The sequence below is a fragment of the Mycoplasmopsis mustelae genome (assembly GCF_004365095.1).
Classification (GTDB): domain Bacteria; phylum Bacillota_I; class Bacilli_A; order Mycoplasmatales; family Metamycoplasmataceae; genus Mycoplasmopsis; species Mycoplasmopsis mustelae.
In genome coordinates, this window is sequence record NZ_SOCN01000002.1 from 57672 (window position 1) to 98786 (window position 41115).

Annotated in this window: 36 protein-coding genes, 2 tRNA genes, 1 rRNA gene and 1 pseudogene (1 of these 40 cut by a window edge); 14 read left to right on the top strand and 26 right to left on the bottom strand. The window is 28.4% G+C overall.

From position 1 onward, the window contains the following. Positions 1–285 carry the final stretch of a dihydrolipoyl dehydrogenase gene (locus BCF59_RS02635; RefSeq protein WP_134110979.1) on the top strand. 1086 nt of this gene lie to the left of the window's left edge, so only the last 285 of its 1371 coding nucleotides appear in the window; its start codon lies off the left edge, out of view; its stop codon occupies positions 283–285. 90 nt (positions 286–375) lie between these two features. After that, positions 376–885, top strand: a complete 510-nt coding sequence (locus tag BCF59_RS02640; RefSeq protein ID WP_134110981.1) for an adenine phosphoribosyltransferase — start codon at positions 376–378, stop codon at positions 883–885. Between the two features lie 294 nt (positions 886–1179). On the opposite strand, the gene fusA is transcribed toward BCF59_RS02640, so the two are convergent. The 7 genes from fusA to BCF59_RS02675 form a co-directional block, all read right to left on the bottom strand. Further along, positions 1180–3270 (bottom strand): elongation factor G, encoded by a 2091-nt coding sequence (gene fusA / locus BCF59_RS02645; protein ID WP_134110983.1) that lies wholly within the window; start codon positions 3268–3270, stop codon positions 1180–1182. Positions 3271–3291: 21 nt separating this feature from the next. Further along, complete coding sequence (gene rpsG, locus BCF59_RS02650) at positions 3292–3762, bottom strand: 30S ribosomal protein S7 (RefSeq protein WP_134110985.1); 471 nt, start codon at positions 3760–3762, stop codon at positions 3292–3294. Positions 3763–3808: 46 nt separating this feature from the next. Then, positions 3809–4222, bottom strand: coding sequence for a 30S ribosomal protein S12 (gene rpsL / locus BCF59_RS02655; RefSeq protein WP_134110987.1), 414 nt, complete (start codon positions 4220–4222; stop codon positions 3809–3811). A 226-nt stretch (positions 4223–4448) separates the two neighbouring features. Further along, complete coding sequence (locus BCF59_RS02660) at positions 4449–4907, bottom strand: hypothetical protein (RefSeq protein WP_134110989.1); 459 nt, start codon at positions 4905–4907, stop codon at positions 4449–4451. Further along, entirely contained in the window at positions 4907–5623 is a 717-nt protein-coding gene (locus BCF59_RS02665; protein WP_134110992.1) for a hypothetical protein, read from the bottom strand. Before BCF59_RS02665 ends, BCF59_RS02660 begins: the two co-directional genes overlap by 1 nt. A 54-nt stretch (positions 5624–5677) precedes the next feature. Further along, on the bottom strand, positions 5678–6295 hold the full coding sequence (locus BCF59_RS02670) for a hypothetical protein (protein ID WP_134110994.1): 618 nt from the start codon (positions 6293–6295) through the stop codon (positions 5678–5680). 1680 nt (positions 6296–7975) lie between these two features. Next, on the bottom strand, positions 7976–10540 hold the full coding sequence (locus tag BCF59_RS02675) for a DNA topoisomerase (ATP-hydrolyzing) (protein WP_134110996.1): 2565 nt from the start codon (positions 10538–10540) through the stop codon (positions 7976–7978). Positions 10541–11195: 655 nt separating this feature from the next. Here BCF59_RS02675 and dnaX point away from each other — a divergent pair. From dnaX to rsmI, 6 genes are read left to right on the top strand one after another with little or no spacing between them, the layout of a single operon-like run. After that, positions 11196–13112, top strand: a complete 1917-nt coding sequence (gene dnaX, locus BCF59_RS02680; RefSeq protein ID WP_134110998.1) for a DNA polymerase III subunit gamma/tau — start codon at positions 11196–11198, stop codon at positions 13110–13112. A gap of 15 nt (positions 13113–13127) precedes the next feature. After that, entirely contained in the window at positions 13128–13418 is a 291-nt protein-coding gene (locus tag BCF59_RS02685) for a YbaB/EbfC family nucleoid-associated protein (RefSeq protein ID WP_134111000.1), read from the top strand. A gap of 6 nt (positions 13419–13424) precedes the next feature. After that, positions 13425–14015 (top strand): recombination protein RecR, encoded by a 591-nt coding sequence (locus BCF59_RS02690; RefSeq protein WP_134111002.1) that lies wholly within the window; start codon positions 13425–13427, stop codon positions 14013–14015. Between the two features lie 9 nt (positions 14016–14024). Next, positions 14025–14675, top strand: a complete 651-nt coding sequence (gene tmk, locus BCF59_RS02695; protein ID WP_134111004.1) for a dTMP kinase — start codon at positions 14025–14027, stop codon at positions 14673–14675. Then, on the top strand, positions 14675–15529 hold the full coding sequence (locus tag BCF59_RS02700; RefSeq protein WP_134111006.1) for an AAA family ATPase: 855 nt from the start codon (positions 14675–14677) through the stop codon (positions 15527–15529). Before tmk ends, BCF59_RS02700 begins: the two co-directional genes overlap by 1 nt. Continuing rightward, positions 15522–16232, top strand: a complete 711-nt coding sequence (rsmI, locus tag BCF59_RS02705; RefSeq protein ID WP_134111008.1) for a 16S rRNA (cytidine(1402)-2'-O)-methyltransferase — start codon at positions 15522–15524, stop codon at positions 16230–16232. The genes BCF59_RS02700 and rsmI overlap by 8 nt, the downstream gene beginning before the upstream one ends. A 41-nt stretch (positions 16233–16273) precedes the next feature. Here rsmI and BCF59_RS02710 read toward each other — a convergent pair whose 3' ends face one another. The 6 genes from BCF59_RS02710 to BCF59_RS02735 are packed head-to-tail and all read right to left on the bottom strand — an operon-like array spanning position 16274 to position 21381. Next, positions 16274–17947, bottom strand: a complete 1674-nt coding sequence (locus BCF59_RS02710) for an MIP family Ig-specific serine endopeptidase (protein ID WP_166666798.1) — start codon at positions 17945–17947, stop codon at positions 16274–16276. Continuing rightward, positions 17865–18467, bottom strand: coding sequence for a hypothetical protein (locus BCF59_RS02715; RefSeq protein WP_134111012.1), 603 nt, complete (start codon positions 18465–18467; stop codon positions 17865–17867). The genes BCF59_RS02710 and BCF59_RS02715 overlap by 83 nt, the downstream gene beginning before the upstream one ends. 30 nt (positions 18468–18497) lie before the next feature. Beyond that, on the bottom strand, positions 18498–19229 hold the full coding sequence (locus tag BCF59_RS02720; protein ID WP_134111014.1) for a type III pantothenate kinase: 732 nt from the start codon (positions 19227–19229) through the stop codon (positions 18498–18500). 6 nt (positions 19230–19235) lie between these two features. Then, entirely contained in the window at positions 19236–20075 is an 840-nt protein-coding gene (locus BCF59_RS02725) for an alpha/beta fold hydrolase (RefSeq protein ID WP_134111017.1), read from the bottom strand. Continuing rightward, positions 20075–21058: a lipoate--protein ligase gene (locus BCF59_RS02730; protein WP_134111019.1), complete on the bottom strand. Its 984-nt coding sequence runs from the start codon at positions 21056–21058 to the stop codon at positions 20075–20077. Before BCF59_RS02730 ends, BCF59_RS02725 begins: the two co-directional genes overlap by 1 nt. A gap of 2 nt (positions 21059–21060) precedes the next feature. After that, positions 21061–21381 (bottom strand): hypothetical protein, encoded by a 321-nt coding sequence (locus tag BCF59_RS02735; protein ID WP_134111021.1) that lies wholly within the window; start codon positions 21379–21381, stop codon positions 21061–21063. A gap of 228 nt (positions 21382–21609) precedes the next feature. Here BCF59_RS02735 and BCF59_RS02740 point away from each other — a divergent pair, with 228 nt between their 5' ends. The 6 genes and pseudogenes from BCF59_RS02740 to lpdA all read left to right on the top strand — a co-directional run bounded on the left by BCF59_RS02740 (position 21610) and on the right by lpdA (position 28974). Beyond that, complete coding sequence (locus tag BCF59_RS02740) at positions 21610–22569, top strand: phosphate acetyltransferase (protein WP_134111023.1); 960 nt, start codon at positions 21610–21612, stop codon at positions 22567–22569. 82 nt (positions 22570–22651) lie between these two features. After that, positions 22652–24028, top strand: a pseudogene (locus tag BCF59_RS02745) (FAD-dependent oxidoreductase). 61 nt (positions 24029–24089) lie between these two features. Continuing rightward, the gene (gene pdhA, locus BCF59_RS02750) at positions 24090–25199 is read left to right on the top strand and encodes a pyruvate dehydrogenase (acetyl-transferring) E1 component subunit alpha (RefSeq protein WP_134111024.1); all 1110 of its coding nucleotides are present in this window, start codon (positions 24090–24092) and stop codon (positions 25197–25199) included. Then, positions 25199–26200: an alpha-ketoacid dehydrogenase subunit beta gene (locus tag BCF59_RS02755; RefSeq protein ID WP_134111026.1), complete on the top strand. Its 1002-nt coding sequence runs from the start codon at positions 25199–25201 to the stop codon at positions 26198–26200. Before pdhA ends, BCF59_RS02755 begins: the two co-directional genes overlap by 1 nt. 23 nt (positions 26201–26223) lie before the next feature. Next, positions 26224–27126, top strand: coding sequence for a 2-oxo acid dehydrogenase subunit E2 (locus BCF59_RS02760; protein WP_134111028.1), 903 nt, complete (start codon positions 26224–26226; stop codon positions 27124–27126). A 3-nt stretch (positions 27127–27129) separates the two neighbouring features. Next, on the top strand, positions 27130–28974 hold the full coding sequence (lpdA, locus tag BCF59_RS02765) for a dihydrolipoyl dehydrogenase (protein ID WP_134111030.1): 1845 nt from the start codon (positions 27130–27132) through the stop codon (positions 28972–28974). Between the two features lie 48 nt (positions 28975–29022). Here the strand turns inward: lpdA and BCF59_RS02770 are convergent, their stop codons facing one another. From BCF59_RS02770 to BCF59_RS02830, 13 genes are all read right to left on the bottom strand, one after another. Next, positions 29023–30081 carry a zinc-dependent alcohol dehydrogenase family protein gene (locus BCF59_RS02770; RefSeq protein ID WP_234851423.1) on the bottom strand — a complete coding sequence of 353 codons (1059 nt, stop codon included), beginning with the start codon at positions 30079–30081 and terminating at the stop codon, positions 29023–29025. A gap of 121 nt (positions 30082–30202) precedes the next feature. Beyond that, positions 30203–30745, bottom strand: a complete 543-nt coding sequence (hpt, locus tag BCF59_RS02775; RefSeq protein WP_134111032.1) for a hypoxanthine phosphoribosyltransferase — start codon at positions 30743–30745, stop codon at positions 30203–30205. A 49-nt stretch (positions 30746–30794) separates the two neighbouring features. After that, positions 30795–31277 (bottom strand): transcription elongation factor GreA, encoded by a 483-nt coding sequence (gene greA, locus BCF59_RS02780; protein ID WP_134111034.1) that lies wholly within the window; start codon positions 31275–31277, stop codon positions 30795–30797. A 1-nt stretch (position 31278) separates the two neighbouring features. Then, entirely contained in the window at positions 31279–31962 is a 684-nt protein-coding gene (locus BCF59_RS02785; protein ID WP_134111036.1) for a BC85_0335 family putative methyltransferase, read from the bottom strand. After that, positions 31952–32389 (bottom strand): Holliday junction resolvase RuvX, encoded by a 438-nt coding sequence (gene ruvX / locus BCF59_RS02790; RefSeq protein WP_134111038.1) that lies wholly within the window; start codon positions 32387–32389, stop codon positions 31952–31954. The genes BCF59_RS02785 and ruvX overlap by 11 nt, the downstream gene beginning before the upstream one ends. Continuing rightward, the gene (alaS, locus tag BCF59_RS02795) at positions 32377–34998 is read right to left on the bottom strand and encodes an alanine--tRNA ligase (RefSeq protein WP_134111040.1); all 2622 of its coding nucleotides are present in this window, start codon (positions 34996–34998) and stop codon (positions 32377–32379) included. Before alaS ends, ruvX begins: the two co-directional genes overlap by 13 nt. 8 nt (positions 34999–35006) lie before the next feature. Further along, the gene (mnmA, locus tag BCF59_RS02800) at positions 35007–36125 is read right to left on the bottom strand and encodes a tRNA 2-thiouridine(34) synthase MnmA (protein ID WP_134111042.1); all 1119 of its coding nucleotides are present in this window, start codon (positions 36123–36125) and stop codon (positions 35007–35009) included. Between the two features lie 66 nt (positions 36126–36191). Next, the gene (gene proS, locus BCF59_RS02805; protein ID WP_134111044.1) at positions 36192–37634 is read right to left on the bottom strand and encodes a proline--tRNA ligase; all 1443 of its coding nucleotides are present in this window, start codon (positions 37632–37634) and stop codon (positions 36192–36194) included. Between the two features lie 76 nt (positions 37635–37710). Then, positions 37711–37785 (bottom strand) — tRNA-Gln (locus BCF59_RS02810). 5 nt (positions 37786–37790) lie between these two features. Then, positions 37791–37874: transfer RNA gene (locus tag BCF59_RS02815), tRNA-Tyr, on the bottom strand. 94 nt (positions 37875–37968) lie between these two features. Next, entirely contained in the window at positions 37969–38841 is an 873-nt protein-coding gene (locus BCF59_RS02820) for a hypothetical protein (protein WP_134111046.1), read from the bottom strand. A 7-nt stretch (positions 38842–38848) separates the two neighbouring features. Further along, positions 38849–40747 (bottom strand): S8 family serine peptidase, encoded by a 1899-nt coding sequence (locus BCF59_RS02825; protein WP_134111048.1) that lies wholly within the window; start codon positions 40745–40747, stop codon positions 38849–38851. A 157-nt stretch (positions 40748–40904) separates the two neighbouring features. Continuing rightward, positions 40905–41115: ribosomal RNA gene (locus tag BCF59_RS02830) — 23S ribosomal RNA — on the bottom strand; the annotation flags it as partial.

The following is a 41115-nucleotide window of genomic DNA, read 5'->3' on the forward strand; positions in this document are numbered from 1 at the left end:
GTTGAATTTGATGAAGTGGTAGTTCCTGCGAAAGCGCTTCCAAGATTACATGCTGACGGACAAGCAAATGACTTAGGATTTATTAAATTCTTAGTTTCAAAAACAGATGGACAAATTTTGGGTTGCTTTATGTTTGTTGAAGGTGGTCACATTTTAATCAATCAAGTAGCATTCGCTATGCATCAAAAAGTTACATTTAAGCAACTTCAAGAATCAATTTATACCCACCCTACAATTGCTGAGGCTTTATACTACTCATCAAGAAATGTAGTATTTAAAAAATAACACTAAAAGTAGATACACAAAAGCACATCATTATATGTGCTTTTGTGTTCTTTTGAAGGTAAAATTATGGGAATGGTTTATAATTTATTTATGAATATAAGTAAACTAATTAGAGATATACCTAATTTTCCAAAAAAAGGAATTTTGTTTAAAGATATCTCTCCACTTTTAGCCGACGGAGAAGCACTAAACTATACTATTAATCAAATTGCAAACTTATGTAAAGATGTAGACATCATTGTTGGTCCTGATGCTCGTGGCTTTTTATTTGGAACACCTGCGGCCGCATTTTTAAAAAAACCATTTATTATGGTGCGTAAACCACATAAACTACCAGGTGAAGTAATTTCTATGCAATATAATTTAGAATACGGACATAATACTTTAGAACTACAAAAGGGTTTTGTAAAAACAGGACAAACTGCTGCAATTGTTGATGATGTTTTAGCTACTGGCGGAACAACCAAAGCAATTATTGATTTGTTAGAATCACAAGGCGTAATTGTTAAAAAAGTTATTGTATTATTAGAGTTAGAAGAATTACACGGAAGAAATCTTTTAGGCGAAAAATGTCAAGTTAATTCATTAATTAAAGTTTAGAAAAATCATTCCAAAACATTATTCATGTTTTGGAATTTTTAAACACGGCAGAACAAACACATAGCTACACTACTGCGTTATAATTTCTTAATATATTACATCTATTTTAATTGTAAGTCCAAACAGATTTGTTTTAATTATGATGCATCATATTCATTAAAAAGAAAATTATTTTCGCTTACAAAACTAGATATTTATTTTCCTATATTTCTAAAAATACAGAAAAATTAAAACACGAACACATCTGAATAGTGTTCGTGTATTTTATTAATTGAATGAATCTAGAGTCTAATATTAATCTTCATCTTTAGATTGAATATTTCTGCGCTTAATGATTTCGTCAGCGATGTTTTTTGGTGCTTTTTCATAGTGATCAAATTGCATTTGATATGTTCCACGACCACTAGTCATAGATCTAAGTTCAGTTGAATATCCGAACATTTCCGCCAATGGAACCATTGCTTTAACCACAACTGCTCCGTCATTTCTTTGTTCTTGATCATTTACTAAACCTCTACGGCGTGATAAGTCACCAATTACATCTCCCATATGATCTGAAGGAACAACTACCGAAACATCCATAATTGGTTCTAATAATACTGTACCAATCAAATCTTTAGCTTTTGTAAGTGCTTTAGAAGCTGCGATTTTATAAGCCAATTCAGATGAATCGACATCGTGGTATGAACCATCGAACAAAGTTGCCTTAATATCAATCATTGGATAACCAGCCAAAATTCCAACTGCCATTTTCTCTTCAAGTCCCTTTTGGATTGATTTAATGTATTCTTTTGGAATTTTTCCACCAACAATTTTATCTACAAATTCAAACCCTGCATCTGGATTTGGCTCAAATTTCAATCAAACGTGTCCATATTGTCCTTTTCCACCAGATTGTTTAATGTGTTTTCCTTCCACATCGGCAGTTTTAGTAATAGTCTCGCGATATGAAACTTGAGGTGCCCCAACTTTTGCTTGTACACCAAATTCACGTTTTAGACGATCCACAATGATATCAAGGTGTAATTCACCCATTCCAGCAATAATTGTTTGTCCAGTTTCTTCATCAGTATATGTTCTAAAAGTAGGATCTTCGGCTGCCAATTTTTGTAATCCTAATGATAGTTTTTCGGTAGCAGCCTTTGATTCTGGTTCTAAAGCTTGCGAAATAACTGGTTCAGGGAAAATCATTTTTTCTAAAACAATTTTTGCACCTTTTTCGTTTACTAAGGTATCTCCTGTTGTTGTATATTTCAATCCAACCGCAGCCGCGATATCACCGGCACGACATTCATCAATTTCAACACGACTATTAGCATGCATTTGCAATACACGACCGATTCTTTCCTTTTCTCCTTTAGTAGAGTTAAATACATAACTACCTTTACTTAAAACCCCACGGTATACACGGAAAAATGTTAGAGATCCCACAAATGGATCGTTCATAACTTTAAAAGCTAAAGCTGCAAATTCTCCTTCATCGGTTGCTTCTACATTAATTTCTTTTTCATTGTCATGTGCCTTAATCGCAGGAATGTCAAGTGGCGATGGTAAATAATCAACTACAGCATCAATCATCTTCTTCACACCTTTGTTTTTAAACGATGTTCCACACACAACAGGGAAGAATTCTGAGGTTAAAGTTGCTTTTCTAATTGCTTCTTTAAATGAAGCAACATCAACATCTCCGCCCTCTAAAACAGTCATCATCAAGTCATCGTCAAATGCAGCAACCGCTTCTAATAATTCTTGACGTTTGATTTCAACTATATCTTTTAAATCTTCCGGAATTTCAGTTGCAAACTCTTCTTCTTGTGGTTCTCCGTTATATGTAAATGCCTCTCTAGTTACTAAATCTACCAATCCTTTAAAATTTGATTCAGCACCAATAGGTCATTGAATCGCCACTGCATTTCCGCCTAAACGTTGTTTTACAGATGCAACTGATGCAGCAAAATCTGCTCCGGCTTTATCCATTTTATTTACATAAACAATACGTGGTACTTTATAATTGGTTGCTTGTCTTCAAACGGTTTCTGTTTGTGGCTCAACACCTGATTGAGCATCTAAAACAGCTACGGCACCATCTAAAACGCGCAATGAACGTTCAACTTCAACTGTAAAATCAACGTGTCCAGGGGTATCAATGATATTAATTCTCTTCCCTTTTCAAAACGCCGTTGTAGCAGCAGAAGTAATGGTAATTCCTCTCTCTTTTTCTTGTTCCATTCAGTCCATTTGTGAAACTCCATCGTGAGTTTCGCCGATTTTGTGAATTTTACCTGTATGAAATAAAATTCTTTCGGTTGTTGTGGTTTTTCCTGCATCAATGTGGGCCATAATACCAATATTACGGTAATCTTTTAAATCATAATCTCTTGCCATATTTAAATATTCAATCCTGGATTATCATCTAAAATGCGCAAAGGCACGGTTGGCTTCTGCCATCTTGTGTGTATCTTCGCGTTTTTTAATAGCTCCACCTGTTTTATTTGATGCATCAATAATTTCATTTGCTAAACAAATATCCATTGTTTTTTCGTTTCTTAATCTAGCATATTGCACTAACCATCTTAGCGCTAAGGTTTGTTTTCTACGTGTAGGAACTTCGGTTGGTACTTGATAATTAGTTCCACCAATTCTTCTAGTACGAATTTCTAATTGTGGGGTAATGTTTTCAACCGCTGCTAAAAACACTTCCATTGGGTCTTTATTAGTTTTATTTTTAATTAATTCAAACGCTGAATATAAAATATCTTGTGCGATTGATTTCTTTCCGTCAAGCATAATTTGGTTAATTAATTTTGTAACAACTACTGAATTAAAAACTGGATCTGCAAGTACTTCACGGATTGGTGCACTTTTCTTTCTTGACATATGTCCTCCTTATTATTATGTAATGTAAAAAGTTAATTAATTATGCTTATTTCTTTTCTTTTTTAGTTCCATACAAGCTACGTCCTTGGTTTCTCTTAGAAACTCCTGCTGCATCTTGTGTTCCACGAACTATATGATATCTAACCCCTGGCAAATCTTTAACACGACCACCACGAATTAAAACAACAGAGTGTTCTTGTAAGTTATGTCCTTCTCCAGGAATATAAGCAGTCACTTCCATCATATTTGATAACTTAACACGAGCATATTTACGTAAAGCTGAGTTAGGTTTTTTAGGTGTCATTGTAGCAACACGAGTGCATACACCACGTTTAAATGGTGATGCCATTTTTTTAGATTTTTTAATTAATGAATTGTAGCTTAAACTTAATGCAGGAGCATTTTGTTTTTTAATTTTAGAACTACGCCCATTTGTAACTAACTGATTTGTTGTTGGCATTTTTTCCTTTCATAAAATTAATATTAAACAACAGTTTTATCTAATTAAAATAGATTTAGATATTATACCCTAACAACACCTCCGTGTGTATCATATTTTATTTTTTTTATCCCTATAATATAGTGATAAAAGTTTAAAGTTAAAAAGAATTTCAATTTATTTTAAACTAAAAAAACATTCTTTAAAAAAACATAAGTCCTAATGAACTTATGTTGTTATAATATTTTTATTTAAGAATGTTAAAATATAAAACAAAATTAATAAATGCATTTTCACTTTTGGGTGTTTTAGTGGTTAAAACTACTTTTATTAAAGTTAAAAAGAATCATGCAAAAAATAAAACTGCAAAAGCTCAATAATAAGTTTCATTACTTTGGAAAATAACTCTTGCTAATCCTAATGCTGTAATAATAATGGCTACAACAATGACTACTAGAAATGATAATTTTAGTAATAATGTTATATTTTTGTTGAGAAATTTATCACTAACTTCATATCTTCTAAAAACTAAATAAAGAAAAGGATAAGAAAGTGAGCATATAAAAAACACAATAACATTTAATGGTACAAAATAATAATCATCTTTTCTAACTAAGATTAATGAAATAGTAGCTATAACTCAAAGAACGATTCAACTTGTTAAAATTAAGTAACCAATAAGAATTCTGTTTTTTTCTTTTTTCATTAGTATCCTCCACCATAGTAAGAATCATATTCATGATCATAGTTATAATCTGTTTGCACGGTTGAAACTAATTTATTTTTATATGTTATTAGACTGTTTTTGAAAGCTGTGATTTTATTAATTAAATTACTTTTATGTTTTGACGTGATATTAGTTTGAACATAATTTAAGAAATCATCAACTTTTAATATCACGTTATCTACATTAAAACTTCCATCTTCTATTTTTAAAAATTCATTTTTTAGCAGTGATGAATAATTTAACAATATTTGTTCCTGATATTTATAATTAGCCTTTCTTTTAACGCTCTCTGCTTTAGCTATTTGCAATCCTGCAGTAGCGCCTAATAATGCTGGTGTCTCAAAACCAAATGTTAAAATTCCACCTATTAGAGATCCGATTCCTGTTATTCAAGAACTAGTGTCTAATTTTTTTATATACGCGGATTCCTCTGCCGCTTTATTTGATAGTTCATTAACAATATATGAAATTAAATTTTTTATATCTTTTAATAAATTTAAATCCAAGCCACTTAATGCTTCATAATTTGAAATTTCATTTAAATAATTGTAAAGATATAAATTATTGAATTTATTTATTTTACTATCTGATTCTGTTAATCTTAAGAGTTTACTTATTTGTGTAACAATCTCGCCTTTTAATGAGTCCAACTCTTTTTTTGTTATATCTTTTTGTGTTTCGGTATATAAGATCATTTTTAGTCCTTTTTATATTTTATTTACATGTAACAGTTTTTGTGAGCAACTGTTTTAATATCACTTATTTAATTCATATATAAATTTCTCTTGATTTTGAGCTCCTAAATCTATAAAATAATTTTTGCTATTTTCATAAATAAATTTTTTCATATCAATTCTGTATTTATTAAATGTATGGAACACGAAAAAATCTAATTTAAATGAATTTTCTATATCTTTTTTTACTTTAAAAGTCATTCCATAATTAACTGATATATCATCTTTTTTACTTAAATTAAAAACGTTAATTAATTCTGATTTAGTATTTATAAAAACATTAAACAATATTTCAATTTCTTTTACAAAAGAAACTAATTTTTCGTTTTTTAATAATTTAAAAAAGTTAGAATCTTTATTTAAATGGAAATTATATTGTTGATTTTTTTCTTCTAAACAAAAGAAATAACTATAAATATTTGTAGAAGTAACTAGTATGTCAAATTGTAAATTTGATTTTATATTCATAACTAGTACTTTAATCAACTTTTCCACATCTGTAAAGTAGTCTTCATATTTTAAAAATAGAGATACAATGTCATTTATTGTTGATTGAATTTTTTCTTTATTATCTCTTTGTTCAAACTCTAAAACTCTAAAATTTGACAATAATTGACAGAACTTTGATGACATTATGTAATCAAGATTTGTTAATTTTAAGTTATCTTTTTATTTATAATGTTGTTTATATAAAGTAATTACAAGATTTATTTATCTAATATAAAAAATAATATTTATTGTTATTAATTATCTCCTTTTAAATTATTTTAACCTTCATTAACAACAATGTAACTTTATTTTTATATTTTTTTTATTTTCTTGCTGTGCATTTTCATAAATTTTCACATTTTCTTTTTTTATAAGGTAATTTAGTAATTTTAATATTTTTAACTTTAAAAAACATAAACTTTATTATGATTGCATTTCTAAAACAAATTAAAATAGAAAATAAAATTAATAAAAGAATTATGACTTTTTTTAGTTTTTGAAGTTAAAACAACCTTTATAAGAGTCATTAAAAGTCAGGCAAAAAATATTATCGCTAAAAATCAATAAGTACCTTCTATACTCACAAATATAAGATTTTTAACTGAAATTATACCTAAGAGAATCACAACTATAATTATGACAAAAAAGAGTGTTTTTAATATTCTTTCCAAATATTTATTTAATATTTTTGTTTGCGGATGAAATCCTTTAAATAATCAATACATATAAATATATGTTGGAGATTCTATTAAAAATACTATCATATAAAGTGTAATATAATAATAAGTTATAGATTGAAACAAAAATAACAAAATAGTGCTAAATAATCACAAGGCTATATTTGAACTGATAATCAAATAACTTATAAGAGGTATATTTTTTGTTTTTTTCAATTTAGTAGCCTCCATAATAGTTAGTAAATTCAGTATCATAATCGCTGTCTTTATTTTTTTATAATAACTGAATTAATTATTTTTCTTTAAAAGATAACAAATCATCCTTAAATTTCATAAGCGTCATTAATAATTTTTGACTATTTAAAAATGAAAATTATGATTTGCATAAATCTCTATTTTATTTATGTATAAAATTTATTATTTAAATTTTCTTTTTTTATTCTACATTCTCTATTATATTTATTAAAAACATTATCTTCTTTTCTAGCTATATTAAAAATATTTTTTTATTTTGTTTTCAAATTAATAACCGCCACTATAATAATCATCATATTACTTTTCAAGCAAATTAATTGAATCCAAAAATACAATGGTGAAATTATATTATTATATAATTTTTCAATTTCTTGACTATGTATGAAAAGTTCTTTATTAATATTATTAAAGAATAAATAATTTAGTTAAATCAGAAAAAAAATAATTTTCTTATGAGTTTGAAATTCTTTTTTATAAGATCTTTGTCATTTATTATTTTATATTCTGTATGTACAAGCATGTTCTCCTACCAAACACTTATTTTTTTCTTGTACAAGCAATTTAATGATTAAAATATTCTAAATTATTCATTTTAGATTAAATTTATTTTTTATTTTGTTTATTTTTGTATCTTTTGCACCTAAGGCTTTTTTGATTAAAGAATTAAAAAAACTAAATTTAAAATTAAAATTTTGTTTTAAAAACCGAATTTAAGATACTTTAACTTTATTTTTTTGTTAAATTTATATTTAACTTGTTTGTAAAGATTTCTTAATATTTTTATTTTACATTAAAATAAGGTATCTTTATTCTAATTTAACGACATTAATTATGAAAATTATGATATTTATCCAATTTATTTCCACATTTTAGTTTTTTTCTAACTAATTTCCTACTTTTTCAAATTTAATAATTTTTCCACTTTTGCTAATATATCATCAAATTGTTTTTCTTTTTCTTTTAAAAGATTTTCCGATTTTTCAATATTTTTTGAATTTTCTTTTATTGATTCAACACTAAAATCACTCAAAGGATTTAGTTGAAATTCTTTTTGAATGTCATTTACAAATAATTTATTAATTACCGGATATTGCAAACTACCTTGTTTGTCTTTTAGATTGTTTATTTTTTCTATTACTAAATTATAACTATCTGTTTTTACTAATATTTCCATATTATTTGATTGAATTATTGCAGTAATTTTATTTAATTGATTAATTTCAGAATATTTTTTCCCTTTTGTATTTCGTGAAACTTGTTGAATTTTTTTAGAAGCTAATTTTGCTCAATACCCTTTATCCGAAACAAAGACTAAATCGATGTTTTCTTTGTTTAAAATAAAATCTGTAACTTTATCATTTAACGATAAATAGACACCTTTAATACCTTTTGCTTTTGTTCCATAAGTACTAATATCGGTTTCTGGATAATAAGAAATTAATGAGTTATTAGTTAAAATTAATAAATTATTATGATTATTAGATAATTTTGCTCCTATCATTACGTCATTATCAATTAAGGTCATTGCTGTATAACTTTTCAATGAGCGTTGAGCCTTAAAATCTATTAGTTTAGTATGTTTAAAAAACCCATTCTTAGTTCCAGTAATTATATATAAGTCACTTTCTCAATTTTTTATTTCTAAAACCGAAATAATTTGCTCATCAATTTTAAAATCATATAAATCACGAACATATGTTCCATGCTCTTTCCATTTATTTTCAGCAATTTTATGAATAGGTAAAATTGCATAATTACCAAAGTTTGTGAATAAAACTAAATTATGCATTGTGTTCATTTTTGAAACATGCATAATTGCATCATCTTCTTTTATATAAGAATTACTTAAATTATTTGAAATATAAGTTTTTTCATTAAAGCGCTTAATATAACCATTTTTAGAAACTAAAATATAAACTTCTTCTTCTTTTATTAAATCAGTTTCTTTGTGATTGAAATCAAAGTGTTCATTTTCTATTTTTGTTTTGCGTTCTGCACCAAATTGTTTTTTAATATCTAATAAGATTTCTATGATAAACTTATTAAATTTTTGAGAATCATCAAGCAACTCCTTAATATAATTTATTTCGTTTTCTAAATCATTTTTTTCTTTCAAATAAGCTTGTTTATCAGTTTTGCTCAAACGATATAGTCTTAATTCCGCGATTGCTGTTGCTTGAATTTCGCTAAAAGCAAAATGTTTAATTAAATCCTTAATTACCCCACTTTTTGAGTCTTCAGATTCACGAATTACTTTAATTACTTTATCGGTAATTTCTGAAACTTTAATAAATCCTAAAACAATTTCTAGTCTTAACAAGTTTTTTTGTAGATCGTAGTTTAAAGTTTTTGTTTTGATATCACGAACTTGTTGTTCATATGAATCCAGCATTTGCATTAAATTTAATTGCATCGGCTGATTATTTTTGATAACAGTATTGTTATATGAATAAGTAATTTTTAATTGAGTTTTTTGATATAAATAAGATAGGACACTGTGTTCATTAACGCCTACATCCATTGTAATTAAAATATTAATTCCATTACGATCGGATTGATCTTTGATTTCTAAAACTCCATCAATTGCACCTTTGTTAATTAACATATCTATTTCATAAACTAAAGATGATTTTGACACACCATAAGGAATTTCGGTTATTTCTATAAATTTATTAGAACTTTTAGAATACAAATTACATTTTGCATATAAATGAATTTTATCTTTGATATTATTTCCAAATTCAAATGCATCATCAATCCCTTTAATCCCTTTAATAATCCCGCCAGTTGGAAAATCTGGACCTAAAATATATTTACGAATTTCTTTCAATGATATATTTGGTTTTTTAATTTTTGCAATCGTAGCATCAATTACTTCGGATAAATTATGTGGTGGTAGGTCAGTTGCCATTCCTACAGCAATCCCTTTTGCACCATTAACTAATAATGTCGGAAAAATTGATGGTAATACTACAGGTTCTTTTTCACTATCATCAAAATTAGGAATAAAAGCTACGGTATTTTTTTTTAAATCATTTAAAATAAATTCAGTAACTTTAGACAAGCGAACTTCAGTATAACGCATTGCAGCGGCTGGATCATTATCAATAGAACCAATATTACCATGCATATCTAAAAGTGGAATGTTTGATTTTCATGGTTGACTCATATTAACCATCGCTTCATAAACCGAACTATCTCCGTGTGGATGATATTTTCCAATTACATCACCAACTACCCGAGCTGATTTTTTATAAGGTTTATCATGTGATAAACCTAAATCATACATTGCATATAAAATCCGTCTTTGAACAGGTTTTAAACCATCTTTTATATCCGGAAGCGCTCTTTGCTGAATAACATATTTTGCATATCTACCAAAACGTTCAGACATGACTTTATCTAATGATTCATTAATTATTTTGTCTAAAATTTCTTTCTTTTTGTTTACATCCATAAAACTCCTTATTAATTTAAATTATATTTAATTTTAAAATTAAATAAATATATACGATAATAAATACATAACTGGTGTTTCTAGTTTTAATTAAATATTTCTTAGAATCAAAATTAAGAATATTTTTTTAGCTATGCTGTAGTCTAAAAAGTTTTAAATAGCATAATTTACTTGTTCTTTTATTTTTTTAATAACTTAACTAAAGTAAATATAAGTAAATTAGCTCGTTAGGAATCCTTGAGATAAATTTAATAAATTAAATCTTAAATAAAACTTTAAAAATCAAATTTTTCGTTTAAAATTTAATAACTTAATATCAAACCACCTAAACACCCTTATTTTGAAAAGAAAGGTTATAATGCGTAAAGAAGTTAGATTAAAGAACAAAACAATAGCAGCAAAAAGAGCTAAAAAACTTTCTAAGGAACATCACAGAGAATTAAGAAGGCAAGCAAAATTAACAGCTACTCAATAATTAAAGCCAAGTGCTTTTTTTTATACTTTTTTTACTACTATTATTGAATGTTTTGATTCAAAATATGAAAATCTTTCAATCAGATTTGAATAAAAAATCATCTTTATTTATTTTGTAATTAAAATTAATTTATAATTTTATTACAAGTTTTAAATATAGTTTTTATTGTTCAGGAGAAGCATGCAACACAAAGCACTTTATCGCAAATATCGTCCTAAAACTTTTTCCGAAGTAGTGGGTCAAGAACACATTGTTGAAAGTTTAAAAAATATTTTAAAAAGCCGTAAGATCAACCATGCTTACTTATTTTGTGGTCCAAAAGGTACTGGAAAAACCTCTGTTGCAAAAATTTTTGCAAACACTTTAAACTGTATGCACACTACAGATGTTACTTTAATTTGTGAGGATTGTTTAAAAATGTCTAACAATAATTTTGACATCATTGAAATGGACGCGGCTTCAAATAATGGAGTAGATGAAATTCGTGATCTAAAAGATAAGGTTGAACAAGCTCCAATTAATAGTAAATTCAAAATATATATCATTGATGAAGTTCATATGATGACCAAAAGCGCTTTTAATGCCTTATTAAAAACACTTGAGGAGCCTCCAAAACATGCAATTTTTATTTTGGCAACCACTGATCCACAAAAAATCCCTTTAACTATCTTATCTAGAGTACAAAGATTTAACTTTAAACGTGTATCACAAAACAATATCATTCAACAACTAAAATTTGTCTTAGACAACGAGAAAATTAAATACGAAAGCGATGCTTTAAAAGCAATTGCTGCAATATCATCAGGCGGATTAAGAGATGCTTTATCATTAAGTGAGCAAGCTAGTTCATTTAATGATAATAAAATCCTTTTAGATGATGTACAAAAATATTTTGGTTTACTATCAAACAAAAGAATAATTACATTACTCAATGATCTAAAAAATGATGATTTATTAAATATAATTAAAACAATTCGCGAATTAAAAAGCGAGGGTATAGACCCAAAAATTTTGTTAACTTCAACAATGGATGTTATTAAAGAGTGAGTATTATTTAATAAAACTTTTGATACATCATTATTGAATATTTTAGATCCGAACGATATTGGTAAGATAAATTTATCGATTGATTTAGCAATAAAATTGCTAAAAAAAATATATGAAATTTTAATTAAATTACCTCGCAGCGAAAGTCCTTTTAGTATAATTGAGGTTGGTTTAATAAACTGTATTGATTTAAATAATTTTTATAAACCTAAACCGGAGCAAAATAAAAAAATCCAAGACGCTAACTCAATTTCACACACAACTGATGAATTAGAATTTAAAGCGACTCCTAAGATTCAAGATAACAAAAATTTACATAAATCAATTTTTTCAGGTGACGATTTTTTTAAAAGTAAGTTTGCTATTGATAAGATCAAAAAACAAACAACTAATAACACCAATAAGCTAAGTGAAGATTTATCAAAAAATAATAACAACAAAATTACAAACAATATTGTTAATAATGAAGAAATGTTTGAAAAATCAACTATAGAAATCTTTGATAATACACTAGAAACACAAAATTTTAACAACCAAAAAGAATTAGAAGTTAAGTATCAATGGGAAAATGAAAATGAATTTGAATCAATTCTTAATATTCTTTTATGGATCAAAGAAGATAAAGAAAATAGAAATTTAAAGGATAAGTATACGAGTTTAAAAAATGATGCCGAATTTTCTAATACTAGAGTAGATTTAAATCGCTATTTTGAATGATTTAAAAATACTAAAATCATTTCAGCTTGTGAAAACGCTATAATTTTTTCAGTTGATAATGATGAATTATTGGAACTTTTAAATAAAAACAAATACAAAGTTGATTTACAAAAATTTATAGACTACGTATATTCGGGCGGTTATAAATGATTATATTTTCTAAATTCTAATAAGCAAGAAAAAATTAGACAACTCTATATTGACTATATTAATGGAAAATATGTGTTAGGCAATCCAATTCATAAACCAGATAAACTTATTACAGTAATACCAAACCAACGCGAGGACCACATTGAGGCTTCTAAATACATCCATTCAAAAACTTGAAAATAATAGAAAAGAGGAAAAATGAACCCAGAATTAATCAAAAGACTTAAAAAGATGCAAAGCGAAATAGATGCAAAACAAAAAGAATTTTCAAACTTAGAATTTAGTGTTGAAAAACAAGGCATTAAAATTACTGCAAAAGGTGATTTTAGCATTCAAAAGATAGATATCGATCCAGCTTTAATCGACCCTGATGATAAAGAACTTTTAGAGGACTTACTTATCGTATCTATTAATGAATTAATTGATAAAATTAATGAAGAACAAAATAAAATCATTCCAAAAGACATGCCAGGTGGATTACCATTTTAGGTTAAAATGTTTGAATCTGAAGATATAAATAATTTAATTCAAAAACTTAAAAAAATTCCTGGTTTCAGCAAAAAAAGTTCTGAAAAATTTGTTTATTGGATTTTTGACAATGAACAAATAAGTGTAAATTTACTCGTAAATGATATTAAAAAAATTAAGGAAAATACTAAATTTTGTAACAATTGTACTAACATTTTAGACAAAAAATTGGAATGCAAAATATGCAATGATGAAACACGTAAAAACACTTTATTAGTACTTGAAAACCTTTCTATTTTAGACAAAATAGAAAAGTCCGGTTTTTATTTTGGAAGATATTTTATCTTTAATAAGCAAATAGAAAGCGAATATGATTATAAGAATAATTTAGCATATATTAATGACTTTTTAAATTATGCTAAAGGATTTGAAGAAATTATTTTAGGTATATCCCCCACTTTAAAAGGGGAAATATTAATTAACATACTTAAGAAAGCATTAAAAAATTTAAAACTAAAAGTTTCTCAAATCGCTATTGGTGTACCGTTAGGAGCATCAGTTGACTATATTGATGAAACTACTTTAAAATTTTCAATAAAAAATAGACAAAAAGATTAGAGGTAAAAAATGTTTATAACTTTTGAGGGATTAGACGGAAGCGGAAAAACTACAATACTAGAAAAATTGGTGCAATATTTTAAAAAAAATTATCCAAAAATGAATTTGATTATCACTAGAGAACCTGGCGGACAAAACCTGAAAGAAGCCGAAAAAATCCGTGATATTATTTTAGACAAAGAGAGCGATTTATCGCCGGTGGCTGAAGCCATGCTTTATTCTACAAGCCGTAGAATTCATTTAGAAAAAGTTATTTGACCCGCTATTAAAAACGGCGAATTAGTATTATGTGATAGATATATTGACAGTTTCTATGCCTATCAAGGTTTTGCAAGAAATTTAGGATATAAATTTGTTAAAACATTAACAAATTTAATCATAGATAATGCTATTCCAGATATCACTATTTTCTTTGAAATTACCCCTGAAAAAAGCAAAGAAAGACGCGACCGCACTCGTTTAGTACAAGATAGATTAGACAATGAAAATATGGATTTTCATTATAAAGTTTACAATGGTTATAAACAATTGATTCAAGAAGACCCAAAAAGATTTATTATTATTGACGGTTCTTTATCTCTTGAAAAAGTTTGTGCTAATGTTGTAGAAAAATTAAATCAAAATCAAAAATTTTTAGACTTTGTACAAAAATACAAATAATGAACACAGAAATTTTAGACATTTTTTTAAAATTAAACAAATCTAACAAACTTGCACACTTTTATTTATTTAAACATACCAATAAAATTGATGATTTACTATTAAACATCATTAATATAATTAATAACAGTTCGTTAAAACTAATTGATAATTCTTTTGATAATTTATCAACTAATATTTTTTTTATTGATGGAAGCAAAGAAACAATCAAGAAACAGAATATACAAGACGTTTTTTATAAAAGCCAGTTTAAAAATGACACTAATTTAAAAAATATTATTTTAATTAAAGACATCGATAATGCTGCAGCAATTACTATTAATGGTTTTTTAAAATTTATTGAAGAACCCTTAGAAAATATCATTATTTTAGCCACCACTAAAAATATTAATAAAATTTTGCCAACCATCATTTCTAGAGCACAAATTATTTCTGTTAATTTAAAAAATAATCCTCAAAATAGTTTTAATGATTGAACAAAAGACATTAAATTAGATGAAAATCAAATTTTATTAATAAAAGAATTAATTAAAAAATTAGAAAATTTATTAATTAATTCTCAATTAAATTTAGAATTTCTTATAAGCTTTCTCAAAGATAATTTAACATCAGAAAACAAATTTTTATTAGATGTTTTACAAAAAATTCTTTTACCAGACGAAATTTTAGAAAGTAATGTAAAAGAATTAAATCAAATAAAAAAATTTATCTTAAAAAAACCGAAATTATTAGAAAAAATAATACTAACATTACAACTCTGCATAACTTTTAGCGAAAATATTTCAACAATTAACGCCAATTTTGAAATACAAAAAACAGCATTTTTAATTAAACTAAGAAGAATTTATGAGTAAATTATATATAGTAGGAACTCCGATCGGAAACTTATCCGATATTACTTATCGTGCAGTTGAAACATTACAAAAAGTTGACGTCATAGCCTGTGAAGATACTAGAGTTACTATAAAACTCCTAGAAAAATATCATATAACTAAAAAAAAATTAATAACTAACAATATAGTAAATGAAAAAAATGTTGTAAAGGAATTATTAAATTACTTATTAAACAATAAATCTGTAGCTGTTGTTTCTGACGCCGGAATGCCGTTGGTTGCTGATCCAGGCTTTAATATTATTAATTTAGCACGTCAAAATAACATTGAAATAGAAATTATTCCTGGTGTATCTGCCGCTATTACTGCATTTGTAGGTTCGGGATTTTCACATAACTTTACTTTCTTAGGTTTTATCAAAGATAAAAGCCAGCAACGAAAAAACCAATTAAAAACATTAACTGAAGGAACTTATATATTTTTTGTTTCTCCTCATAAATTAATAAGTACAATTTCTGATATATATGAAATTTTTAAGGATGAGGTGAATATTTGCTTAGCCAAAGAATTAACCAAAATTTACGAACAATGGTTTTTTGAAAAACCTTCAACGCTCTTGAAAATCCTTGAACAATGTTCAACTATTAAAGGTGAATATACTTTAGTACTAAATATTGCAAAAGTAAAACATATAAAAATCAATAAGTATGCTAAAAATAAATAAAAATCGTTTAGACCATATATAAGTACTAAACGATTTTTCTATTAAGAATTTTGGATCTTGAAACCGTTAGGAAATAGTGCAGTTTTGAATGAATTTCCACCATTACTTCTATCGAAACCGTTCGGATAAATCTTGGTTAAATTTTCACGATAAGACGCTGTTTGTGCAGGATATTTACTTTTATCACTACCATCAATTAAATTGTAAGCCTTTAAAACAACATTATTTCTTGCAACATCCTTAGCCAACAGCAAAGGAGCAAAACCAGCAATTTTAGACAAATCATTTGGTTCCACTGAACTATTTACACTATCATAAATACCAATAATTTGACCAAATTCATTATAAACTACTGACCCAGAAGCACCATAATATAGTGATGAAAATCAAATTGAATAGTTATAACCGTAATAATCACCCAATAATCTGCCTTGCGCTTTTCCATACGGATTAAAATTACCAGTAGTAATCTTCTCTTCCGAACTATTTGATGGTAAAGCAAATTGTTTATCGTTAGTCAAACCTCTGGTATTATATTTTTCTGTAGTTGATGTTCTTTGGTTTGGATTATTGATACTTCAAGTAGCCATCCCATCAGTGGTAAGTTGTGGATAGCCACCAATATAGACTTGCTTAGAATTTCATAAGTTTTGATTATTTGTTGAATATTTTTCGAAATATGCAGTCATATAGTCTGTTGTTTGCATATATTTTGAAATTGATTTATCTTGATTTGGTAACTTAGGTGTGTCTGATAGTCTTTGAATATATGAATCTACAGCATTAATCGCATCTTTAAATGATGTTTTTGTTGTTTCATTCATATTAGACATATCAATATCAATTTCAAATATTGCAAAATCAGTATAAAAAGGATAAAATGTTTCTGAATTTAATAATTGTTTTTTAATAATATTATATTCTGAACCTTCATCATCTTCATCACCGGGAGCAGCAGTTTTTAATCATTCTTGAGCTTTTTTTCTTAATTCTGCTTGTAATGGTTGAATATATTCTCGTTTAATAAAATCAAAACCAGCAAAGATCAATTTTGGAGCACTAATACCTTGTGTTAAAGTAGTAACTGAAGCACCTGAATCTGATTTATTTGCATCAGTAAATTTAGATTCAGAAGTATATCAATGCACGTTATTTGCTTGATTTGATTGATATTTATAGTTGTTTGTTTGAACATCAAAATTTTCTCTTTTTGAAGCTTTTCCAATTGAAATTGAGTTAGCACGAATATTTCTTGGATCTTGATAATTTAATTTTTCCGCCAGAGCATCATCTAATGTATTTGATAAATCAGAAGCGACATGTAAATTTGTGGCAAAAAACAATTTATACTTATTTTCATTTTCTTTATAATAGTCTAACAATCATGCAGTTCCAGTACCGGTTGATCTAAAATCATTGTCAGTATTATTTATCTTTTTGCCAATACCAAACTTTATTGCAAAACTACGATCAAAAATTTCTTTATAAATAACATTTCTATCTACTGTTTGGTATTCTTTTGCGTATTCAGGATATTGATTATTTTTACTTGGATCAAATACAGGAAATTTAAAATCTTTAGGCAGAGTTGGAACTTCTGAGATCAACTTATTATTATTATTTGAATAGTTATTAGATGAATCTGTAGGTTGTTTTACTTGAGAAGCCCCCCCCTGTTTGACCTGTATTGTTAGAATTTGATTCCGTATTAGCACTTTCTGTATTTACTTTTTTTAGAATAAATTTTAAATTAGTAGTGATTTTTTTGTTATTGATAAATAAATACTCAATACCATACTCGTTATCTTTATTTGAATCATTATAACTTGCTAGGTTTGTTACATCAAAACTAAGCGTTTTACTCTCTTGATTATAATCTGATTTATTAAACAAAACCGGAAAACCTACAATTTTTAATCTAATATCACCATGTAAAACTGAGTCATCCAACTTATCTATAAGCTGAATTATCAATTTATATGAATTATTGGAATTTACAACTTCAAGAGATTTAATCCCCAAATTTTTTTGTTTGTTTTCTTGTGTTTGTTCGTTATTTATTTCAGAATCTTCTGCTTTGCTTGCGTCATCTTTTTTTGTTTTAGATGTTTTGTTATGAATGTCATCTATCTTAGTGTTTTTAGAATTAGACACACTATCAACACATGAAATAGCTGTTATGCTACTTATAGTGCTAGTCAACATAATCGCAAGCATTTTATGTATTTTTTTCATATTAATTTTCCTTTTTATAAAGTCATATAGCTAAAAAAGTTTTTTATTTTTTGAAAACTCAATAAGTCCTTGAATAACTAATTCCTCTTTTATATTGGTTAAATTTTCATTTTTAAAATATCTTAAATTTCCGCCAGTATAAAAAACTTTTAAATTCTCTGAATTAATTTCTTTTAAAAAAGAATTTATCATTAATTTATTTCCTTTAATAATCCCTAACGAAACAGCGTCGGTTGTGTTTGTAGCTAAATTAAATGAGATGTTATAATTTAACTCAATTTTTGAAATTTGTGAGGTATTAGAAAAAAGCGCTAAAAGACTTTTTTCTATTCCTGGTGAAATTATTACTCCAAGTAGTTTTTTATGATAAATCTTACTTATAACAGTTGCTGTTCCTAAAGACACAACAATTCCACTTTTATACTTTTGTGCTATATAATAAGAAGTCAATAAAATATCACTGCCTATTTCAGAGGTATTAATTTTCGAGTCAAAAAATAAATCATCTGCCGAAAAATCTAAAATAGAAATTATTTTAAGATTAATTTTAAGTTTTTTAAACACCTCAACAAAAAAAATATTCATTTCAGGCTTAACTGAAGATAGAATTGCTTTATGAAAATTTAAATGTAAAAGATTTTGAATTTCTGTTTTTAAAAATAATTGGTTAAGTTGTTTAATGTTTATTTTTTTAATTATTAAATTATCATTTTTAAAAAAACCAATTTTCAAAAGTGAATTCCCTAAATCTAAATATAGCATTTTTTCCTAATCCAAAAGTTCTAAAATGACCTGATTTATTCTTTCATTAACTTCGTTAGGTTTTTCAAAAAATAATGCATGGCCACAATTTTCTAAAACTAACATTTCTTTTTTATATTTATTTGCTAATGAATTTATGGATAAATACGGAACAAAAACATCATTTAAACCTATAATAAATTCGTAATTTAAGTTTTCATCATATAAAGACTTAATATTTTGCATCAAATAATTAATAGATAGAATTTGATTCGATACCATAAAATTAAATAAATTATATTTTTTTTTAGTAGTATTTAAGAATCCAGTTGCTATTTTTTCTAAGTTCTTACGGTAGTTATTTTTATCCTCGTATATTAAATTATCTGAACTTTCATATGCTTCGATAAATGTTTGCGGCAACAATCACTTACCTAAGCGCTCGATTGCTTTAGAACCATAAAGTTTTAAACTTTGTTTTGCGGGAAACTCGCTAAAAATCTCATGATTTAGCGGTGCTGCTAAAATCGCTTTTGAAACTAATCCACAATTAAGCACGTATAAAGCGCTTGCCCCACCTAAAGAATGTCCAACCACTAAACTAAAATCAAAACCACTTTGTCTAATGAATTCTGCCGCAATTTGTTGGTAAAACTCAATCGAAATTAAGGAGTGGGCACTTGATAAACCACACCCTGGGAAGTCTATCGCAACTACATCATAGTTGCGATTTTGTAATTGATAAACTTGGTTTGCAAAAGATGATGCAGAATTAAATCCGTGTAAGAATAACACTTTTGGTTTCCCTGTATCTTCAAAAATATAATGAATAGTTTCATTTAAAAGTTGAATTTTTTTGCTTTGCATTATTCTCCAAACAGAATATCAACAATTTCTTCAGGTGTGATTGAACCAAAATAGTTACCTAAGTTTGGAATTTGTTTAAATTTATATAACATATTATGCTTTTCAAAATTCTCACCTAATAAGAGGTTTTCAACTTGTTCTGTACCTAATAAAGTTAAAAAATCACCTTCAAATTTTATTTCAGCAATTTTATTTTCTTTTACATTTGCACTAATTTGCAAAATCCCACCATCAGTCTTTCTTTCACTATAAAATGAAAATTCCGGGTTTTTACCTAAAACTCATTCTTGCGACGATCGAATTGCTCGTAATTCTGGAATTTGATCTTTATATTTTTGTGGAATCTCTAGAAGTTTTGCATTATATCTTTGCATCAAAAATCTAATGAATTTATTTTTAAACTCTTCAATTGTCATTTTTTCTTTTAATTCATTAAATAAATTAGTTACTCGTTGTCTTGCACTATTAATTCCTTTTGATTCCATCTTCAATTTACTGGGATTTAACACGGTTGAAAGCCTAGTCAAATCCACATTAAATAAAATAGTTCCATGATGTACTATTTTATTTTTATATATAAATTGTGCATTCCCTGAAAATTTTGCTCCATTAACTACTAGATCATTTCTACCTTTAAATTGTGCATCCAATCCTAAGGATCTTAAAAAATTTAAGACAGGTTCTAAAAACTTTTCATAACTATGTTCTGATTTATCTGATGTAATAAAAGAAAAATTCAAATTTCCTAAATCGTGATATACTGCTCCACCACCTGATAATCTGCGATATAAACCAATATGATCTCTTTCTAAAACATCAAATTTAACTTCTTTATATGCGTTTTGGTTTCTACCTATGATTACATCATTTGCGTGTTGATATAAATAAATAATATCTTCAGTGTTGCTTTCATCTTTTGTCATTATCTCTTCAAGTGGAAGATTATAAAATGGGCTAGTTTGCTCACTTATATAGATTTTCATTATTACTCCTTGTTTACTAAATCAAAATTGGTAACACTTTTAAATGCTTTTATAAACTCTGCTTGTTGTTGTGGCTGTAAATTTAAATTTTTGATTCCTAAAATATTTATTTGACCATAATCTCAACGTTTTTGATATCTATTACTATCTAATAAAAATAATAAATCCTCAACAAATCAGTCAAAAAAACTCTCTCCATATTGAATATTCCTTAACAATGAATTAATTTTAATATCTAGAGTTCTATTTTCATGATTCAAGATTTCAAGATCAAAAGAAAGATTTAATTCTTGGCTAGTTTTACTTTGAAATTGTGTTTTCATTTTGTAATTATATCACTATAAATTTTACATTTACAAACTTATAAAAGTTGTATTTTAAAAATATAAAAAAGTGCTTTAAATACTTTTTTATATAGTGAAAATGTTGTTTTTATACATATTTATAAATATTTATAGTATTTTAAGAATTTTATAAATTGTTATTATAAATAATTTGTTTTAAAAAAACTTTAATATAATAATAAACGTATGATATTTTTAAGGAGTAAGATGGATTTCCAAAAAGAATTAGAATTAAAAATTCTAAAAAACAACGAAAATACTAAGTCTAAAAAAACTATTTTATTAATTGATGGTGATGATCAAAGATCAGTTGAAGCAGCTAAATTAGTTGAAAAAAGTCAATTAGTAAATGTCGTTTTATTAGTTAATAAAATTAACGGTTCATTGCCCCCAAGCATTAGACAAGAGATAATGACAGCAGAAAAACAACAAATATTTGCTAACCATTTTTTTGAACTAAGAAAAGGTAAAGAAACATTAGAATCGGCACAAAAAAACTTACAAACAGCACCATTTTTTGCAATGATGATGCTAAAAAATAAAGAAGTGGATGGAGTTGTAGGTGGGTTAAATTACACAACCGCAGATATTTTAAGAGCTGCGTTTAAAGTGATTGGACCTAAAAAAGGTATCAAAACCATTTCATCAGCAATGATTATGCATAAAGAAGCATCAAAATACATTTTTTCTGATATTTCAGTAAATATTAAACCTAATAGCGAACAATTAGCAGAAATCGGCCTAAACGCAACAGAATTTGCCAAAAGTCTTGGTTTTGATCCAAAAGTGTCATTTTTATCTTTTTCAACCGATGGTTCGGCGGTTAGTGAAGAATCAAAATTAGTAGTTGAAGCTACAGCTAAATTTAATGAAATTAGCGAAATTAAAGCCATAGGTGAAATTCAATTTGATGCAGCTTTTGACGAAAAAATAAGACATGCAAAATACAAAAAAGAAGCTTTTTCAGGAACAACAAATGTTTTTATTTTTCCTAACTTAGATGCCGGAAATATTGGATATAAAATCGGACAACGCTTAGGTGGTTTTGGAGCAATCGGGCCAGTTATAACCGGAATAGCAGAACCTGTAAACGATCTTTCAAGAGGTTCAAGCATAGAAGATGTTTATAATACAATTTTAATTACAGCTTTACAAGCAAACAAATAATTTTTTATTAAGAGTAAGCAAGATAAACTTAATAAAAAAGTTTATAATTTATTTAGTAATCAAACGGAGGTTATTTTAACTTATGAAAATTATATCAGTAGGAGCAAACCACGCAGGTACTTCATTTTTAAGAACAATGAAGAAAGTAGCTCCAAATGCTCATTTAGTAGCATATGATAAAAACACAGATATTTCATTTTTAGGATGTGGAATTGCGTTATGAGTTGGGGGTGAATTTTCAAAACCTGACGGACTTTTCTACTCAAGCATTGAACAACTTAAAGGATTAGGAATTGATATTAAAGATTCGCACGAAGTTGTAGAAATTAATAGAGCAGAAAAATATGTAGTTGTAAAAAATTTAAAAACAGGTGATACATTCAAAGATCACTATGATAAATTAGTTTATGCTGGAGGAACTTGACCAATTATTCCACCATTTGAAAACATTAATTTAGATAATATTTTAGTTTCTAAAATTTTTAGTCACGCTAAAGAAATTAAAGCAAAAGCAGAATCTGCTGATGTTAAAAAAGTTGTTGTAATTGGTGCCGGATATATTGGAGTCGAAATTGTTGAGGCATTCCATAAGTATGGAAAAGATGTAACTTTAATTGATATGCAAGACAGAATCGTTCCTAACTACTTTGACAAAGAATTTACTGATAAAGTTGAAGCAGAAATGACTAAAAACGGAGTTAAACTACGTTTAAACGAGAAAGTTCAAAAATTTGAAACACAAAACGGAAAAACAGTTTCAGCAGTTATTACAGATAAGGGAAGATACGAGGCTGATTTAATAATTTTAGCAATCGGATTTAGACCTAAAACAGAACTTATTGAAGGTGTGGAAAAAACTCCTAACGGAGCGATCAAGGTTGATAAATTCCAAAGATCACTTTCAGACAAAGACATATATGTAATCGGTGATGCTGCCTCAATGATTAATAACGTAACTGGAGAATACGCACACATCGCTTTAGCAACCAATGCCGTTAAAACTGGTATTGTTGCTGCTTTCCACTTATCAGGTAATGAATCAATTCCATTTCCTGGATATTCAGGGACAAACGCAATTAGTGTATTCGGATTTAATTATGCTTCCACAGGACTCTCAGAAGTTGCTGCATCAAGACATGAAACTTTAAAAGATTCATTTGCTGTAGAATATTTTGAGGATAATGATAGACCAGAATTTATGCGCAAACACTACAAAGTATGATTAAAAATCACATATGATAAAAAAACTTTAAGGCTGCTTGGTGCTCAAATCGGTTCATTCGGAAAAGAGGCAAACCATACTTAAGTAATTTATATGTTATCATTAGCAATTCAACAAAAATTAACATTACCACAAATTGCTTTAATGGACTTTTACTTCTTACCTCACTTTAATAAACCATTTAACTTTGTTATTCAAACTATCTTAAATGCATTAAATTTAAATTATAATAAATAACAAGATTTACAAAAATGGAGTTATTTACACTCCATTTTTAAATGAAAGAAAGGAAGTTCTTATGGCTTTTAAATTTGTCAAACCCGGAAATATTATGTTTTCTAAAGATGAAATTATTCGCTTTTTAGACATCGACGGAAAACTAACAAAAGAAGGCAAAACAAACGAACCAAAATTATCTCAAGAAGAACTATTAAAAGCATATAAATTTATGGTGCTTTCAAGAAGACAAGATGAATATATGACTCAATTACAAAGACAAGGTAGAATGCTAACTTTTGCTCCCAATTTTGGTGAGGAAGCGTTACAAGTTGCTTCCGCAATGGCTTTACAAAAAGATGATTGATTTGTTCCTGCGTTTCGCTCGAATGCAACAATGCTTTATATGGGAATGCCAATTAAAAATCAAATGCTCTATTGAAATGGAAACGAACGTGGAAGTAAAACTCCTGAAGGAATTAATTTATTACCTATCAACATCCCGATAGCAACTCAATGTTCACATGCAGCAGGACTTGCATATGCGGCTAAATTATTGGGTAAAAAAGTTGTTTCTGTTTCATTTGTTGGAAACGGCGGGACTGCTGAGGGTGAATTTTATGAAGCAATTAATACTTCTGCAATTTGAAAATGACCATCAGTATTTTGTGTAAATAACAACCAATGAAGTATTTCAACTCCAGAACACTTAGAAACTGGTTCTGAAACTATTGCAGCTAAAGCTGCTGCTGCAGGTATTCCAGGAATTAGAGTTGATGGAAACGATTTTTTAGCTTCATATGTAGTAATGAAAGAAGCTGTAGAATTTGCAAGAGAGGGGAATGGTCCGGTCTTGGTGGAATTTATCACTTGAAGACAAGGTCCACACACCACTTCAGATAACCCAAGAATTTATCGTACCATCGAACAAGAAAAAGAAAACGAAAAATGAGAACCAATGCACCGCATTGAAAATTATTTATTCGCTAAAAAATTCCTAACCGAAGAACAAAAAAAACAAATTTGAGATGAAGCATTGCTACAAGTTAAGGAAGCATACCAACAATCATTAGAAGAACTTGATGTAGCATTAGATGAAGTTTTTGATCATACATATCAAAATTTAACACCTGAATTATTAGAACAAAAACAAGAAGCAATTGCGTATTATGCAAGCAAGGAGACTAAATAATGGATAAGAAAGTAGTCGAATTAAACAACATTGGTGCAGTTACACATGCTATTGATTTAATGATGGAAAAAGATCCAACCGTTGTTTTATGAGGTCAAGATTCAGGTTATGAAGGTGGAGTTTTTAGAGCTACTGAAGGATTACAAAAAAAATATGGTATAGAAAGAGTTTGGGATACACCAATCGCCGAAGCCGCAATGTGTGGAATTGGGGTGGGTGCTGCTATTTTCGGTCTTAAACCCATTGTAGAAATGCAATTCCAGGGATTCTCATATCCGGCTTTTCAACAATTAATGACACATGCAGCTAGATATAGAAATAGATCTCGTGGAAGATTTACCGTTCCAATGGTACTTAGAATGCCGATGGCCGGTGGAGTTCGTGCATTAGAACACCACTCAGAAGCTATTGAAGCATTATATGCACATATTCCAGGATTAAAAGTAGTTATGCCATCAACTCCTTATGATACAAAAGGTTTAATGATAGCTGCTATTAACGATCCAGATCCAGTTGTATTTTTAGAACCCAAAAAAGTATATCGTTCATTTAAACAACAAATTCCAGCTGAAATTTATGAAGTTCCAATCGGTAAAGCAAATGTTTTAATTGAAGGAAATGATTTAACTTTGGTAACTTACGGAGCACAAGTACACGACTCGCTTGAAGCTATTAAAAAAATTATAACAACCGATCCGTCAATTAGTATAGAATTGATTGATTTAAGAACTATTAAACCAATTGACACTGAAACCATAGTAAATTCTGTTAAAAAAACCGGAAGATTGCTTGTTGTGCACGAAGCAGTTAAATCATTCTCTGTATCAGCCGAAATTATTGCTCGTGTAAATGAAAAAGCTTTTGAATTTTTAAAAGCACCATTAACCAGATTAACAGGTTATGACATTACAGTACCTTTAGCTAGAGGTGAGAAATACCATGCAATTGATAGTGATAAAATCGTTGCAAAAATTAAAGAAGTTATTTCATTCAAATTTTAAATAACTAGAAAGGAATAAAATATATGCAAAGAATTATTTCAACCCCGCTAGCTAGAGCAATGGCGGCCAAAATGGGTATTGATATTACAAAAGTGACCGGAAGTGGCCCACAAGGAAGAATACTTAAGGACGACGTTTTAGCCTTCAAACAACAACCAACAACTACTCCTGTTGCACCAACAAGCAAACCGACTGATGTTGCAAGTAAACCAACACCAGTTTTATTAGATGGACGCAGAGAAAAAATTACACCAATCCGCAAAGCTATCGCGCGCGCAATGGTTAATTCAAGAGATTCGGTTGCATACTTCAGTTTAGTAAATGAAATCGACGTTACTAGGTTATGAGATTTAAGAAAACTAATCGTTGATGATGTACTAAAAACCACCGGAGTTAAGCTCACATTTTTACCTTATATTGCAAAAGCAATCATTATTGCATTAAAAGAATTTCCTATCTTGGCTGCTAAATACGACGAAGCTAGCGGAGAAATTGTTTTTCCAACTACAATTAATTTAGGAATTGCCGTTGATACTGAATCCGGTTTAATGGTTCCGGTAGTTAAAGATTCACAAAACCTTACTATTGTTGATTTAGGAAAAGAAATCGTAAGACTTGCATTAGCTGCAAGAGATAAAAAAATCAAACCGAACGAAATGTCAGGTGGATCATTCACTATTACTAATTACGGATCAATTGGAGCATTGTTCGGAACTCCGGTTATCAATTACCCAGAGCTTGCAATAGCAGGAGTCGGAGCAATTGTTGATAAACCAGTAGTTAAAAACGGACAAATTGTTCCAGGCAAGATTATGAATCTAACCGTTTCAGCAGACCATAGATGAATTGATGGAGCTACAGTAGGTAGATTCGCTTCAAGAATTAAAGAATTACTAGAAAAACCAGAAATTTTAGGAGTATTATAAAATATGCATAAATTTAAATTTGCTGATATTGGTGAAGGACTACATGAAGGTGTGGTTGCTGAAATTTACAAAAAAGAAGGTGATAGCGTAAACGAAGGAGATTCATTATTTTCTGTTGAAACTGATAAAGTTACTTCAGACATACCTTCACCTGCAACCGGAAAAATAATTAAAGTTTTAATGGCGGTTGGTGATACCATTCACGTTGGTCAAGAAATTTACTACATTGATGATGGTTCAGGTAATAGTGTCGAAGAAGCGCCGGTTGTTGAAAGTAAGCCAGAAGCAAAAACCGAAGAAAGTGGCGGCGCTTCTGTAGTTGGTGAAGTGAAAGTATCAAATCAACTTTTTGATCTCTCTGCATTTAAAAAACCAGCTGCGACCGAAAACATTGCTACTAATGCAGAAGTTGCAAAAACCACAAATACATCAACTAAAGATACCGGAAAGGTATTTACAGGCAAAGTAGAAGAAGAATTTGATGTTATTGTTATCGGTTCTGGTCCTGGTGGTTATTTAGCGGCCGAAGAAGCTGGAGCAGCCGGTTTAAGAACCTTAATTATTGAAAAAGAGTTTTGAGGCGGAGTATGTTTAAACGTGGGATGTATCCCTACAAAAGCATTACTCAAAACTACCGAAGTGTTAAATTATGTAAATCACGCACATGATTTTGGCTTAGAAGGTGATGTTAATGTAAAAATTAACTGAGAAAAAATGCATCAAAGAAAAGCCGGTGTAGTAAAACAACTTACTAACGGTGTGCAAGCACTAATGCGTATGAATAAGGTTAAAACCATTGTCGGTAAAGCTAAATTTGTCGGAGCACACGAAGTCGAAGTTGAAAACAAAGTCTACCGTGGTAGAAATGTAATTATTGCTACCGGTTCATCTGATCGTAAAATTCCACTTCCGGGATTTGATGAAGGATATAAATCAGGTAAATTAATTACTTCTAAAGAAGCAATTAATTTACAAAAACAACCTAAAACACTAACCATCATTGGTGGTGGAGTTATCGGTGTTGAATTCGCGCAGGTTTTTGCTGCCGCAGGAACTAAAGTAACTATTTTACAAAACCTACCCACAGTACTCGCAATGCTTGATAAAGATATTATTAAACAAGTTACAAACGATTTAAAAGAATCTAATATTACAGTTGTTCATAATGCAAATACAACTAAATTTGAAAATGGTAAAATTTTCTATACCGTTGATGGAAAAGAAGAATCTATTAAATCAGATGTGGTGCTTGTATCTGTCGGTAGAGTACCCGAATCACTTGGTTTAGAAGAAGTTGGAATTAAATTGGGAGATCGCAAACAACTTTTGGTTGATGAATTTTGTAAAACTAATATTGAGGGAGTTTATGGTATCGGTGACGTAGTCGGACAATCAATGTTAGCTCACGTTGCTTATCGTCATGCTATAGTTGCTATTTCAAATATTTTAAACAAATCTATAAAATATTCAGCAAAAACCGTTCCCGCTTGCATTTACACTCACCCGGAAATCGCTGTTGTTGGTTTAACCGAAGAACAAGCCAAAGAACAAGGAAAAGACTTTATTGTAGCAAAACACCAATTTACATTCATTGGTAAAGCGCTAGCGGCTCACGAAGAAAAAGGATTTGCAAAATTCATTATTGATAAAGAATTTGGTGAAATTATAGGATGTCATATCATTGGAGCTCATGCAACTGATTTGATCTCAGAAGTTGTTTTGGCAATGGATTTAGAATCTACTATTTATGATATTGCTTCAACAATTCACCCACACCCAACCTTTAGTGAAGTTTTATGAGAAGCAGCACGTAATGCGGTGCACCAATTACATAAGTTACAGAAATAATTAGTAATTTAAAAACCAAAACCTTATTAGTTTTGGTTTTTAAATTACTTATTTACTTCAGTCGTTTTCTAAAATTACCTTGAGTGCCTTATTAGCCCCTGCATTTTTAAAGACATCATATGCAGTTTCTATCTCTGAAAATTTAAAGTGATGTGTCACCATTTTAGTAGCATCAATTTTTCCTGATTCAAAGACATCTAATAACATTTGGGTAGTAGTAGCATTTACTAAACCAGTTGATAGTGTAATGTTTTTGATTCATAATTTTTGTAAATCGAAACTAACTGGTTTTCCATGTACTCCTACGTTTGCAATATGTCCACCGATTGCAACAACATTTTGCGCAATGTCAAATGTAGCTGGATAACCGACACACTCCATTGCAACATTAACACCTTTTCCATCGGTAATCTCTAAAATTTTATTTTTAATTTCCTCTAAATCGCCCGATTTAATTGCATGTGTTGCACCAAATTTCATCGCAGATTGCAATCTTGATTCAGAAAGATCTACCATAATAATTTTTGATGGTGAATAAAATTGGGTAGTTAATAATGCAGAAAGTCCGATAGGTCCTGCCCCTATAATACAAACTGTATCACCTGGCTTAATGTGTGAATTTTGTACTCCAATTTCAAACGATGTCGGAAAGATATCTGATAACATAACTAACGCATCATCTGCTATTGATTTAGGAACATGATGTAATGAACCATCAGCATGTGGAATATGTACATATTCAGCTTGTGTTCCATCAATTAAATGACCTAAAATTCAACCACCTGTTTGACAGTGCGCTGGCAATCCGCGTTTACAATAAAAACATTTATTGCATGATGTAATACAAGAAACAATAACTTTATCTCCTACTTTAAAATTAGAAACAGCAGAACCAACCTCTTCTACGATCCCAATCCCTTCGTGCCCTAATACTTTTCCGGGTTGAGTTTCTGGAACATCACCCTTTAAAATATGCAAATCTGTACCACAAATAGTTGTTTTAGTAATTCGAACCACAGCATCTGTGGGTTTTTGAACTCTCGGTTTATCCATTTCAACTACTTGAACTTTTCCTTCAGCGTTGAAGGTAATTACTTTCATCTTCATAATTAATCTCCTTGTTATATTAATATTATAAAGCCATAATATTATAGAACTATTTTTGTATAAAAAAACAAAAAAGTTAAAAAAAGCATAAAAATTTAGCTATTTTTACAGTTTTTGGTTTTTATAAATATTTTTTATCAAAAATTCCAACATAAGGTAGATTTCTAAGACGTTCCTTATAATCTAATCCAAAACCGACCAAAAAAGCATCCGGTACTTGAAAACCAAAATAATCTGCTTGAATCTTTGTTTTACGATGGTAAGGTTTATCCATTAGTGTTAATATTCGTAGCGATTTTGGTTGACGAGCTAATAAAATATCACTAATTTTTTCCAAAGTTATTCCACTATCTATAATATCTTCTACAATCAGAACATCTTTATATTTAATATCTTGCGCTAAATCCATAACAATTTTTACACTTCCTTTTGATTCACTACTACCAGCGTAACTGCTTGCTGTCATAAAATCAATGCTATGGTCTATTGTTACATCTTTAATTAATTGTGCTAAAAAAGGAATTGAACCTTTTAATAAACCGACAATAATCAAATCCTTGCTATTTTGATACGTTTGATTCACTCATTGAGCACAATTTTTGATTTTATCTTCAATAAATTTTTTGGTAAATAATATTTCCTTAACATGTGGGTGTTTTTGCATTTTTTTCTCCTTTAATTTTATTTATAAAAGCCGTAAGAAAATACGGCTTTTATAAATGTTCTACATTAATTATTTTCACTAAATATTTATTTGGAGCTTCTATCTCAACAGTATCTCCAGGCTGTTTTCCAATCATTGCAACAGCTAGTGGACTATCCATAGAAACTTTATCTTTAAATGGGTCGGCATCATGTGAACCAGTAATAGTTACTGACTTTTGTTCATTTGAATTTAAGACCAAAAAAGATACTAACGAATTAATTCCTATAGTATTATCATTTTTATCAGAATTTGATTCAATGATTTGAGCATTATCAAGAATGTTTTCTAATTCACTAATACGACCTTCAACTATTCCTTGACGTTCTCTTGCGGCATCATATTCAGCATTTTCAGATAAGTCACCCTGCGCACGAGCTTCTTTAAGTGCTTCTTGTACCGCTTTACGTTCTATATTAATTAATCTTTCATATTCTGTTTTATATTCATTATATTTTTCTAAAGATAAATAAATAATGTTTTTGTTTTCCATATTACTCCTCATTTTTATTTTCTAATTTTATATTTTTTTTCACAATAAATAAGAATTTATTACTAATATATGAAACTTCGTGTTGGATCTTATTCTTTTTTAACAATTGCACCAAATCATAGGCCTCACGGTTTTTAAAAAACTTTAAACAAATTGCAATCATTCCGTTTTCATTTAGTTTCTGATAATATTTTTGATAAATACTCATAATATCTAAATTACTACTAAATACACAAACAAAATCTAATGGTTGGTCATCATAAGGCAAAATAGCTTGTTGAAATTCTTCAGGCATTTTTCTACGTACTTGATTATATTTTTCAAAATCAAATTCATCAATTAAATAATATCCAGTAGTTTTAACTTTTTCAACTACCGCAGCAAATGCAAATAAGTCACGTTTAGACAAAATTAAAAGTGATTGATAATGATTTAGATATACAGTATTGATAAGTCCTTCAATATCTAGATCATTAGATTTTGAACGAAATTCATCTTTGAGAACAAACGGAAGTTGCCCAATATCATTACGCATTGATTGTACTTTTATAAATGCTTCTTCTTGTGCCTTACGCACATATTTAGCACGATACCTACGAACTCAAATTTGAATTACAATATATGTAGTAATTCCTAATACGAAGACAACAATAGCAGAGATAATTAAAATTGTTTTATATGACATAATTAAATTTATGCTTATAGTAATCTAAATAATCTTGCAAAATCAAAACTGCCGCCAGTTTGTCTTTGTATTGTTTACGTTTTTGTCTAGTATAACCTGCTGAAATTAAAGTTGCTTCAGCTTTTTTAGTAGTATATTGTTCATTAACATAAATATATGGGATTTGAAATCTTTGAATTAGCATTTTTGTAAACTCCTCAACCATTAATGTGCGCTCACTTTTCTCTCCACTTATTTTTAAAGGATACCCTATAACAAAACCATCGATAGGATAGATACTTAAAAAATATTCAACTCGTTTAATAACCGCATGAAAATCACATTCTGACATCTGAAAATTTTCTAAACCGCTAGCGATTATTTCGTTTTCATCTGTTATAGCAAAACCACAAGATTTAGTCCCTAAATCAAAAGCTAATTTTCTCATTTTAAGCTGTGTAGTAGTGCTGAAAAATCTTTTCTGGTATTTAATTTACCAATAGCTAAAATAGCATTACCACCGCCTTTACCATTTAATTGTGTAAATAATTGTTGTGCTATAAAATTAGAATTAACTACTTTTGAAGCAATAGCCAGCATGGGTTGTGGGTCGTCAGAAGTCAAAATGACAATTGCATCTGGATATTTTTCGCGGATGCTCGATGCTAATGTTTTAATTTGAGCGCAATTAATGTTTTGATTTAGATAAACTGGTTTGTTGTTGATACTTACAAATTCTAAAGAATCTAAATTAAGGACATGTTTTTCTGCGTTTTTCTTAGTAACTATCACAAAATCAGTTCTTAGTTTCACTATCATATCATTTATGTAATCAATCGCAGCTTCTAAATCATCTGGAATGTCTAAACTTATTCGATATTCTGAATCAAGCTTTTCTAATTTAACTAAATTTTTGTTGAACTCTTCTAATAAAGCATCTTTGCGTTGTTGTAAGTATTCATTAACTGTTACGTTTGAAGAAATTGCGCGAATTCTATATATACCAGCCGCTTTTTTTTCTATATTTGTAATTTTAAAATTTTCTAATTTTGCGCTGTTTGACAAGTGTGTACCACCACACAAATCTGCAGTAATCCCTTCGAATTGCACAATTCGTACTGACTTTGGATCCATATATTCAGCTTCTTCTAAAGTCATTATAGCACCCATTTTTTTTGCCTCATCGGTAGTCATAATTAAATAATTACGATTAGCGTTTTGCTTAATATAAGAGCGAACCAATTGCTCAATTTGTTTAATTTGGATATCTGTTGGTTTGTTGTCTGCTGGTAAATCAAAAGTTAAACGTTCTTCATTATTATCACTACCTAATTGTTTGATTTGTGGACCTAAAATATGTCTTAGCGCACAAAACAACAAGTGTGTGCCGGAATGATTACGCTCTAAACCATTACGTATTTTCTCATCAACAAAACATTGTACACTATCAAATTTATTTATTTTTCCTTCAACTTTGTGAATATGATTTCCAAATTTATCTTTAAAAACATCTAAAATAATAATTTTATTATTATTTTGTAGCATATAACCACGATCATGTTTTTGACCACCACTAGTTGCATAAAATGGTGTTTGTTTTAAAACCACATAAGATACTGTTTTACTTTCGCTTATTTCGGTTTCGGTATTTAACAAGTGTAAAATTTCTGTTTTTGTTTTTGTATTGGTATAACCGATAAAAACATCTTCTTTTTCTTTAATCAAAGCTAAAGAATTAATCACTTTATCCATACCAAATACTTTTTTACTGCGACTAATTTCAGAGTGTTTTTGCTTTGCTAATTCAAAACTTTTATATTCTATCTCAATGCCTTCTTGCGCTAAGATTTCGGCAGTTAATTCAATTGGAAAACCATAAGTTTCAAATAGTTTAAAGGCTATTTCACCTGAAAAAATTTTTTGATGAGGCTGAATTTCTGATTTTAACAAATCCCTACCATTTTCAATAGTTTTATTAAAAATTTCTTCTTCTTCTAAAATAACATCCGCTACAGTTTTTGAATCATACTCATAAGGTAGTGTATTCTTAATGACTTCCACAAGCTGATATAAAAACGGCTGGTAAATTCCTAATTGCATCGCTATATAAACACTACGACGAATTAAGCGGCGTAAAATATAGCCACGACCTACATTAGATGGTTTGGCACCATCTGCGATTGCATTAACTACAGCTCGCATGTGATCTGCAATAATTTTAAAGTAACTATTAATCTGATTTTGTTGCTCATCTTTACTAAAATATGCTTGAGTGTTATATTCAAAAGTTGTGTAACTTTGGATTTTATTAATAATTGGTAAAAATAAATCACTATCATAATTAGTTGGGGCATTTTGTAAAATTGAAACTAAACGTTCAAAACCAGCACCTGTATCAATATTTTTTTGCTTTAGCTCAGTATAATTACCTTCACCATCAGAATTATAGGTTGAGAAAACTATATTTCAAATCTCTATATAACGGTCGTTCTCGATATCATTTTGTAATAGTTCAATTCCCCGCTTATCATATTTTTCACCGCGATCATAAAAAATTTCTGTGTTTGGACCACATGGCCCAGAACCAACTTCTCAGAAGTTTGTTTTTTTATCTCCAGCTATTAGATGCTCCGATTTAATTCCGTATGATAATCATAGATTTTTGGTTTCTAAATCTTCAAAATAATAAGTAAAATAAAGTTTTTCTAAATCTAAATTTAGTCAGTTAGTCAAAAAATCAATAGCAAATTCTATCGCTTCCTTTTTAAAGTAATCACCAATTGAAAAATTACCTAACATTTCAAAAAAAGTATGATGACGCGCTGTGATACCTACGTTCTCGATATCATTAGTACGAATTGATTTTTGATAATTACATAAACGCTTTGCTGGTGGTGTTTTTTTACCTGAAAAATAATCTTTTAATGTTGCTACACCACTATTAATCCATAATAAAGATGGGTCATTTTGTGGAATTAAACTTTTAGAATCTACAATAAAATGTTGTTTGGAACCAAAAAAATCCAATCATTTTTTTCTTACTTCTTCTGCCTTCATTTCTGCTCCTATAAATAATCCAATTTTTCCCCATTATAAAAAACTTCATCAATTGTTGCTCCACCAATACATTTCTCCCCATCATACAGTACTATTTGTTGCCCCGGCGTTACCGCTAATGCTCCGCTTGGGTAACTAATTTTTATATGTATTTGGTCTAATATTTGTATAAATACTTTAATATCATCTTGTCGATAGCGAAATTTAGCTGATAAATTGTTTAAATTATATTTTGTATGATTAAAAGTATAACCAGAAGCAACTAAGCTATTGGATTTTAAAAAATGTGGTTGACTACTTGGAGCAACATATAAAATGTTTTGTTTAACATCTCGTCCACATACATAATATGGCTCGCACATTCCACCTAAGTTCAACCCTTTTCGCTGTCCTATAGTATAATAAAAACAACCAACATGACTTCCAATTTCTTTTTTAGTAGTAATATCTATAATTACTCCATTTTGTGCTGGAATATAGTTTTGTAAAAACTTCGTAAAATCTCGCTCTCCGATAAAACAAATGCCAGTCGAATCTTTTTTTTGTGCTGTTGCTAAACCTAGTTCCTGCGCCAATGCTCTAATTTCGGTTTTAGTTAAATCTGAAAGCGGCATTAAAACTTTTGAGAGTTGTTCACTATTTAATTGTGCTAAAAAATATGTTTGATCTTTTTGACTATCTTTTGCACGATATAAATGACCATTTACAACTTTTGCATAATGACCCATAGCGATATAATCAGCATTTAGATGTTCAAAGGCATATTTAGCAAACTTATCAAATTTAATATATTTGTTACATAAAATATCCGGATTAGGTGTGCGACCTTTTTTATATTCGGAAATAAAGTTTTCAAAAACGTTATCTCAATATTCGGCCACGAAGTCTATACGATATAGTTTGATTTTTAATTTATCAGCAACTTTTTGTGCATCTTTATAATCTTGTTCTTGAGGACAAATCTCATTATTTAAATCCTTATTCCCTAAAAAATCATTATTTACTGCGCTATCTCAATTGCGCATAAATAAACCAATAACTTCATAACCTTGCCGTTGTAATAAATAAGCACATACCGATGAATCCACTCCCCCGCTCATTCCTAAAACAACTCTTTTTTTTTGCATACTACCTTTCCAAAATTAATTATATAAAATTCTATAATATAAAAAACTAGACATTTGCCTAGTCTATTAATATGCTTTCGCAAAGACGACATAGCGATTTGTTTCTTTTTGGCAATCTGAATAAATACATTTATGAGTCTGTTGTGGTTTTTTAAATAATTTTATTGGTATGCATCTTGCTGTTGCTCCAGTTTCTTCTTTAATAACTTCTTCGGCTCGATCTAAGCAACAAAATGGAGCATAAACAAATTTGGCTTTTTTAATTTCTTTTTGAAAATCATCATAAGAATATACATATGCAACATTATTTTGTAATCTTGTTAATGCTGTTTTATATAAGTTTTCATGAATATCTTTGAGTGTTTTTCTAATGGTTTTTTTAACATCAATAATTTTTACCTGAAATTTTTGCAAGGTGTCTCTACGCACAAAAGTAACCTCATTATTTTCTGCGTCTCGTGGGCCAATTTCTATACGTAGTGGAACCCCTTGGATTTCACTATTTGATGCTTTAAAACCAGGATTGCGATCACTATTGTCTAAATTTACACGAAACTTTTTATTTATTTCTTGGTATATTTGTTTTGAAATATTTGAAACCTTTTCTGATTTTTTTGCAAATAATTCTAAAATATCGATTTGAATTGGTGCAACGTAGGGAGGAATAATTATTCCACGGTTATCTCCGTGTGTCATAATTATTGCACCTAATAAACGAGTAGAAACTCCCCATGAAGTCTGATAAACAAATTCTTGCTCGTTGTTTTTATTTTTAAAAGTTATTTTATAGGGTTTTGAAAAGTTTTGAGCTAAATAGTGGCTAGTTCCTGCTTGTAATGCTTTGCCATCTTTCATCATTGCTTCAATAGTATAGGTTGAACAAGCGCCCGCGAATTTTTCCTTAGGAGTTTTTTTTCCAATAATTGTAGGAATTGCTAAATAATTTTTTAAAAATTTTGCATAAGTACTAATCATTTCTCTTGTAAATTTTCTTGCTTCCATCGCATCAGAATGACATGTGTGCCCTTCTTGTCATAAAAATTCACGTGATCTTAAAAAAGGATTAGTAGTTTTTTCTCATCGCACCACATTTGCCCATTGATTATAAATTAAAGGTAAATCATTATGTGAATTAATTGATTTTTTAAATAAATCAGCAAATAAAACTTCAGATGTAGGGCGGATTACTAATGGTTCTTGCAAACTACGCTCCCCCACCATTAATACGGTTGCTAATTCAGGATTAAAACCCACAATATGTTCTTTTTCTAATTCAAATAAACTTTTTGGAATTAATAAAGGTAAATAAACATTTTTAATTCCTTTTGAAATAAAAATATTGTTAAGATTCTTTTGTATTAATTCCCAAATTCCGTATGAATTTGGTTTAAAAATAATTGAACCTTTAGTTGGTCCATAAGCAATTAAATTACCATTTTTAACTACATCTGTATATCATTTAGCAAAATCTTGTTCTAATGGTGTAATTTTTTCTAATTCCCTATTCATAATTGTCTATTATACACTTTTTAGCTATATATCATGCATAAATGGTATAAAAAAACACCTTAAAATTAAGGTGATATGGCTGCCCCAGTTAGATTCGAACTAACGCATGTCGGAACCAAAACCCGATGCCTTACCGCTTGGCTATGGGGCATTAAATGGTGGGGGGGGAGGGATTCGAACCCCCGAATCCTAAGAAAGTGGGTTACAGCCACCCGCATTTGGCCGCTTTGCTACCCCCCCATTTATAAATTGCTAAATTATTATACCACTAAAAATTTTATTTCAAATTTTTTAATCTATTTTTACAAAAAAGATACTATTGTATAGTATCTTTTTAAAATATTTCAATTTTTGTGTCAGATAATTTATTTAAATTAAAATTGCTAAATTCAGAACTTTTTGTATCTATTAAATATGATTTTTGTAATAACTTTAAAACAGAAACATTTTTTTTGCTATTATTTCTAACTGGTCCGAAAGCGCTTCCGAAATCATTATATCTTTCAAATGTTTCTAGACCATTTTTAATAAACTTATCAAAATATAAAATAGATATAAAAGAATCTTTATAATATCGAGATCCTATATAAGGAAATTCATTATGTGATTTATTATCTTCGGTAACTTTATTTAATCAACGCTCTTTATATTTTATACCAATTATTAAGTTGTTGTCTTTTATTTGTAATGAATCTATATAACTATCATTATAATAATCAAATTTATAATAATATATATATTCAAAACGATCTCCAGGATATCAAGTTTGTGGGTAAACTGCAGGTGCATTATTAGAATAATTAGGATTATTCCTAAGATCATATTCTAAATCTGGTTCTCTTAAAATTAATAAATTTATTAAAATTTTATTATATTTAAGCGGAATTAATTCGATGATAATATTTTTGTTTAAATATTTCTCTAAATTAGAATAATCTCAATTAAAATTATAAGCAGTTTTAATTTTCCTTCAGCTATTTTTACTATCAAAATTTGAATCTTTATTTAAAATTTTAAAATAGCTATTATTTCTATCTATTTGATTTAAAAATATATTTGAATTTTCACTATATAAAATTAATGAGTCTGTTTGATATTTGCTTTTTAGTTTTCTAATTTCATCATTATTAATATTAGTACAAGAAATAGCAACAGGAAATAAAGAGAGAGATGAAATTATAGTTAGAAATTTATATTTTCACTTCATAAAAATCTTATACTGATAATTTATTTAAATAAACGTCTTTTCCATCTCTATCTTCTAAAATAATATAAATAGAGTCATAATACAAGTTGTATCAATTATAATCTTTTTTTAATTTTATTGTTAAAGAATATTGAAAGGGATAAAACTGAGATGTTCATTTATTAGGTAAAATATATCTATTTGTTGATGTGGCGTTATCATCAATATCATTATTTTTACCTATTCCACTGTAACTTGATAAATGAAATTGTCTATAAGTTCATTCCGGTGTTGCATATATATCACCCTTTAATTTAGTATTTATAATATTAATATGTTGATCAATTTCTTTTTTATCAATTGTTTCCCTCTCTTTTTTACTTAATTTATGCAAATCACTAAAACTTGAAACTATAGCAATAAATCTACCATCACCTGAAACTTCTTTTGTAAATTTCATTTCTTGATTTTTTGCGTAATACAAATCTTTTACTTTTATCTTTTTGATTTTTTTAGAAAAATATTTCATTTTTTTTCAATTAATAAAACCACTACCTACATTTTTTGGTATATCATTTGGCGCATAATTATCATACTTACCCAAATCAAAACTAGCCAATAGAATTGCCTTCAGCTCCGGAACTTCATAATCATAATTATTCAGAGCACTAAGCAATGCAGATAAAGCAAGTAAAACAGGTGTTGAAAAACTAGTTCCAGCTCATTTGTTAATATCTGGGTCATCAAATTTAGTCGATGTGCTTTGTGGATCTGGTTCTAAAAGTAGCGTTTCCTCAGAAAATTTATCTGGTCCCAAACCTAACGGTGAGTCTTCAAATTTTTTTATTGTACCATTTGAATAATTTTCTACTTCGTTAGTATTTATATCATATGCACCAATAATAAATGTATTTTTTGATCTTTGTATTGAAAATGGTTTTTTCCAAAACTCTAATTCAGCGTTAAATATTTCTTTGGTTTTTTCCAATATTGATTTATTTTGGGAACTTAAATTATTTAAATTTAACTTTTTATATATAAGTTCTTGAATTAAATCTAACCATTTTGGTATTGATTCATTTGAATTGCCAGCGGATATAAAAAATTTCATATCATATTTATATGCATATTCATCAAGCAATGCAGCTTCATCGGGATATTCAATAGAAATTATTTTTTCAAAATTTTTATTTTTAGTAGCTATTTCACTAAAATTTAAATTTAAAATAGCATTATATAAATCAAAAAAAGTTTTATCATAAAAATTAGAATAACTTAAATTTATATATTTAACTCTATTTTTTCTAAAAAATTCTAAATTTGATCTTAATATTTCTAAATTTGATTTTTTTTGTATTCTACGAAAAGAAGTGGAATAAAATTTTGCATTTCTCAATAATCCTGAATCCGAACCAATTATAGATGCAATTTTTGTTGCATGTCCATTTATTTGTCAAGACTTTAAAAATGAATCATCGTATCTTTCGTATTTAGCACCTTTATCACTATTTTTTATTTTATAATACACGTCTGTACTCGTTAAATCATTATTGTAATTTACATAGCCGCTTTTTGCGTTATTGTTTGATATTTCTTCTGTTTGCGAAAAAATATCATTAATATAGTAATACATATCAAACAAATTATAATTAAGTTTACGATTTGACTGATATACATTATCCGTTGTATTGCCATTAAATTTTAATATATTAAAATCAATAACCCCATCGTCTATGATTCCTATTTTAACTTCTTTATTCGATCTTTCTTTAACACCTAGTTTATTTCATAATTTAGAATGAATGTTATCATACTTTCAGATATCACGCACTAAATTTTGATCATAATTAATAGATACAGAAAACCCGAAACCGGTCGTTGCAGCAATGCTTGTAAATAGACTTAATTTTTTAATTCATTTTTTCATATATCCTTTCGCTTACTTAACATAGATAAATGCAATTTATACCTAACACTATTATTATATAACTTTCTCGAATTAAAAAAATACCCCAACGGGGTTTTGTGCTTTGAAAACTGAATAGTAAATTCATAATTCATTAAAATGTCTTGAATCCATCCTAACTTTTAAACCTTTCAATTTATTAGTAATGGTCAGCTGAATGTATTACTACACTTACACTTCCATCCTATCAACCTCGTAGTCTACAAGGAATTTCAAGGGAATACTTATCTTTAAGGAGGCTTCCCACTTAGATGCTTTCAGCGGTTATCCTTTCCGTACTTAGCTACCCAGCTATGCTTCTGGCGAAACAACTGGAACACCAGCGGTAC